Here is a 57,671-nt window from a genome sequence, read left to right as displayed (position 1 = left end):
CGGTCGGCACCGCCGCCGTCGGCACCCTCGCCGCCGGGGCGCAGACCACGGTCACCGCCAACATCGGGGTCCGCAACGCGGGCAGTTACCAGGTCACCGCGGTCGCCGACGACGCGAACGCGGTCATCGAGCAGAACGAGTCCAACAACAGCCGGACCGCCGCGCTGACCGTCTCCCCGGTGGCCAGCTCCGACCTGGTGGCCGGCGCGGTCACCTGGTCGCCCGGCACCCCCACCGCCGGCCAGTCGGTGGGCTTCTCGGTGTCCATCCGCAACCAGGGCAGCGTCGCCTCGGCCGGCGGGGCGCACGGCATCACCCTCACCCTGCTCAACGACACCGGGGGAGTGGTCCGCACCCTCACCGGCTCGTACAGCGGCACCCTCGCGGCCGGCGCGACCAGCCCGGCGGTGAGCCTGGGTAGCTGGACGGCGGCCAACGGCCGGTACACGGTGCGGGTGGCCCTCGCCGCCGACGCCAACGAGCTGCCGGTCAAGCGGGAGAACAACACGAGTGAGCGGGCGCTGTTCGTCGGGCGGGGCGCGAACCTGCCGTACGACATGTACGAGGCCGAGGACGGCCGGACCGGCGGCGGCGCTCAGCTGGTCGGGCCGAACCGGACCATCGGCGACCTGGCCGGCGAGGCGTCCGGCCGGCGGGCGGTCACCCTGAACAGCACCGGCGCCTACGTCGAGTGGACCACCCGGGCGGCCACCAACACCCTGGTCACCCGCTTCTCCATCCCGGACGCCCCGAACGGCGGCGGCATCGACGCGACGCTGAACGTCTACGTCAACGGGACGCTGCACAAGCCGATCAACCTGACCTCGAAGCACATCTGGCTCTACGGCGCCGAGGCCAGCCCGAGCGACTCGCCGAGCGCCGGCCCGCCCCGGCACCTCTACGACGAGGCGAACGTGATGCTCAACGGCACCATCCCGGCGGGCAGCACGATCCGGCTCCAGAAGGACCCGGCGAACACCACCACGTACGCCATCGACTTCGTCAACACCGAACTGGTGGCGCCCCGGGCCAACCCGGACCCGGCCCGGTACCGGGTGCCCACCGGGTTCAGCCACTCGGACGTGCAGAACGCCCTGGACGCGGTGCGGATGGACACCACCGGCACCCTGGTCGGCGTCTACCTGCCCGCCGGCACGTACACCACCGACCAGAAGCTCCAGGTGTACGGCAAGGCCGTCCAGGTGGTCGGCGCGGGGATGTGGTACACCCGCTTCCAGACCCCGACCAACCAGCAGAACACCGACGCGGGCTTCCGGGTCGAGTCGTCGGCCAGCGGCTCCACCTTCGCCCACCTGGCGTTCTTCGGCAACTACACGGTCCGGCAGGACGGGCCGGGCAAGGTGTGGGGTGAGCTGAAGGACGTCGACAACCTCACCCTGGACAACGTCTGGGTCGAGCACACCGTCTGCGCGTACTGGGGGGTGAGCGTCAGCGGCCTGAGCATCACCAACAGCCGGTTCCGCAACACCTTCGCCGATGCCGTGAACATGACAAACGGCAGCACGAACAACCGGGTCGCCAACTCGGAGGGCCGGTCCAACGGTGACGACGCGTTCGCGTTGTTCTCCGCCACCGACCAGGGGGCCGCCACCGGCAACCACGGCAACGTGTTCGAGAACCTGTCGGCGACGCTGACCTGGCGGGCCGCCGGGGTCGCCGTGTACGGCGGCTACGACAACGTGTTCCGCAACCTCTACATCGCGGACATGCTGACGTACTCCGGGATCACCATCAGCTCGCTGGACTTCGGCTACCCGTTCGTCGGGTTCGGGGCCAGCCCGCCGACCCGGTTCGAGAACATCTCGTTGATCCGGGCCGGCGGCCACTTCTGGGGGCAGCAGACCTTCCCGGCGATCTGGGTCTTCTCCGCCTCGAAGGAGTTCCGGGGCATCCGGGTGTCCGACGTCGACATCGTCGATCCGACGTACTCGGGGATCATGTTCCAGACCAAGTACCGCGCCCCGGGCCAGCCGGAGTTCCCGGTCACCGACACGGTCTTCACCAACGTGTCGATCTCCGGGGCCCGGAAGAGCGGTGACGCCTTCGACGCCAAGTCCGGGTTCGGCATCTGGGTCAACGAGATGCCCGAGCCGGGGCAGGGCCCGGCGGTCGGTTCGGCGACCTTCGTCAACCTGCGGCTGACCGACAACCACCAGGACATCCGGAACACCACCTCCACCTTCACCATCAACCGGAGCTGACCGCCGGCCCGACACCGCCCCCGCAGGCCACGGCCTTTGGGGGCGGTGTCCGTCCGAAGGCCGGCAAGCGGCGCGCTCCGGGCCGGGTCACGCCGGCCGGAGCCGGCCGTGGGCGACCAGCTCGACGGTGACGACCACGGCGACCGCCTCCACCGCCAGCAGGCCGATCAGGACGAAGAGTTGCGTGACACCGGCGGTGAGCGGGTCGGCGCCGCCGAGCAGCACACCGACGAACGCCCCCGGCAGCGTCACCAGCCCCACCGTGCGGGTCTGGTCCAGCGCCGGGACCAGCGCCTGCCCGGCGGCGGGGCGGCACACCAGCAGCACCGCGTCCCGAGGGAGCAGGCCCAGCGCGAGCCCGGCCTCCACCTCGCCCCGGCGGGTGGTGAGTTCGTCGAGGGCCCGGCGACCCGCCAGCGAGGTGGCGGTCATCGCCCCGCCGATCAGGATGCCGGCCACCGGGACGACCGCGATGCCGCGTGGCGGGAGCAGGCCGGTCGCCAGCAACGCCGCCACGACCGGCAGGCTCCCGGCCCCGATCGGCACGGCGGCCCACCATGTCCGTCCGCCGGTGATCCGCCGGCCGGAGGTCGCCGCCGCCACCGCCCACATGAGCAGGACGAATCCGGCCGTCGCCGCGGCCGACCCGACGATGACGACGATGAGCAGGGACACCGCCGCCAGTTGGAGCGTGGCGCGGACGGCGGCCACCACGATCTGCCGACCGTGGCCGAGCCGGCCGAGCGTCACCACCGCCGCCGCGACGGCGGTCAGCGCCACCAGGGCGACCGCCAGCCCCGGCCCGGTCACCAGCATCGTCGACGTCATGGCAACCGTTCCTACCCCGTGCCGGACCCCCGACGCGGATTCCCGCGTCGGCCAAGTTAGGTTACCCTCGCCTAACTGTGGCGGACGGCCGGGAGGACCAGTGGAACAACCAGGGGAGCGGACCGGTTCGGGCCGGCTGGGCACGCTCACGGCGCTCTACGTCACCCAGTACCTGGGCATCGGGTTCATCACCATCGGCCTGACCGCGATCCTCCGCGACGGCGGCACCTCGCTGGAGACCCTGGCGCTGTTGAACATCGTCGGTCTGATCTGGCCGGTCAAGTTCCTCTGGGCCCCGATCCTGGACCGGTACGGCTCCCGCCGCCACGGCCACTACCGGTCCTGGCTGCTCGTGCTCCAGGGCGGCCTGGTGCTGACCCTGCTGGCGCTGCTGCCGTTCACCCGTCCCGCCGAACGGCTCGGCGCGGTCGTCGCGATCTGCGCGGCGTACGTGCTGCTCTCCGCCACCCAGGACGTCGCAGCCGACGCGGTCGCCGTCCGGCTGCTCTCCACGCGCGCCCGGGGCACCGGCAACGGGATCCAGGTCGCCGCGAGCTACCTCGGCAACCTGCTCGGCGGCGGGGCCTGCGTCATCGTCTACGACCGCTTCGGCTGGGTTCCGGCGATCCTGCTGCTGGCCGTGCTGACCGCCGTCGGCCTGGTGGTGGTGTGGCGGTTCCGCGAGCCGCCCCGCACCGACCGGGTGGCCCGCACCGGCCAGGCGTACCGGGCGCTGCTGTCGACGTTCGGCCAGCCCGGTTGCCGGTGGTGGACCTTCGTCGTGGTGCCGCTGGTCTACGTGGGCGCCGGCGCGGCGTACGCGCTGGTCACGCCGGCGCTGGTCGACGCGGGCTGGACCCTGGAGCGGGTCGGTCTGGTCACCGGAGTGGTGATCAGCGTGCCGGCGATCCTGGCCGGTCTGCTGGCCGGAGCCGGGATCGGCCGGTTCGGCCGCAGCGGTGTGCTCGTCGTCGGCGGCGTGGCGCTCGCCGTCTCCACCGTCCTGCTGCTGCCGCTGCTCAACGGGCACGCTCCGCTCGTCGGCACGGTCGCTGCGCTGGGCTGCTTCATGGCCGCGTACACCATCCTCAACGTGGTGCTCTACACGGTGAACATGGACTACTCCCGGCCGGACACCGGTGGCACCGACTTCACCGTGCTGTCGTCGTTCGGGTTGATCTGCTCGTTCGTCGCCGCCTCGATCGGCCTGGCCGGCGCGGACCGCGTCGGCTACCCGGCGGTCGCGGTCGCCTCCGTGGTGCTGGTCGCCGCCGGGGTCGTCGCCGGGATGCGGCACCAGCGGCGGTTCCACGGCCGGATCCGGCCGGACACCGGTCCCGACGACGTCCCGGCCGTGGCGGTCCCGCAGAAGGGCCGGACCGTCGTGGCGTGAGCCCGTCCACCCCGTCGGTCGGCGCGTTCCGCCGCGACACGCCGGGCGGGGTGGGCGGCGACGCGTCAGCCCGGAAGGGCGGGGGTATAGGGGCCGCATGGACGATCGTGTGATGGTGTTCGCGCCGGCGCCGCTGTTGACCGTGACCATCGAACAGCAGGCCGACGCGGTCGAGCTGCACCTGCACCCCGGCGGGCAGGGAGTCTGGCAGGCGCGGATGATCGCCTCCCTGGGCGTCCCGGTCACCCTCTGCGTGGCGCTCGGCGGGGAGGTCGGCGACGCGTTGCACAAGCTGCTCACCGAGGAGGACGTGACGGTCCGGTCGGTGTTCCGGCAGTCCGGCAGCGGCTGGTACGTCCACGACCGGCGGGACGGCTCGCGGGCGGAGATCGCCGAGTTCGCCGGTGCGCCGATGGTCCGTCACGACATCGACGAGCTGTACACCGTCGCCCTCACCGAGGGGCTGCGCGCCCCGGTCAGCGTGCTCAGCGGGCCGGCCGACCCGTCGGTCGTCGACCCGGACATCTACCGGCGGCTCGCCGCCGACCTCAGCGCCAACGACGCGGTGGTGGTCGCCGACCTGTCCGGGGACTACCTGAAGGCCGTCGTCGAGGGCGGCGTGGCCCTGCTCAAGGTCAGCCACGAGGAGTTGCTGGACGACGGCCTGGCCGAGGACGACAGCGTGGAGTCGCTGCTGGCCGCCGGGCGTCGTCTCCAGGAGCAGGGGGCGACGTCGGTGCTGATCAGCCGGGCCGGTGAGCCCAGCCTGGGGCTGCTCGACGGCCACGGCGCGGTGGAGGTGCACGTCCCCCGGCTGGAACTGGCCGACCACCGGGGCGCCGGTGACTCGATGACCGCCGGCGTCGCGGCGGTGCTCGCCCGGGGCGGGGACCTCGAGGAGGCGGTGCGGACCGGCGCCGCCGCCGGGGCGCTCAACGTCACCCGGCACGGGCTCGGCACCGGCCGGGCCGAGGCGGTCCGCGAACTCGTCGGCCGGGTGCGTCTCGCGCCGCTGGACGACAGGTAGGGGAGGGCGGCGGTGGAGGATCGTCGGGTACGGGTCCTGGTGACCAACGACGACGGCATCCGTGCGCCGGGGCTGCGCCGGCTCGCCCGGGCGGCGTACGACCGGGGCCTGGACGTGGTGGTGGCGGCCCCGAGCGAGGAGGCGAGCGGGATGAGCGCCGCCCTGTCGGCGGTGACCGACGACGGGCGGGTGGTCCTCACCGGGGCCGGACTGGACGGCCTGGACGGCGTCCCGGCGTACGCTGTCGCCGCCTCGCCGGCCTACATCGCCGTGCTGGCCGGGCTGGGTGCGTTCGGTCCGCCGCCGGACGTGGTGCTCTCCGGCATCAACCGGGGCGCCAACGCCGGCCATGCGCTCCTGCACTCCGGCACGGTCGGCGCGGCGCTCACCGCCGCCAACCAGGGCGCCCGGGCCATGGCGGTCTCCCTCGACGTGCTCTCCCCGGCCGTGGCGAGCGCCGGCACCGGCGGCGCCGCGATCGCCGTGCTGGACACGGTCGACGACGAGGCCCGCAACTGGGCCACGGCGGCGGAGCTGGCCGGCTGGCTGTTGCCCTGGCTGGTCGGGGCCGATCCGGGTACGGTGCTCAACCTGAACGTGCCGGACGTCCCGGTGGCGGAGGTCGCCGGGCTGCGGCAGGCCACCCTCGCCCCGTTCGGGCAGGTCCAGATGACGATCGTCGAGAGTGGTCGGGACCACGTCCGGACGGCCGTCGAGGAGAACGGCGCCGAGCCGGTTCCCGGCTCCGACCTCGCCTGGCTGGCGGAGGGCTACGCCGCCGTGACGGCCGTCCGGCCGCCGGGGCACGCCTCCGACGTGACGGTGCCGACCGGCTGGCCCGCGCCGGGCGGTGCGGGCCAGCCGGGACCGATGCGCGGTCAGCGGGAGTAGTGCTCGACCACGAGTTGCTCGTCGCAGATCACCGGCACCTCGGCGCGGGCGGGCAGGCGGGTCAGCCGCGCGGTCAGCCCGGACAGGTCGACGTCGAGGTACGGCGCCGGCCGCTGCGGGGCGTGCGCGCCCGAGGCGGCGACGACGAACGGGGTCTTGGCGCGGCTGTTCTCCGCGACGGCGAACCGGTCGCCGGGGCGCAGCCGGGCCGACGGCCGGTCCACCCGGCGGCCGTTGACGGTGACGTGCCGATGGGTGACGGTCTGCCGGGCCTGGTAGATGGTGCGGGCGAAGCCGGCCCGCAGGACGAGCGCGTCGAGCCGGGTCTCCAGGTCGACCACCAGTTCCTCGCCGGTCTTGCCCGGCCGGCGCAGGGCGCGGTCGAACGCCCGGCGCAGTTGGCCCTCGGCGACGTCGTACTGCGCCTTGAGACGCTGCTTCTCCCGGAGCCGGACCTTGTAGTCGGAGTCCTTGGTCCGGGCCCGGCCGTGGTCGCCGGGCGGGAACGGACGACGCTCGAAGTACCGGACGCACTTGGGGGTCAGGGGAATGCCGAGACGCCGGGACCGTTTGATCTTGGGACGGGACTGGTTCATCGTCACCTCTCATGTAAGGTAAGGCTAACCTAACTTGGAGGCGACGTGGCGGGCAAGACGGTGGTGGCCGACCGGGCCGCCGAACGGCTGCGCACCCTGCTGGTCGGCACGGAGTCGCTGACCCTGCGGACCCCCGACCACCGCGCCGACCTGACCGGCCGGCACACCGTCGACCGGGACGGCCGGCTCCGCTTGGCGCTGCCCGCCGACAGCCGCATCGCCCGGCACCTCCTCGCCGCCGGCGAGGTCGCCGCACAGGTCGAGGTCACCGGCCTCGCCCCGGTCCCGATGCGCGACCGGGTCCGGTCCCGGGCGACGCTGGCCGGCTGGTTGACCGTGGCGGACCCGGGCGGCACCGACGTGGTCGCCCGCCTCGACCTGGTCACCGCCGAGCTGGTCGACGCCGACGGGGACGCTCCGGTCGACCCGGAGGACCTCGCCGCCGCCCGGCCCGATCCACTCGCCGCCGCCGAGGCGGACCTGCTGCGGCGGCTGGGCGACCAGCGTCAGCAGACCCTGTCGGCCCTGGCCCGGCTGGTTCCGGCGGCCCTGCGGCGGGAGGCCCGACGCATCCACCCGCTCCGGCTGGACCGGTGCGGGCTCGTCCTCCGGCTGGAGTCCGCGACCGGCCACCGCGACGTCCGGTTGCCGTTCAGCAGGTCGCTACGGGGCCCGGACCAGGTGCCCGCGGAGATCGCCCGGCTGCTGGACCGCTGCGGCTCCCGCTGACCGGCGGCCGTCGCGCCGGCCGCCGGTCACCCGGTGCTCAGGAACCGGTGGGGTGCAGGAGCACCTTGGTCCAGCCCGCCTCGCGCCGGTCGAACCGGTCGTACCCGTCGGCGGCCTCGTCCAACGGCAGTTCGTGGGAGACCAGGAAGGACGGGTTCGCCCGACCGTTGATGATCAGGTCGCGGAGCTGGCGGTTGTACCGCATGACCGGGCACTGGCCGGTGCCCATGTGCTGGCCCTTGCTGAAGAACGTGCCGTACTGCCAGCCGATGCGTCCCTCCCGGCCGCGCTTGTCGGGGCTGTGCGGGTCCTGCGGCACGTACACCCCGACCACGCCGATGCCCCCGGTGGAACGGACGCAGTTGACCAGGTTGTCCAGCACCAGTTCCGGGTGTTCCTCGCCGGAGGGGTCGTGGGCCTGGTAGCCGACGGCCTCGACCCCGCAGTCCGCGCCCGCGCCGTCGGTGGCGTCCATGATCTGGGCCACCGGGTCACCCTCGGCGAAGTTCACCGGGCGGGCGCCGATCTTCTCGGCCAGGGCGAGCCGGTCGGCTTCCTTGTCGACCACGAACACCCGGGCGGCTCCCCGGATCAGCGCGCTGTGGGCGGCCATCAACCCGATCGGACCGGCGCCGAAGACCGCCACCGTGTCGCCGGGACGCTGTCCGGCGAGTTCGGTGCCGTGCCAGCCGGTGGGGAAGATGTCCGACAGCATGGTGAAGTCGTTCTCGTGTTCCGTGCCGGGTGGCAGGTGCAGCAGGTTGACGTCGGCGTACGGCACCCGCAGGTAGTCGGCCTGACCCCCGTGGTACGGGCCCATGTTCGCGTAGCCGTAGGCCGCGCCGTCGATCCCCTCGATCGGGTTGGTGCGCAGGCAGAAGCTGGTCCAGCCGTGCAGGCAGTTGCGGCAGGTGCCGCAGGCGATGTTGAACGGCACGGAGACCCGGTCGCCGACCCGGACCCGGTCGACGGCGGGGCCGACCTCCTGCACCACGCCCATGTTCTCGTGCCCGAGGATCGTGCCCTCCGCCACCGACGTGCGGCCCTCGTACATGTGCAGGTCCGAACCGCAGATGTTGGTGGTGGTGATCCGGACGATCGCGTCGGTGGGCGCCTCGATCCTCGGGTCCGGCACCTCCTCGACGCGGACGGTGCGGGGACCCCGGTAGACCACGGCCTTCATCGACGTCATCTCCCTCCGACGGCTCGGGCCGGCCTTCCCGTCGTCGGGCGCGGCAAACGTCCCGCCGCTGGTCAGCCCCGGACCGGGAGAGGGCCGGTGGACTCGCGGACCACCAGTCGGCACGGTTGCCGGATCACTCCCGGGGCGAGCCGCCCGTCGAGGGCGGCGAACAGGTGTGTCACCGCCGTGGCCCCGAGTTGTTCGAGGTTGAGGTCGACGGTGGTCAGCGGGGGGTGGCAGTCGGCGGCGAACACCTCCCAGTTGTCGTAGCCGACGATCGCGACGTCGTCGGGGACGGACCGGCCGAGGGCGAGGACGGAGTGGGTGACCCCGGCGGCGATCTGGTCGCTGCCGCAGAAGATCGCGTCCACCTCGGGATGGGTGGTGAGCAGCGTCCGGGCGGCGTGCCGGCCCCAGCGCTGGGTCCACTCGCCGTACCACGGCCGGCCGCCGGCCAGCGGGAGCCCGTGCTCGGCCAGCACCGCGCACAGCCCGGTGAACCGGTCCCGGGCGGCCCGGTAGCTCTCCGGCCCGGTGATGTGCGCGATCCGGCGGCGGCGCAGCGCGACCAGGTGCTCGGCGGCGAGTCGTGCCCCACCCTCGTCGTCGGCGAGCACCGACAGGTCGCCGGGGTCGCTCGACTCGCCGTACACGTAGACCACCGGGACCGGGATGTCCCGGGTGAGGGACGGGCGGACGTCGTTGCTGTCCCCGAGGATGATGAACCCGTCGACCTGGCGGGCCAGCAGCGCGCGGATGTAGTGCCGACGCCGGATCGCGTCGCCCCGGGCGTCGCAGAGCAGCACCGACATCTGCTCGTTGCCGAGGGCGTTCTCCGCGCCGAGCAGGATCGGGATGGAGAACCGGCCGCCGAGTTCGTCGGTGAGCAGCCCGATGGTGCGGGTACGGCCCGAGATCAGACCACGGGCCAGCACGTTCGGCTGGAACGCCAGTTCGTCGGCGGCCTGGAGCACCCGTTGCCGGGTGGCCGGCGCGACCTCGGCGCGGGCGTTGAGCGCCTTGGAGGCGGTGGCGACCGACACGCCGGCGAGTCGGGCCACGTCGCTGAGGGTCACCGATCGGGATCGCTGTCTGCCCACCGAAATCCTTTCGACTGCGTTTCGACCAGCCTGGTCAGAGGAGAGTAGTGCCCGGACTCGGGGGAGCGCCAGCAGTCGATATTGAGATCCAGATAGGTCTATGTCTTGTCGAAAAGCTTTTCGTAGTCCATCGTAGCCTCAACACCCCCGGTGACCCCGGTCACTCACGAGCTGGCGGAGGGGCAATGACGAAGGCTTCGCCCGGTACCGATCCCACCGGTGGCCGTCCCGTGGTGCCGTCGCGCGGTGCGCTGCGGCCCCTCGGTCTCGGCGAGGTGCGGGTCGTGGACGGCTTCTGGGCCACCCGGCAGCGGGTCAACGGTGCCGCGACCCTCGACCACGGACGGTCCTGGATGGACAAGCTCGGCTGGACCGGCAACTTCACCGCCGCGCGGGCCGGTGCCGGCGAGGTCGACCGGCGGGGCCGGGAGTTCGCCGACTCGGAGGTCTACAAGCTCGTCGAGGCGATGTCCTGGGAGGTGGGGCGCACCGGCTCGACCGACCGGGACCGGGAGGTCGCCGAACTGACCGAGCTGATCGCCCTGGCCCAGGCCCCCGACGGCTACCTGGGCACCGCCTTCGGCGGTCCGGGCCAGCGGCCCCGCCACAGCGACCTCGCCTCCGGGCACGAGCTGTACTGCGCCGGCCACCTGCTCCAGGCCGCCGTCGCGCGGACCCGGACCGGAGGCGCGGGGCCGCTGCTCGACGTCGCCCGCCGCGCCGCCGAGCACGTCTGCGACACCTTCGGTCCGGACGGGACGTGGGGCATCTGCGGCCACCCGAACATCGAGCCGGCCCTGGTCGAGCTGGCCCGGCTCACCGGCGAGCAGCGCTACCTCGACCAGGCCGGGCTGTTCGTGCGGCGGCGCGGGCACCAGACCCTGCCCCAGCACCACTTCGGCTGGTCGTACTACAGCGACGACGTCCCGGTCCGGGACGCCACCGTGTTGCGCGGACACGCGGTCCGTGCCCTCTACCTGGCCTGCGGGGCGGTGGACGTGGCGGTCGAGACCGGTGACGGGGAGCTGCTCGCGGCGGTTGCCGCCCAGTTCGACCGGACGCTGGCCCGGCGTACCCACCTCACCGGCGGGATGGGGTCGCGGCACATGGACGAGGCGTTCGGCGAGGACTTCGTCCTCCCGCCCGACCGGTCCTACTCCGAGACCTGCGCCGGGGTCGCCGCGATCATGCTCGCCTGGCGGCTGTTGCTGGCCACCGGCGTCAGCCGGTACGCCGACGTCATCGAACGCATCCTCTACAACGTGGTCGCTACCGCGGTCAGCGACGACGGGCGGGCCTTCTTCTACGCCAACACCCTGCACCAGCGCGTCCGGACGGTGGACGTGCCGACCGACGAGCAGCAACTCGGCTTCGGTGGAGGCCCGCGTGCCCCCTGGTTCGAGGTCTCCTGCTGCCTGCCCAACGTCGCCCGGCTGCTCGCCAGCCTCTCGACGTACCTGGTCACCGCCGACGACGAGGGACTGCGGATCCACCAGTACGCCGACGCCGACGTCGACACCCGGCTGCCCGACGGCCGGCGGGTGGCCCTGCGGATGCGGACCGGCTACCCCGACGACGGCGTGGTGACCGTGCGGGTGACCGCGACCGACGGCGGCGGTTTCCCGCTCACCCTGCGGGTGCCGGAGTGGGCCACCGGGGCGGTGCTGGTCACCCCGACCGGCCGCCGACCGGCCCGGCCCGGCCCGGTCACGGTGCGGCACGCCTTCGCCGTCGGCGACGAGGTCCGGCTGGAACTGCCGCTGCGTCCCCGGTTCACCCATCCCGACCCCCGCGTCGACGCGGTGCGCGGCTGCGTCGCCGTCGAGCGGGGACCGGTGGTGTACTGCGCCGAGGCGCTCGCCGACGAGGATCTCGACACGCTGCGCGTCGATCCGGGCAGCCTCCCGGTCGACGTCGACGTCGACGGCGCGGTCCTGGTCCGGGCCCGGTTCACCGCCCTGGGGGAGCGGGCCTGGCCGTACGGGCCGACGCCCCGGCGTGCCCCCGCGGCGCCCCTGACCGGTCTGCGACTGCTGCCGTACCACCGGTGGGCCCGGCGTGGTCCGGCGACCATGCGGGTCTGGTTGCCGGTGACCTGAACCGGCCCGGCCGCCCCCGGGCGTGTTCGTCTACCCCGCTTCCGGCGGAAGGAGAGACCGATGGGACCACGAGGTCTTCGAGTTGTCGCCGTGCTCACGGCGGCGATCGTGGCGACGGCCGTGGCGGCCTGCGGCGGCGACGACCCACCGTCGGCCACCGGCCCGTCCGGGGTCGACGACGGCGCCACGTTGACGCTCTGGACCAGGGCGGCCACCGAGTCGGTCTCCCGGGCTTACGCCGAGGCGTACAACGCCACGCACCGGAACAAGGTCCGGGTGACCGCGTACCCCAACGAGGAGTACCCGGCGAAGCTGGCCTCGGCGGCCGGTGCCCGGGCGCTGCCCGACCTGTTCGCCGCCGACGTGGTGTTCGCCGCGCAGTACGCCGCGCAGGGGCTCTGGACCGACCTCACCGACCGGTTCGCCGGCCTCGACGTGCGGGACCGGGTGGCCCCGGCGCACGTGCGCGCCGGCACCTGGAAGGACCGCAACTACGCGGTCCCGCACACCATCGACATGTCGGTGATGCTCTACAACAAGGACCTCTACCGGCGGGCCGGACTCGATCCGGAGCGACCGCCGACCTCGCTGCGGGAGTTCGCCGACCACGCGCGGGCCATCGACCGGCTCGGTGGCGACGTGCACGGCACCTACTTCGGCGGCAACTGCGGCGGCTGTGTGGAGTTCACGTTCTGGCCGTCGGTCTGGGCGGCCGGCGGCGAGGTCCTGGACGCCGAGGGGCGTACGGCCCGGATCGACTCCCCGGAGATGGCCGACGTGTTCGCGCTCTACCGCTCCCTCTACGAGGAGGGCGTCGCCGCGCCGGCCTCCCGGGACGAGGCCGGACCGACCTGGCTCGGCGCGCTCCAGGCCGGCCGGGTCGGCATCGCCCCCGGTCCCTCGGTCTGGCTCGGCATGATCGAGTCGAAGGGCGTGTCGATGGGCGTCGCGCCGATCCCCGGCCTGACCGGCGGGGCGTCCACCTTCGTCGGCGGGGACGCGATCGGCATCGGCGCCACCAGCGAAAAGGCCGCCCAGGCCTGGGACTTCCTGGCCTGGACCATGTCGGACGAGGCGCAGGTCGAGGTGGTGGCGAAGAACAAGGGCGTACCCACCCGCACCGACCTGGCGGCGAACCGGTACTCCGCGACCGACCCGCGACTCACCCTGGTCAACGGCCTGGTGGCCAGAGGCCGGACGCCGTACGCGGAGAACTTCAACGCCTCGTTCAACGACCCGCAGAGCCCCTGGCTGCGCACCGTCCGCGGCGCGTTGTTCGGGGACGCCCCCCGCGCGCTCGCCGAGGGCAACACGGCCATCACCAGGTCACTCCAGCAGGGCTGACCCGCCACGCGGTCCCGGCCGTCGGCGTCGGCGTCGCGGGTCCGCCCTCCCCGGACCGGAGGAACAGATGCCCACCACGGTGCTGCCACCGTCGACCGGCGCCGACCGGCGTGCGGCCGCCACGGCCCGCCCCGGGGGCCGGTCGCGCCGTGGCTGGTCGCGCTCGCGGCGGCAGGCCCTGACCGGCCTCGCCTACGCCACGCCGACGGCACTCGTGGTCGGCATGTTCTTCCTCGTCCCGCTGGTCCTGGTCGGCTGGATGTCGCTGCACCGGTGGCCGCTGCTCGGCACGCCGACCCGCAACGCCCCGGACAACTACACCGCCGTCGCCGACGACGAGCTGGTCCGGTCGGCGGCCTGGTTCACCCTCCGGTACACGCTGATCATGACGGTGCTGCTCTTCGCGGTCGCGCTCGGGTTGGCGCTGCTGCTGCAACAGCGCCGACGTGGGGTGGGCTTCCTCCGTGCCGCGGTGGTCCTGCCGATGGCGGTCGGTTTCGCCAGCGCCTCCCTGCTCTTCCTGGGCCTGCTCAGCGACGAGATCGGCCCGGTCACCGACCTGCTGCGGTGGCTCGGGCTGGTCGAGGGGCACGTCTCCCTCACCAGCGGCAGCGCCGGCTCGGCGCTCGGCTCGACGGTGCTGCTGGTGCTGTGGCGGTTCGCGGGCTTCAACATGCTGATCCTGCTGACCGGGTTGCAGGCGATCCCGCTGGAGGTCTACGAGGCGGCCCGGCTCGACGGCGCGTCCCGCTGGCAGACGTTCCGGCGGATCACGTTGCCGCTGCTGCGGCCGTCCGTCGCGCTGGTGCTCACCCTGATGGTGACCGGCTCGCTGCTCGCCTTCGACCAGTTCTGGATCCTCACCCGGGGTGGGCCGGACAACAGCACCACCTCGCTGGTGATGGTGATCTACCGCGAGGCGTTCGTCCGCCTCGACCTCGGTTCGGCGGCCGGCATCTCGGTGGTGCTGCTCGCCGTGCTCCTCGTCGTCAACGTCGTCCAACTCGGCGCGCTGCGCCGACGTTCCCAATGAAGGGGCGCAGGGTCATGACCGGTTCTCCGACGGCCACCCGGTGGGGCTTCCCCGTCACCGGCGCGGCGCTGGCGATCCTGTTCCTGTTCCCGCTGCTGTGGAGCGGGTGGGCGTCGGTGCGTACCGGCACCGGGTTCGGTCTGGAGAACTACGACCGGTTGTTCACCTCCGAGAACGGCATCCGCCCGTACCACCTGGTCAACAGCGTGACGGTCAGCGCGTTGACGGTCGGCGGCACGCTGCTGGTCGCGACGCTGGGCGGCTACGCGTTCGGGCGTTTCCGGTTCCCCGGTCGGGACCTGCTCTTCCTGCTCACCCTGGCGATCCTGATGGTGCCGTACGCGACCATCCTGATCGCGCTCTACGTGCTGCTCGGCTGGATCGGCCTGGAGGACTCGCTGGTCGGGCTGAGCCTGGTGCTGATCATGTTCCAGCTGCCGTTCTCCGTCTTCATGATGCGCAACTCGTTCGAGGCGGTACCCCGGGAGCTGGAGGAGTCCGCCCAGGTCGACGGGGCGGGCAGTGTGGGCGTGCTGCTCCGGGTCCTGCTCCCGGCGGTCCGTCCGGGGCTGGTCACGGTCGCGCTGTTCGCGTTCCTCACCTCGTGGAGCGAGTTCTTCGCGCCGTTGATCCTGCTCAACTCCACCGACCGGTTCACCGCCACGCTGGCGGTGGTCAACATGCGTACGGCGAGCCACGGGTCGATCGACTACGCCGCGCTGGAGGCCGGCGTGGTCTTCATGGCCGTGCCGTGCCTGCTCCTCTTCGCGTTCCTCCAGCGCAGCTACGTCCGGGGGTTCGCCTCCGGTGCGGTGAAGGGCTGATCCCGGACCACCCGCGATGGGCCGCGGGACCTGGGCGGGTCCGGGACAAATAAATCGACAAACTTCGATCAAGGGGATCAGATGAGACAGTTCTGGAGACGGATCGTCGCGCCCGTGGCGGCCGGGCTGATGGCCGCCGGCCTCGGCCTCGTCGCCGTCGGGACGACCGGGGACGTCGCCCAGGCGGCGCCCGGGGACAACCTGGCCTGGACGGCGACGCCGAGCGCGTCGTACACCTCGCCGTGGGAGAGCGTCGCGGCGATCCGGGACGGCATCGACCCGGCCTCGTCCAACGACACGGCCAACCCGCGCTGGGGGACCTGGCCCAACCAGGGCCAGCAGTGGGCGCAGCTCACCTGGACCGCGAACCAGACGATCCGCGCGGTCGAGGTCTACTTCTTCGACGACAACGGCGGGGTGCGGCTGCCCGCCGCCTGGCGGGTGCAGTCCTGGAACGGCAGCTCCTACCAGGACGTGGCGGGCGCCTCCGGGTATCCGGTCGCGGCGAACCGCTACAACCTGGTGACCTTCACCGCGGTCAGCACCGCCCGGCTGCGGGTGGTGCTCGACAGCGGCGCGGGCTCGGTCGGGCTGCTGGAGGTCAAGGCGCACACCAACCCGCCCGGTGGCAACCCGCCCACCGGCTGGAACCCGCCGGGCAACCTGGTCACCCCGCTGAACGAGGTCTGGGCCCACCAGGAGGCGACCTATCCCAACCTGTACGGCTTCCGCAACTACGGCTGGGACCAGGTCTTCGCCAACCGGGGCAGCCTGAACTTCTGCGTCCGCTGGGACTCCCCGGCCAGCGTCTCCGCCGCGCTGCGCGACCAGATCCACGCCACCCTGGCCCGCCAGTACAAGAAGTGGATGGACGTGATGGTCGGCCACAACAACTGGCCGTACGCGAACGTGCCGATCAAGGTGGTCGGCTGGGCGGTGCGCGACCGGGCCCAGTTGCAGTGGTCGGACACCTCGGTCGACATCTACGTCGGTGACATCCGGGAGAACGCCCCGCAGTGCGCCGAGGGGTGCGGCCGGTTCTTCAACCAGAACGGCCAGTACCCGAACTGCCCCGGCGGCGCGGCCCGCCACTACGACCAGTCGCTCTGGCTGACCGCCGGCATGGGCGGCGGCGCGGGCGGTGACTGGGGCCAGCGGATGGGCAGCGAGTACTACGTCAACAACCTCAACGCCGAGAACATGACCATCCTGCTGCACGAGATCGGCCACACCTTCGGCCTCGACGACTTCTACGACTGGACCCCGAGCGGTGTGGGCGGGTTCCTGATGAAGGCCGGCTCCGCCGGCGCCATCACCGAGTTCGACGCGTGGATGTTCCGCGACTGGTGGCGGCACCTGAAGAGCCGCTACGGGCTCTGAACCACCGGCCCGCCGGGCACCCGCCCGGCGGGCCGGTCCCGTACCGCACCGCCCGGATTCCCGTACCGCACCCCCTCCCGGTTCCGCCCACCGCACCCCTCCCGAGAGAGGTGACGCGCATGTCCCGTCCCCCCGAGCCCCGACGCGCCGTCGCGTGGGCCGGCGCGGCCACCGCCGCCGTCACGGCCGTCGCGTTCGGCGCGGTCGCGCCCGCCGCGCCCGCCCACGCCGCCAACCCGATCGTCACCCACGTCTACACCGCCGACCCGGCCCCGCTGGTCGTCGGGAACACGATGTACGTCTACGCCGGCCGCGACGAGGCCCCGACCGGCACCAACAACTTCGTCATGCGCGAGTGGCGGGTGCTCTCCTCCACCGACGCCGCGACCTGGACCGACCACGGGGCGCGGGCCAACGTCGGCACGTTTCCCTGGGCCGGCGCGGACGCCTGGGCCAGCGAGGTCGAGCCCCGCAACGGCCGGTACTACTGGTACACCTCGGTCAACGGGCGCGGCCCCGGCTGGATGGACATCGGCGTGGCGGTCGGCGACAGCCCGCTCGGCCCGTTCACCGACGCCAAGGGCGGCCCGCTGGTCAGTGACAGCACCCCGAACTCCTCCGGCCTGAACATCGACCCGACCGTGTTCACCGACGACGACGGCCAGGCGTACCTCTACTGGGGCGGCTACTGGGGGGTCCGGGCCGCGAAGCTCACGTCGAACATGATCGAGCTGGACGGGCCGGTGGTCACCCCGCAGGGGCTGACGAACTTCTGGGAGGCCCCCTGGATGTTCAAGCGCAACGGGCTCTACTACCTGATGTACGCCGCCAACGACACGAACGGCTGCGTCACCGACTCGGCCTACGCCTGCCAGCGCTACGCCACCGCGACCAGCCCGCTCGGCCCGTGGACCCACCGGGGCGTGGTGCTCGACCGGGTCTCCTCGACCACCAACCACGCCGGGGTGGTCCAGTTCAACGGCCAGTGGTACATCGTCTACCACAACGCGAACGCCCCCGGCGGCGGCAACTTCCGCCGTTCGGTCGCGGTGGACCTGCTGCACTTCAACGCGGACGGCACCATGCGCAAGGTGGTGCAGACCACCACCGGCCCGCCGCCCAACCCCGGCGGCCCCGGTGGACCACCGGCCGGCACCAACCTGGCCCCCTCGGCGACCGCCACCACCTCGTACGTCTCCCCCTGGGAGAGCGTCGCCGCGCTCCACAACGGCGGCGTGCCGGCCAACTCGGCCGACCGCAGCAACCTGGCGTACGGCAACTGGCCGCAGCAGGGCACCCAGTGGGTCGAGTACACCTGGCCGTCGGCCCGCCAGGTCAACCGGATCGCCACCTACTGGTTCGACGACGACCAGGGCATCGACCTGCCCGCCTCCTGCCAGGTCCAGTACTGGAACGGCAGCGGCTACGTGCCGGTGCCCGGCCAGTCGTCCTGCCCGGTCGCCGGGAACACCTACAACGTCACCACCTTCGGCACCGTCAGCACCACCCGACTGCGGCTGGCCGTCACCTCCCGGTCCGGCTTCTCCACCGGCCTGCTGGAGTGGCTCGCCTACCAGCCCTGACCGTCCCCCTCCACCCCGTCCCTGGAGGTGTCCCCGTGTTCCGTACCCGCACCCGAGGTCGGGCGCCGACCGCATGGGCGCTGGCCGCCGTGCTCACCGTCGGCGCGCTGGCCGTCCCCACCGCCCCCGCCCGCGCGGCCCAGACCATCGGCTACCCCACCTTCTCCGGCCCGTCGGTGCCCGCGCCACCGGTCGGCTACAGCACCGGCAACATGATGAAGGCCATCTACGACGCCGAGGCCGGCGGCACCGACTTCTGGATGGACCGGCTGCTCGCCCGCCCCGGCAACGACCCGGCCGGCACCTGGCTGATGACCCGGGGTCGCGGGTTCTACATGAACACCCACAACCCGGCCGTGCTCGGCTTCGGCGGCAACGCCGCCTACTGGGACAACATCAGCAGCCAGAACGCCTACGCCGTGGCGGTGACCCCGGGCACCTTCACCGAACAGGTCGGCAGCCGGTGGCAGTCGCCGAGCCACTGGAAGGGCGTCTACACCAGCGGCGGGGTCCGGGTGGACCTGACGAAGTTCGTCACCCACCAGAACGTCGCGGTCACCAACCTGACCGTCACCAACACCGGCGGCACCGCCACCACGCTCCAGCTCCGGGCCACCTCGCCGTACGCGACAAGCGGCACCGGTAGCGAGCTGACCGGCAGCCGGCAGGTGAAGAACAACCTCACCACGATCCATCCCCGGCTGGCCGGGGACGGCTTCACGGTCAGCGGCGGCGGGCTCAACCGTTCGGTGACCCTCGACCCCGGGCAGAGCGTCACCACCAAGGTGGTGATGGGCTTCGTCACCACCGAGATCCCCGAGTCGCTGACCGAGTACCAGACGTACCGGAACCACACCCCGGCGACCGCCTTCGCCACCCACGTCCGCGACTACAACCGCTGGTGGGCGGAGAACGTCCCGTACGTCGACGTGCCCGACCCGGCGATCAAGAAGAACGTCTACTACCGCTGGTGGTTGATGCGCTACAACTACCTCGACGTGGACATCCCGGGGCAGGACTTCCAGTTCCCGGTCTCCATCGAGGGCGTCACCGGCTACAACAACGCCATCGCGCTGACCCAGCCGATGCACATCGACGACCTGAAGTACCTGCGCAACCCGGTCTACTCGTACGGGCCGTGGCTGTCGGTGGGGCAGACCTCCCGGGGCGGCCGGTTCATGGACAACCCCGGCGACCCGGAGAACTGGTCGAACTCGTACACCCAGTACATCGCCGAGGCGGCCTGGCGCAGCTACCAGATCCACGGTGGACAGCCGGCCATCGCCGGCCACCTGGCCCGCTACGCCGAGGGCGACGTCAAGGGGCAGCTCGCCACCTACGACACCAACGGCAACGGCGTCATCGAGTACGACTGGGGCGCGATGACCGGCAACGACGCCGACGCGGTGTCGTTCCACTGGCGCGACGGCAACCTCGACCGGGCCGAGACCGCGTACGTCTACAGCGGGGCGGTCGCCGCGCAGCAGGCGTACGCGCTGGTCGGGAACACCGCCAAGGCGGCCGAGATGCAGGCGCTCGCCGACCGGATCCGCTCCGGCGTGCTCACCACGCTGTGGAACCCGGCCCGGCAACTGCTGGAGCACAAGCACGTGGCGACCAACACCCACGTGCCCTGGAAGGAGATCAACAACTACTACCCGTACGCGGTGGGGCTGATGCCGAACACCGAGCAGTACCGGCAGGCGCTGCGGCTCTTCGACGACCCGGCCGAGTACCCGGTCTTCCCGTTCTTCACCGCCAACCAGCGGGACAAGGCCGCCGCCGCGGCGGCCGGCAAACCGGGCAGCAACAACTTCTCCACCATCAACTCCACCGTGCAGTTCCGGCTCTACTCCTCGGTGCTGCGCAACTACCCCAACCAGTGGATGACCGCCGAGCACTACCGGAAGCTGCTCTACTGGAACGCCTGGGCGCAGTACGTCGGCGGGAACACCCAGTGGCCGGACGCCAACGAGTTCTGGGCCGACTGGAACGCCACCACGAGGACCATCACCTACCGGTCCTGGATCCACCACAACATCCTCGGCAGCAGCAACTGGACGGTGATCGAGGACGTGGCCGGGCTGCGCCCGCGCACCGACGCGCGGGTGGAACTCGACCCCATCGACATCGGCTGGTCGCACCTCGCGGTGAACAACCTGCGGTACCGCAACATGGACCTGAGCATCGTCTGGGACGACCCGGCCGACGGCGTCTCCCGCTACCCGGGCGTGCCCCAGGGCTACTCGATCTACCTCGACGGGGTCCGGGCGGTGACCGTCGACCGGCTGACCCGGGTGGTCTACGACCCGGCCACCGGCACGGTCGAGCTGCCCGAGGGCGGCACCGCCACCCACCGCACGACGGTCCCCGGCCTGCGTGCGCCGCAGGCGGTCACCCACACCGCCGACCGGATGGTGGACATCTTCGCCAAGGCGGGTGCCGACCTGACCGCCACCCTGCCCAACCTGGCCCGGGGCGCGGCCAGCTCCGCGTCGTACACCGCGTCGGGCACGTCGACGGCGGCGGCGGTGGACGGCTTCCCGATCAACGAGCCGATCTGGGGCAGCCACGGATCACCGAACGCCACCGACTGGTACGAGGTGAACCTCGGGCAGAGCCGCACGGTGGACGACGTGTGGCTCTACTTCCGCAACGACCGGGCCACCAACCGGTACCGTCCGCCCAGCTCGTACACGGTGCAGTACCTCGACGGCGGCACCTGGGTCACCGCGCCGGGCCAGGTGCGGACCCCCGGCACGGTCCGGTCCAACTACAACCGGGTCCGCTTCACCCCGGTGACCACGTCGCGGCTGCGGGTGCAGTTCACCCACGCCGCCGGCTTCCGCACGGGGCTGACCGAGGTGCAGGTCTACCAGCGGGGCGGCGGTGGCGTCCCGGAACCGAACCTGGCCCGGACGGCGACCGCGTCGGCGTCGTACACCTCGCCCTGGGAGAGCGTGACCGCGATCAACGACGGCGTCGACCCGCCGTCGTCGAACGACACCGGCAACCCCCGGTGGGGAACGTGGCCCGAGGTGGGCCAGCAGTGGGCCGAACTGACGTGGGCGTCCGCGCAGACGGTCCGGTCGGCCCGGGTCTACTTCTTCGACGACGGTGGCGGCGTGCGGCTGCCGGCGTCCTGGAAGGTGCAGTACTGGACCGGCGCCGCCTGGGCCGACGTGACCGCTCCCGGCGGGCACCCGGTCGCGGCCGACCGGTACAACGACGTCGCGTTCACCCCGGTCACCACGACCCGGCTGCGTGTCCTGCTCGTCAGCGGGGCGGCCTCCGTCGGCCTGCTGGAGGCGCAGGTCTTCGGCTGACCGCTCGGAATACGCCGGGGAGGCCCTGCGGGGGTGGGGGCGACCCGGCCGGGGGAGGCCCGGAGCGGACCGCCGCTCCGGGCCGCCCCGCCGGCTACGACCCGACCGGGGCCAGCCCGACGACGACGGTGAGGGCGCCCACCGTGACGAGCGCGGCGACCAGCGCCATCAACGCCGGTGGCGGCATGCCCGGGGCCGGCGGCCCGGATCGGTGGGCCCGTCGCCGGTACCACCAGACGGCGGTGACCGCCAGGAGCAGCATCGACCCCGACCCGGCGACGATCTGGGGCGGGGACAGGTGTGCGCCGAGCCGCCCCAGGAGCACGGCGTCGACCAGGGCGACCGCGCAGGTGCGTCGCCAGGCCAGGGCGGTGCGTTCCCGCTGGAGCCCGTGGTCGGGACCGGTCACGTGGCGAGCACCAGGACGACGACACCGGCGCCCAGCACGCCGAGGAGAACGGCCATCAGGGCGAGTGACCGGGTGAAGGGCAGGTCCCGGCCGAGTCGCATGGCCCGTTGGACGCGCGTCCACCGCTGGTAGGCCGCCCAGGGCAGGACGGTGGCCGCGGCGGCGAGCAGCACCGCCACGGCGGTCCGGACGCCGGGCGCCGCGGCGGGAAGGACGTGGACCACCGCGACCGCTCCGGCGAGCAGCGCCAGCGCGGTGCGGACCCAGGCCAGGAAGGTGCGTTCGTTGGCGAGGGTGAACCGGTAGTCCGGTTCGCTGCCCTCCCGGTACCAGGCCGGTTCACGTCGCATGGCGGCCCGTCACCGGTCGGTCCCGTCGGCCGCGCAGCGGAAGCCGGCGTGGCCGGTGGTGCTGTCCGGCGTGTTCACCGTCCGGGCGGCGACCCGGTACCGGTTGCAGTACGAGTCGTGGCACAGGTACGAACCACCGCGCAGGACCCGACCCGGCCCGGTCGGCGGCCCCTGCGGGTCGCGTCGGGTCTCCGGCCGGTCGGGGCGGTGCCAGTCGACGCTGAACCGGTCCGCGCACCATTCCCAGACGTTGCCCGAGGTGTTGAACAGACCGAACGCGTTCGGCCGGAAGGCGTCCGTCGGCGCCGTGGCGAGGTGGCCGTCGGCCCCGGTGTTGACCGTGGGGAACTCGCCCTGCCAGATGTTGCAGCGGTGCGCGCCCCGGGGCGTGAGGTCGTCGCCCCACGGATACCGGGCCTGGTCCAGGCCGCCCCGGGCGGCCTTCTCCCACTCGGCCTCGGTGGGCAGGCGTTTCCCGGCCCAGTGCGCGTAGGCGGTCGCGTCGTTCCAGGACACGTGCACGACGGGATGGTTCTGCCGGTCGCCGACCCGGGAACCCGGCCCCTCCGGGCACCGCCAGGAGGCCCCGCGCACCGGCAGCCACCAGGGCGCCCCGGGGATGCGCCCGGGCATGACGGCGGGGTGGGCGGCGTCGGCGACGAGCAGGTGGAAGACGTACGACCAGCCGAACAGCTCCGCCTCGGTGACGTACCCGGTCGCCCGGACGAAGGCGGCGTACTGGGCGTTGCTGACCGCCTTCGGGTCGATGTGGAAGCCGCTGACGTACACCTCGCGGACCGGGCCCTCGCCGTCGCCGGCGAACGTGTCCGGATCCTCGCTGCCCATCCGGAACGAACCGCCCGGGACGTGCACCATGCCCCGGACGACCGCGCGCCGGTCGCGTGCCGGGCCCCGCTCCGCCGACCGGCCGCGCGACGCGGCGGGAGTCGTGCCCGTGCCACCGTCGGCGGGCGGGCGGCTCGGCCCGCAGCACGCGGAGACCTCCGGCGGCCCGGCCCGGTCGCCCGCCGACGATCCGCCGTCGAGGTGGGTGGGCCGCATGTCAGCCCTCGTCGCCGGACCGGGCGACGGCCGTCACGCCGAACGTGCCGGCCCGACGGGAGGCCGACGTGGCCGGGTCGGCGGACGCGGTCAGGCAGAGGACGTCGGGACGGAAGACCAGCCGCCCGGTGGCCACGGCGTGCGGCCCGGACGCGTAGAGCTGGCAGTCGATGACGAGCAGCGGTGCCCCGACCGTGGTGTCCAGTTCGGTCGCCAGGGTGGGCGTGGCCGCCTCGGCGGTGATCGTGTGGTCGCTGCGGGTCAACCGGATGTTCTCGGTCTCCTGGAGGAAGGTCGTGATCCCGTCGGTCAGCGCGTTGATCCGGATCTGCTGGCCGCCGACCGTCGCGGGTAGCCGGTGCTCCAGCCGGGCGGCGGCCTGCCCCTCGACCTCGTAGAGCCGGATCGCGCGGTAGACGGCCTCGCCGGGCGCCAGACCGAGCAGGGCGACGTCGTCGGGGTCGGCGCTCTCCCGCAGGATGTTGACCGCGCGCACCGCGAAGTTGGCGCCCGCCTCGGCGAGGAAGTCCGAGAGGGACAGGATCAGGTCGACCGGGTAGGCGAGCGATCCCGAGTGGACCGCCCGTGCCGGCGAGGTGATCAGGGTGCCCACCCGTCGCCGCCGGACGACCTCGCCGGCCGCCTCGAGCCGGCTCAGCGCGTCGCGCAACGTCGTCCGGGACGCGCCGACCAGCTCGCACAGCCGGTTCTCGGTGGGGAGTCGGGTCACGCCGGTGCGCTGGTACTCCGCGATCAACGCGCGGAGGGCCTGCTCCGCCTCGTCGACCCGACTCGGCCGGACCGTAGGGTCCGTGGCCGCCGACTGGATTCCCATGCCACCCCTCTCGTTGATTGGTCATACCTTATAGAGGGCTGCTGTGCTGGCGCAAGCCTGGCCTGCCGTTCGGTCGCACATCAAGGCTTGACAGGTCTGCTGGATGGTCATACCTTACCGACAACTTGATCGGACTTAACGAGCCGGAAACACGGTTTCCGCAGGTCCGGGCGACGCGGGAGGTCGGACGATGGGCGACGTACTGCTGGGTATCGACATCGGTACCTCCAGCGCGAAGGCCGTGCTGACCCGTCCCGACGGCGAGATCCTGGCGACCGCGGTCCGCGAGCACCGACCGACCATGCCCCGGCCCGGCTGGGTCGAACACGACCCGGAGCGGGACTGGTGGGGCGCGGTCACCGAGCTGTCCCGGCAACTTCTCGCGGACGCGCCGGGCCGGCTGGCCGCGGTCTGTGTCAGCGGGATCGGGCCCTGCGTGGTGGCCACCGACGACCGCTACCGCCCGTTGCGACCCGCCATCCTGTACGGCGTCGACACCCGGGCCACCGCCGAGGCCGCCGAGCTGACCGCGCTCCTCGGTGAGGACCGGGTCGTCGCGGTCGGTGGCGCACCGCTGACCAGCCAGGCGGCGGGCCCGAAGCTGTACTGGCTCCGCCGCCACGAACCGCACACCTGGGCCGCCACCCGGCGGTTCCTGATGGCCAGCTCGTTCGCGGTCGCCCGGCTGACCGGTGAGTACGTGCTCGACCACCACTCCGCGAGCCAGTGCCAACCCCTGTACGACCTGCGCGGCCAGCGCTGGCACGGCGAGTGGGCGGACCTGGTCGCGCCCGGCCTCGACCTGCCCCGGCTGGTGTGGCCCGGTGAGGTGGTGGGCCGGAGCACCGCCGCCGCGGCGGCCGAGACCGGTGTCCCGGCCGGCACGCCGGTCGTCGCGGGCACCGTCGACGCGTGGGCCGAGGCGCACAGCGTCGGGGTCCGCCGGCCGGGCGACACCATGCTGATGTACGGCACCACCATGTTCCTCCTCCAGGTCACCGACCGGATCGTGACGCACCGGGGGCTCTGGGCGACCCGGGGGATCACCCCCGGCAGCGCGTGCCTGGCCGGTGGCACGGCCGCGGCGGGCGCGGTGACCGACTGGCTGCGGCGGATCGTCGGGGAGGAGCGGTACGAGGTTCTCGTCGCGGAGGCGGCGGAGACCGCGCCCGGCGCCGACGGCCTGGTGATGCTGCCGTACCTCGCGGGGGAGCGCACCCCGCTGTTCGACCCCGACGCCCGGGGCGTCCTGCTCGGCCTGACGTTGCGGCACACCCGCGCGCACCTCTACCGGGCCGCGCTCGAGGCGACCGGTCACGCCGTCCGCCACCACCTGGAGACCTTCGCGGCGGCCGGTGCGCCGCCGGGCCGCCTGGTGGCGGTCGGCGGCGGCACCCGGGGCGGCCTGTGGGCGCAGGTGGTCTCCGACATCACCGGGCAGCCGCAGGAGGTGACCACCACCAGCATCGGCGCCTGCTACGGCGACGCCCTGCTCGCGGCGCAGGCGGTCGGCCTGGTCGACCCGGCCGACACCTGGGCCCGGACCGGCCACGTCGTCTCGCCCCGGTCCGCCGTCCGGCCGGTGTACGACGAGGCCCACGCGGTCTACCGGGCGGCCTACCCGGCCAACCGGGAGCTGATGCACCGGCTGGCCGAGGCCCAGCGCGCCGCCCCGGCAACCGCCTGAACCGCCCCCACCCACCCCCACGACAGGAGATCAGATGCCGGAAGTGTTGGCTTCCGACCGGCGAGCGGCAGCCGCCGGCGTCGGAGCGAAGGAACCGGGCGCGCTGCCCGGCGCACCACCCCGCCGTGGACCCCGACGGTGGCTGGCGGCCCTGCGGAACGCGGCGCTGGGCCTGACGGGCTTCCTCGGCGTGATCCTGCTCTGGCAGGTGATGGCCGTGACCGGTGTGGTCGGCGGCGACCTGCTGCCGACTCCCGGCCAGGTCTTCGAGGTGATCTGGACCGGCCTGGGCAACGGCCTCGCCGACGACATCCTGATCAGCAGCCGCCGGGTCGTCGTCTGGGTGTCGGTCGGCATCGCCGCCGGCGTACCGGTCGGCTTCCTGCTGGGCTGGTTCCCGATCGCCCGGGCGGCGCTCAACCCGCTGGTCAACTTCTTCCGGGCGCTGCCCCCGATCGCCCTGGTCCCCCTGGTGATCGTCTACTTCGGGATCGGCGAACTCGCCCGGGGCATCATCCTGATGTACGCCGCCTTCTTCGCGACCGTCGTGATCGTCTTCGAGGGCATCGCCGGGATCGAGGACAAGTACGTCCGGGCCGCCCAGACGCTCGGCGCGAACCGGGTCGAGGTGCTGGCCCGGGTCGTGCTGCCGTTCTCCGTCCCGCACATCCTCACCGCCGCCCGGGTGTCACTCGGCATCGGCTGGGCCTCGCTGGTCGCCGCCGAGCTGGTGGCCGCACAGGACGGGCTGGGAGCGGTCATCCAGAACGCGGGCAACTTCCTCGACATTCCGCGGGTGTACGCCGGGATCATCCTGATCGGTCTGTGCGCGTTGCTGATGGACGCCGCCCTCCGTCTGGCGTCCGCCCGCCTGGTGCGCTGGCAGGACAGGGGGAACCGGTGAACGGACAGGTCAGTGGCGGCGGTCTCTCCGTCGCCGGGATCAGCAAGCGGTTCGGGCGGGGCACGGCGGCGGTCACCGTCCTCGACGACGTGCGGTTCGACGTCGCCGAGGGGGAGTTCGTGGCGGTGGTCGGCCCGAGCGGCTCCGGGAAGACCACCCTGCTGAACACCGTGGCCGGCTTCGTCGACCCGGACACCGGCGCGATCCGGGTGAACGGCGCACCGGTCACCGGCCCGGGGCCGTCGCGCTGCGTGGTGTTCCAGGAGTACGCGATCTTCCCGTGGCTCACCGTCCGCCGCAACATCGAGTTCGGCATGCGGCTGCGTGCCCGCCGCCGGACGGCGGCGCAGCGGCGGGAGATCGGCGACCGGTACCTGGAGCTGATGGGGTTGACCGCCTTCGCGGACGCCCTGCCCAAGACGCTCTCCGGTGGGATGCGGCAACGGGTCGCGCTGGCCCGCGCCTACGCGGTGGACCCGGAGATCCTGCTCATGGACGAGCCGTTCGCCGCGCTCGACGCGCAGACCCGGGAGACGATGCAGGAGGCCCTCCTGGAGATCAACCAGAAGGAGCGCCGCACCGTCCTCTTCGTCACCCATCAGGTGGAGGAGGCGATCTTCCTCGCCGACCGGGTGGTGGTGATGTCCGCCCGCCCCGCCCGGGTGCGGGACATCGTCGACGTGCCCTGGCACGGCGACCGGACCCACGAGCTCAAGACCAGCCCCGACTTCATCGCGCTCCGCCGCCGCATCGAGACGATGCTGCGCGACGCGCACACCTCACCCCAGGGAGACGACCGATGAGACGCCGGATGGTGGCGGTGCTGGCCAGCCTCGCGCTGGTCCTGACGGGCACCGCGTGCGGATCGGACGACGACGGAGACGCCGGGTCCGCGCAGAAGATCAAGGTCGGCTACATCGCCGGCCCCGCCCCGGGCATGCACCTGCTGCTCGCCCAGGAACGCGGCTACTTCGCCGAGCAGGGGCTCGACGTCGAGGCGGTGCCCTTCCAGACCGGCATCTCGCTGTCCAACGCGCTCACCGGCGGCAGCGTCGACGTCGGCGTGATGGGCGCGGTGATCGCGAACTTCCCGGCCCGGGGCCAGGGCAAGGTGTTCCTGCTCAACAACCTCGAGGCGAACATCCAGCAGATCTGGGCGGCACCGGACTCCGGGATCACCTCGGTGGCGGACCTGCGCGGCAAGAAGGTGGCCACCACCACCGGCACCGCCGCCCACCTGCTCCTGCACGTGGCGCTGACCCGCAACGGCCTCTCCCTGGACGACGTCGAACTGGTCAACCTGGAGATGCCGGCCGTGGCCAACACGTTCGTCACCGGAGGCGTGCCCGCCGCAGCCCTCTGGGCCCCGTTCGACGGCCAGGTCCGGCAACGCCTTCCCGAGGCCCGGCAGATCGCCACCTCGGACCAGTTCCACCCGGACGCGGCGATCGCGGGCGGCTGGGTTGCCAACAACCGCTTCCACGCGGAGCACCGGGACGCCCTCGTCAAGATCACGAAGGCCTGGCTGAAGGCCAACGACGACATCGTCACCGACCAGGCCGGGGCGCTGAAGGCCGCCTGTCCCCGACTCTCCGACGTCATGACGGCGGAGGTCTGCACGCAGATCTACCAGCAGGCCAGGAGCTTCCCCAACGCCGAGTGGACCGGCTACTACACCGACGGCACCGCCGCCGACTGGATCGGTCGGATGGAGCGGGTCTTCGTGGACATCGGCGCGCTGCCGACCTACGTCGAGCCCGACACCTTCCTCGACACCTCGGTGTTCACCGACGCCACCAAGTGACCGACCACCCGACCCCGCCCAGGGAGCAAGCGTGACCACCGCAGGCAGCCGTCCGAACATCCTGCTGCTCATGGCCGACCAGCTCAGCGCGTTCGCCACCGGCCCGTACGGCAACGAGGACGTCCTCACCCCGAATCTCGACGCGCTCGCGGAACGGGGCACCGTCTTCGAGAACGCCTACTGCAACGCGCCGTTGTGCGTGCCGTCCCGAGCCGCGATGATGACCGGTCGGCTGCCCAGCGGGGTGCCCTCCAACGACAACGCCGAGGAGTTCCCCGCCTCGGTGCCGACGTTCGCGCACTCGCTGCGGCGGGCCGGGTACCGGACGATCCTCTCCGGCAAGATGCACTTCGTCGGCCCCGACCAGTTGCACGGCTTCGAGGAGCGGTTGACCACCGACATCTTCCCGCCCGACCTCACCTGGACCCGTCCCTGGGAGGAGCAGGGCGACCCGCCCCGGCTCTCCGGCGCGCAACAGAACGGTGGCCGGGAATACGTCGACATCCTGCGCTCCTCCGGCCCGCTGCCGTGGACCTACCAGATGCACTACGACGAGGAGGTGCGGTTCACCGCCCTGCGCCGGATCCGGGAGCTGGCGCTCGACACCGGCGAGCGGGCGGGCGAGCCCTGGCTGATGGTGGCCTCCTTCACCCAGCCGCACGACCCGTACGTGGCCCCGCCGGAGTACTGGAACCGCTACGAGGGTCGGCGGATCACGTTGCCCGAGCCGGTGCCGGACGGCGTCGAGCCGCACCCGCTGGACCGCTGGGTCAACGCGTTCCACGGCGTGGACCGGGCGGAGATCGACGACGAGGCGGTCCGCCTCGCCCGGCGGGGCTACTACGCGATGACGAGCTACATCGACGACGTGGTCGGCTCGTTCGTCGCGGAGCTGGAGCGGTTCGGCCTGCTCGACGACACCGTCGTGGTCTTCACCAGCGACCACGGCGACCAGCTCGGCGAGCACGGCATGTACTTCAAGCGCACCCTGCGGGAGTGGTCGGTGCGCGTCCCGCTGCTGTTCGCCGGGCCGCGGGTGGCGTCCGGCCGCCGGGTCGGCACGCCCACCAGTCTGGTCGACCTCCATCCCACCTTCGCCGACCTGGCCGGCGCCGCGCTGCCGGAGTGGGTGACCGGACGGTTCGCGGGCGACAGCCTGACCGGCCTGCTCGCCGGTGACGCGGGGACGGCGCATCCCCACCGCGACGTCGTCGTCGAGAACTCGGCCGAGGGCACCCTGCTCCCGGTGCGGGCGGTGGTCAGCGGCCGGCACAAGCTGGTCTACGCCCACGGGCTGCCGGACCAGCTCTACGACCTGGAGAAGGACCCACGGGAACTCGACAACCGGGCGGCCGACCCCGGGTACGCCGAGGTGCGGGGCCGGCTGCGGTCCTCGGTCCTCACCGACTGGGACCCGGTCGCCGCCGAGCGGGACGTCGTGACCAGCCAGCGCGTCCGCGCCTTCCTCGGCGAGGCGCTGGCGCACGGCGCGCACACCTCGTGGGCGTACGAACCGCCGGTCGACGCGGCACGCCAGTGGATCCGGGGCACCGACGACGACCCGTGGGATCCGCTCTGCGGGTTCTGACCGTGGTGCGGCGAGGAGAGGCCGGTGCCGGGTGCCGACACCCCGCACCGGTCTCTCCTCGGCCGGGTGGCGTGCCCGGTGGCGCCCCGGGCGGGGGCCTTGCCGTCACCGTGATTGCCCGCCACGACTAGGGTTCGGCGGGGCGACACATGGTGGAGGCAGAGTTGAGCCAGGAAGAAGACGGCCCGCGCGAGCCCGCGGCCGGCACCCCGACGCGCGGCACGGCTGCCCCGGCGGCGCCACCCGTACCGGCACTGCCACCCGGGCGGGGCCCCCGGGTGCGGGCCGCGATCCGCCGGGTGGCGGTCGTCGCGGCGCAACTGATCGTCATCGCCGCCGCGCTGGTCGGACTCGGTTACCTGCTCGGCCGGCTCTGGGTCGTCCTCTTCCCGGTGGTGCTCGGCCTGCTGCTCACCACGGTGCTCTGGCCGACCGTGCGGTTCCTGCGCGCGCACCGGTGGCCGCCCGCCCTGGCCGCGGCGACGGTCCTGCTGGCGTTCCTCGCCCTGCTGACGGCGCTCGGCATCCTCGTGGTGCCGCCGGTGGTGGGCCAGATCGGCGAGCTCACCGACCAGGCGACGGCCGGACTCGAACAGGTGCGCAAGTGGCTCACCGGCCCGCCGCTCAATCTCGGCGAGGACCAGATCGGTGAGACGATCGACAACGTCTTCAGCGCGCTTCAGTCGAACGCCCAGAACATCGCCGGATACGTGCTGACCTGGGCCACGTCCGTCGGGTCCGGCGTGGTCAACGCCGTGCTGGCCCTGGTCCTGTGCTTCTTCTTCCTCAAGGACGGTCCCCGCTGGGTGCCGTGGCTGGCGGCGCAGACCGGCCCGCGCGCGGCGGTGCACGTCGCGCAGTTGTCGGACCGGAGCTGGCGGACGCTGTCGGAGTTCATCCGGCAGCAGGCCCTGGTCGGCTTCATCGACGCCTTCTTCATCGGCATCGGCCTGTGGGCGTTCGGGGTGCCGCTGGTCCTGCCGCTGGCGGTGCTGACCTTCTTCGCCGCCTTCATCCCCATCATCGGGGCGTTCGTCGCCGGGGCGTTCGCCGTCCTGATCGCGCTGGTCGACCGGGGCCCGACCACCGCGTTGATCATCCTGGGCATCGTCGTGGCGGTGCAGCAGGTGGAGGGCAACGTCCTCCAGCCGCTGCTCCAGGGGCGTGGGCTGAGCCTGCACCCGGCGGTGGTCATCCTCGCCGTGGCGGCCGGCAGCAGTCTCGCCGGGATCACCGGCGCCTTCCTGGCCGTGCCGGTGGCGGCGATCGTGGCGGTCGCCTACCGGTACGCCCGCGACCACCTCGACAACCACCCCTCGGCCGCCGAGCCGCCGGGTGCGCCCGAGCCGCCGGCGGTGGGGCCGGCCGCGGCGCGCGAGGCGGACGACCGGGGGTAGGCGGACGTCCGGCCCGCACGCGGGACGCGGCGGGCCGGACGGGTACGGCCGTGACTAGCAGCGCGGCACGTTCGGGATGTACCCGTCGTGCCCGGTGTAGAGGTAGGCGTCGGAGACGTAGCGGTTGGTGCCGATCCGGTGCCAGATGCTGGAGGTGCCGTAGGGGCCGGTGACGGCGGTGCCGGTGGCCTGGCAGTAGACGCTCACCGCCGTGCCCCCGCTCAGCGAGCCGACGACGGCGTGACCGGTGCCGGGCCCGGAGCGCACGTTGAGCACGGCGGTGCCGCTGTGCACGGTGCCGGAGCCGATGCCGGTGACGCCGTTGACCAACTGCATGTAGTAGGTCCAGTTCCAGTGCGGGCCGGGGTCGGTGTGGGTGGCCCCGGGCACCTCCTTGTGCGCGATGATGTTGCTGCGGGTCTTGGGGATGCCGTACTTGTTCGCGAGGTTCCGGGTGAGCGTGGCGGACGCGCGGTACATGGCGTCGGTGAACCAGGCCGGATTGTCGACCCAGCCCTCGTGCTCGATGCCGATCGACTGGGTGTTGTAGGTCCAGTTGCCGGCGTGCCAGGCGATGTCCTTTTCCCGTACGGACTGGGTGACCGCGCCGTCGGAGGAGCGGAACGTGTAGTGCGCGCTGACCTTGGACGCCGGGTTCTGGAACCAGTTGATCGCGCTGCTGTACGAGCCCTGGGTCACGTGGATGACGACGTGCGTGACGGGCTGGCCGGTGGGCCGGGTGGCCACCGTGTAGTTGCTCGTGCTGGCCGGCACCCAGGCCGCCGGTCCGTAGTCGGTGCTCAGGATGGTGGTGTCCGTCGCGGCGTCCGGGGACGGCGCGGGCACCGCCGCGTGCGCGGACGGGGCGGCGCCGAGGACGGCGCCCTGGAGGACGACCAGGGCCAGGGACGCGCTCGCCCATCGCCGGAGTCGCATCGGGTCTCCCATCGACAAGGATCAATTAATCTCGATGGGCTGACGATAGGGCCAGGGAGCGAAGCTTGTCTACAAGCTGTTCGGCCGGAGTGAAGGATTCCCCCGTGGCCGGTTCAGCGTAGTCGGACCGGCCCGGCGTCGACAGGGACCCGGAACAGGGCGTACGGCCGCCGACGCCGGTCCTCGCCGCCCTGGTACCTCGCCTGTCGGTGCAACTGGTTCGCGGTGAGGTACAGGTGCCCGTCGGCGGCGACCGACAGGGTGTCCGGCCAGAGCAGGCGGGGGTCGTGCACCAGGGTCTCGAAGCCGCCGTCCGGCAGCCGACGCAGCACCGCGTTGTGCTCGTACGACGTGAGGTAGAACCGGCCCGCGTCGTCGGTCTCCAGACCGTCGGAGCCGCCGCCCTTGTCGCCCTCGTCCACCACCGTGGCGGCGACCTGCTCGTCGCTGCGGGACCGGTCGGCGAGGGCGTCGGTGGCGACGCTGTACCACCGGCGCGAGGCGAGCGGGCAGTAGTACAACCGGGAGCCGTCGGCGGAGATCGCGATGCCGTCGGAGCCCATCGCCACCGGCTTCGGCGCCCCGCCCGCCGGCCGCTCCAGGAACGGCCGCCCCTCCACCACCGGCCGGAACGTGGCCAGGGGTTCGGCGCGCGTGGAGGGATGGTCGTGCAGCCGCCGCCAGGACGTCCCGGAGGCCAGGTCGACCACGACGATCCCGTTCGGGCCGGAGTCGGCGGAGTCGGTGACGTAGGCGATCCCGGCCGCGCCGCGCCGCAGGTCGAAACGGACGTCGTTGAGGTACGTCGAGGGCAGCGCCACGTCGGCGGGGAAGGTGACCACCTGGCCGACGGTGTCGGTGTCCAGGTCGACGCGGACGAGTTTCGGGCCGCCGGGGCGGGTGGGCCGGAACATCGGGCTTCCGGTGTCGAGCACCCAGAGCCGGTCGGCCGGATCGACCACGACGCTCTGCACCGAGACGAACGCACCGCTGTCGTCGTAGCCCGCCGGGTCGTTCCACTCCTGGTCGGGGAAGGGCACCTCCCGCCCGTCCCGCAGTTCCACCACCGTGGCCGGCACCTCGTCGCCCCACCTGGGGAAGTTGACGAAGACCCGACCGCCGGCCGAGACGCTGACGCCGGTCGGCATCGGCCCGGTGAAGGTGTGGACGAGTTCGAGCCTGCCGACCGCTTCGTCGCCCGTCGGGCCGTTCATCCGCCACTCCTGCCTGTGCGGTACGGGGCGTCCCGTGCGTGCGGCGTTCTTCCCGCTGGTCCGGATGGCAAACGTCGTGGTGGCCGTGGTCCGGTCGCCCGGCGGTGGTCCGGATTTTGCCGGACCGGCAACGATGTTTGCGGTGTCGCGGGGCCTCGCGCATGGTTGCCGCAGCGGTGTGGTCCACGCCGGTCAACCATGGAGGGAGCGTTGCCCGTGGAATTCGACGGGGAGTACTGGGCGGAACACTACGGCGGCCGTGCCGTGCACGGCGTGCGGCAGCCCACCGTCCACCTGGTGACCGAGGCCGGGGACCTCGCGCCCGGCACGGCGCTGGACGCCGGTTGCGGAGAGGGTGCCGACGCCGTCTGGCTCGCCTCGCGCGGCTGGCGGGTGACGGCGGTGGACATCTCCGCCACCGCGCTCGAACGCGGGCGGGAACACGCCGAGCGCCTCGGCGCCGAGGTCGCGGACCGGATCGACTGGGTGCGGGCCGACCTGACCGCGTGGACCCCGCCGGGGGACGCCTTCGACCTGGTCTGCTCGCACTACGTGCACTCGACCGCACCGACCGGGACGCTGGTGCGCCGGCTGGCGGCGTCGGTCGCGCCGAACGGCACCCTGCTGGTCGTCGGCCACCACCCGTCGGACCCGCACCACCACGGTCAGCCCCCGAGGGCGGCGGAGGCGCAGGTCACCGCCGAGGACCTGGCCGCCGGCCTCGGCCCCGGCTGGGACGTCCTCGTCGCCGGCACCCGTACCCGGTCGGTCGGCGGCGGCCCGCACGGGCACGGAGGCGTCTCCCGCGACGCGGTGCTCCGGGCCCGCCGGCATCCCTGACCCGCACGTCCCGGCGTCGACCGGTCGTGCCGTCGCCGGCACCGGGACCCGTCCCGGTGACCGCGCTCACCTCCACCGCCCGGCGGCGTGAAGAACGCGTCAAGAAACGTCGGGTCGCCGTCATGGTCGCGTTATGGACCCTGTCCACGCGGCGCGTGGGGCGTTGTGATGGCTCGGCGCGACCGCACCGGCGGTCGCGGGTGTCGTCCCTGGTGAGGAGCCAGCCGTGTCCGACCTGGTGTTCGTGGTGGTGACGGTGGCGCTGTTCGCGGCGCTCGCCCTGGTGGTGAGAGGCGTGGAGCGGCGGTGAGCGCGGTCGACGCCGTCGGTCTGGTCCTGGCGATCGGCCTGGCCGTGTTCCTGGTGGTCGCCCTGCTGTTCCCGGAGCGTTTCTGATGACTCCGACGACAGCCGGCGTGTTGTTCGTCGGATCGCTGGTGGCGGCGCTGGTCACCGTGCACCGACCGTTCGGCGACCACCTGTACGCGGTGGTCTCCGGCCGCCGTTCGTCCCGCGTCGAGCGGGGTGTCTTCCGACTCGTCGGGGTGGACCCGGCGGTCGAGCAGACCTGGGGGGTGTACGCCCGCAGCGTGCTCGCCTTCTCCGCCGTCTCCGTGCTCTTCCTGTACGGGTTCCAGCGCCTCCAGCAGCACCTGTGGCTGTCGCTGGGGTTCGACCCGGTGGTCCCGCACGGCGCCTGGAACACGGCGGTGTCCTTCGTGACCAACACCAACTGGCAGTGGTACGCGGGCGAGTCGACCATGGGTCACCTGGTGCAGATGGCCGGGCTGGCGGTGCAGAACTTCGTCTCGGCGGCGGTCGGCATCGCGGTCGCGGTCGCGCTGGTCCGGGGCTTCGCCCGCAGCCGCAGCGGCGAGCTGGGCAACTTCTGGGTCGACCTGATCCGGATCACGTTGCGGATCCTGTTGCCGGTCTCGGTGCTCGCGGCGCTCGCCCTGATGGCCGGGGGAGTGGTGCAGAACCTCTCCGCCGGCACCGAGGTCACCACCCTGACCGGCGGCGGGCAGACCGTTCCCGGTGGTCCGGTGGCCGGCCAGGAGGCGATCAAACAGCTCGGCACCAACGGCGGGGGCTTCTACAACGTCAACAGCGCCCACCCGTTCGAGAACCCGACCACCTGGACGAACTGGCTCCAGGTCTTCCTGGTCCTGCTGATCCCGTTCAGCCTGCCCCGGGTCTTCGGCCGGATGGTCGGCCAGCTCCGGCAGGGGCACGCGATCGCCGCCGTGATGGCGATCCTGGCGCTGGTCAGCGTCGCCCTCACCAACGTCTTCGAGTTGACCGGCGACGGCACCGTCCCGCAGGCGGTCGGCGCGGCGCTGGAGGGCAAGGAGGTCCGGTTCGGGGTGTCCGACTCGGCCACCTACGCCGCCGCGACCACGCTCACCTCGACCGGCGCGGTGAACTCGTTCCACGACTCGTACACCGCGCTCGGGGGGATGATGCCGCTGGTCAACATGATGCTCGGCGAGGTCGCCCCGGGCGGTGTCGGCGCCGGCCTGTACGGCATGCTCGTCCTGGCGGTGACCACCGTGTTCGTGGCCGGTCTGATGGTCGGCCGCACCCCGGAGTACGTGGGCAAACGGATCGGCTCCCGGGAGATCACCTACGCCTCGCTGTACTTCCTGGTCACCCCCGCGCTGGTGCTGGTCGGCACGGCGGCGGCCCTCGCCAGCGGCAACCACACGACCGCGCTCAACACCGGCCCGCACGGCTTCACCGAGGTCCTCTACGCGTTCACCTCGGCCAGCAACAACAACGGGTCGGCGTTCGCCGGCCTCACGGTCGGCACGCCCTGGTGGAACACCGCGCTGGGCCTGTGCATGCTGCTCGGCCGGTTCCTGCCGATCGTCCTCGTGCTGGCCCTGGCCGGCTCGCTGGCCCGCCAGCAGCCCACGCCGGCCTCGGCGGGCACCCTGCCCACCGACCGGCCCCTCTTCGTCGGGATGGTCGTCGGCGTCACGGTGATCCTGGTGGCGCTGACCTTCCTGCCCGCCCTCGCGCTCGGCCCGCTCGCCGAGGGGCTGTGAGCACCATGGGAGAGAGAACCATGACCACTGTGACGCGGGCCCCGCACGACGCGTCCGACGCGACCACCACCGACCACCCGGCGACCCGGGGCGACCGGGCCGGGGGCGGTCTGCTCGACCCCCGGCAACTGCTCCGGTCGCTGCCCGACGCGCTGCGCAAACTCGACCCGCGCACGCTGTGGCGCAACCCGGTGATGCTGATCGTCGAGATCGGCGCGGTGTTCACCACCGTCCTCACGGTGGCCGACCCGTCGGTGTTCGCCGTCGCGATCACCGGCTGGCTGTGGCTGACCGTGCTCTTCGCCACCCTCGCCGAGGCGGTCGCCGAGGGCCGGGGCCTGGCCCAGGCCGCCACGCTGCGCCGGGCCCGGCGGGACACCGTCGCCATCCGTCTGGTCGGCTGGACGCCGGGGGCGGCGGACCGGTACGACGAGGAGACCGTCCCCGCCTCCGAGCTGCGTCGGGGTGACGTCGTGCTGGTGGCGGCCGGCGGCGTCGTCCCCGGCGACGGCGACGTGGTCGAGGGGATCGCCAGCGTCGACGAGTCCGCCATCACCGGCGAGTCCGCTCCGGTGATCCGGGAGTCCGGCGGGGACCGCAGCGCGGTCACCGGCGGCACCCGGGTGCTCTCCGACCGGATCGTCGTCCGGATCACCCAGGAGCCCGGACGGAGCTTCGTCGACCGGATGATCTCCCTGGTCGAGGGCGCCGACCGGCAGAAGACCCCGAACGAGATCGCGCTGAACGTCCTGCTCGCCGCGCTCACCGTCGTCTTCCTGCTGGCCGTGGTCACCCTCCAGCCGATGGCGGTCTTCGCCAAGGGCTACCAGGGGGCGGCCCCGGACAGCCCGGCGATCACCGACGCCGGGATCAGCGGGATCGTGCTGGTCGCCCTGCTGGTCTGCCTGATCCCGACCACCATCGGCGCGCTGCTGTCGGCGATCGGCATCGCCGGCATGGACCGTCTCGTGCAGCGCAACGTGCTCGCCATGAGCGGCCGGGCGGTCGAGGCGGCCGGCGACGTGAACACCCTGCTGCTGGACAAGACCGGCACCATCACCCTCGGCAACCGGCAGGCCGTCGGATTCCGGCCGGTGGAGGGGGTGGACGCGGGGAGCGTCGCCGACGCCGCACGACTGTCCAGCCTCGCCGACGAGACCCCGGAGGGCCGCTCGGTCGTCGCGCTCGCCCGGAACGGGTTCGGGCTCGGGGCGGGCGGACCCGACCTGCTCCCCGACGTCACCTTCGTGCCGTTCACCGCGCAGACCCGGATGAGCGGCGTCGACCTGGACGCGGCGGGCGACGGCGGGACGCGCCGGATCCGCAAGGGCGCCGCCGCGGCCGTGCTGGCCTGGGTACGCGAGCACGGTGGTCACCCCACCGACCAGGTCTCGCGGATCGTCGACGAGATCAGCGCGATCGGCGGCACGCCGCTGGTGGTGGCCGAGCACCTCGCCGGGCGACCGGCCCGGGCGCTCGGCGTCGTCCACCTCAAGGACGTGGTCAAGGCCGGGATGCGGGAACGGTTCGACGAGATGCGCCGGATGGGCATCCGCACCGTGATGGTCACCGGGGACAATCCCCGGACCGCGAAGGCCATCGCCGACGAGGCCGGCGTGGACGACGTCCTCGCCGAGGCCACGCCGGAGGAGAAGCTCGCCCTGATCCGGCGGGAGCAGGCCGGCGGTCGGCTGGTCGCGATGACCGGCGACGGCACCAACGACGCGCCGGCCCTGGCGCAGGCCGACGTCGGGGTGGCGATGAACACCGGCACCTCGGCGGCGAAGGAGGCCGGCAACATGGTCGACCTCGACTCCGACCCGACCAAGTTGATCGAGATCGTGGAGATCGGCAAGCAGTTGCTGATCACCCGGGGCGCGTTGACCACCTTCTCCATCGCCAACGACGTGGCGAAGTACTTCGCGATCATCCCGGCCATGTTCGCCGGCATCTACCCGAGCCTGGACGCGCTCAACGTCATGCGGCTGTCCAGTCCGTCCTCGGCGATCCTGTCCGCGGTGGTCTTCAACGCGGTGGTGATCGTCGCGCTGATCCCGCTCGCCCTGCGCGGCGTCCGCCACCGCCCGGCCGGCGCGTCGGAGCTGCTGCGCCGCAACCTGCTGACCTACGGCCTCGGCGGCATCGTGGTGCCGTTCGTCGGCATCAAGCTCATCGACCTGCTCGTCCAGTTCGTCCCGGGGATCTCGTGATGCGTCTGCCCACCTGGCTCGCCCAACACCTCGCCGCCCTGCGCGCGCTGCTCGTGTTCACCGTGCTGCTCGGCCTGGCGTACCCGCTCGCCCTGGTCGCCGTCGGTCGGCTCCCCGGCCTCGCCGACCGGGCGGACGGGTCGCTGGTCGAGGCCGACGGCCGGAGGGTCGGCAGCGCCCTGATCGGCCAGTCCTTCACCGACGCCGACGGCAACCCCGTCCCGCGTTACTTCCAGTCCCGCCCCTCGGCGGCCGGCGCCGGCTACGACCCCACCGCCACGGCCGCCAGCAACCTCGGTCCGGAGAGCGTCGTCGACACCCTCGCCACCGACCCGGCGTCTGCGACGTTGAGCCTGCTCAGTCAGGTCTGCGCGCGTAGCAGGGCGGTCGGGGAGTTCAACGGCGTCGACGGGCGTCGCCCCTACTGCACCGACGACGGGGTCGGCGCGGTGCTGGCCGTCTTCCGCCGCGACGGGCTGACCGGCCCGGTCACCCGGGTCGTCAGCGTCAACCAGGCCGCCCCGGCGACCCCCTTTCTCGCCAGCTACCAGGGTGTGCCGGTGGAGCCGGCCCGCCCGGGCGAGGACCACGTCGCCGCCGGTGGGCTGGTCACCCCGATCCGGGGCGACGCGCCGGAGCGGCCCGCCGTCCCCGCCGACGCGGTCACCGCCAGCGGCAGCGGCCTCGACCCGCACATCAGTCCCGCGTACGCGGACCTCCAGGTGGCACGGGTGGCCAGGGAACGGGGCGTGGACCCGGCCCGGATCCGTGACCTGGTCGCCACGTACACGGCCGGCCGGGGTCTCGGGTTCCTCGGTTCCCCCCGGGTCGACGTGCTGGCCCTCAACCTCGCCCTCGACGAGCGGTTCCCCACCCGCTGACCGGCCGCGTGGGGCGGGCGGTGCGCCCCGGCCCGCCCCACGCCCGGCGGCACGCGCCGGCCCACCGGTGCCGGTGCGGCCGGTGCCGGTGGGCAGCGGGCCCGCGACCAGGAAGGATGGTGCCGTGTCACGGGGAGAACTGCGCATCTACCTGGGGGCCGCCCCCGGCGTGGGGAAGACCTACGCCATGCTGGAGGAGGCGCGGCGTCGGGCCGAGCGGGGCACCGACGTGGTGGTCGGCCTGGTCGAGACGCACGACCGGCCGCACACCACCGCCATGCTCGACGGCCTGGAGGTCGTCCCCCGTCGCCGGATCACCCACCGGGACGTCGGGTTCACCGAGATGGACCTCGACGCGGTGCTCGCCCGCCGGCCGGAGCTGGCCGTGGTGGACGAGCTGGCCCACACCAACGTGCCCGGCTCCCGCCACGCCAAGCGGTGGCAGGACGTCCAGGAACTGCTCGACGCGGGTATCTCGGTGCTGTCGACGGTGAACATCCAGCACCTCGACTCGCTCAACGACGTGGTCGCCCAGATCACCGGCACCACCCAGCGGGAGACCGTGCCCGACGAGGTCGTCCGCGCGGCCGAGCAGGTCGAACTGGTCGACATGACGCCGCAGGCGCTACGCCGCCGGATGGCACACGGCAACGTCTACCGCCCCGACCGGATCGACGCCGCGCTGGGCAACTACTTCCGGGTCGGCAACCTCACCGCGCTGCGTGAACTGGCGCTGCTCTGGCTCGCCGACAAGGTCGACGAGCAACTCGACGCGTACCGGGCCCAACAGGGCATCCAGGCGACCTGGGAGGCCCGGGAACGGGTGGTGGTCGCGCTCACCGGCGGCCCGGAGGGGGAGACGCTGATCCGGCGGGCCGCCCGGATCGCCGCCCGCAGCAAGGGCGCCGACCTGCTCGCCGTGCACGTCGCCCGCAGCGACGGCCTGGTCGGAGCCGACCCGGCCCGGCTCGCCCGGCAGCGGATCCTGGTGGAGAGCCTCGGGGGCACCTACCACCAGGTGCTCGGCGGCGACGTGCCCGCCGCGCTGCTCGACTTCGCCCGGGGCGTCAACGCCACCCAACTCGTCCTCGGGGCCAGCCGCCGGGCCCGCCTCGCCCACCTGCTCTCCCCGGGTGTCGGGGTCACCACGACCGCCCGGTCCGGGCCGATCGACGTGCACCTGGTCACCCACCCGGAGGCGGGGCGCGGCCGGCGGGCCGGCGCGGTGCCGGCGGCGCTGTCCCGGCGGCGTCGGCTGGTCGGCTTCGCGGTGGCCGTGCTCGGCCTGCCCGCGCTGACCGTGCTGCTCGACGCGCTGCCCGACCTCACCCTCACCAACGACATCCTGATCTTCCTGGCCGCCGTGGTCGGGGTCGCCCTGATCGGTGGCCTCTGGCCGGCCCTGCTCGCCGCGCTCGGCGGCTCCCTGCTGCTCAACTGGTTCTTCACGCCGCCGTTCCGGACGCTGACCATCGCCGAGGGCGACAACCTGCTCGCCCTCGGCGTGTTCGTCGGGGTCGCCGTCGCGGTCAGCGGGGTGGTCGACCTGGCCGCCCGCCGGACCCGGGAGGCGGCCCGGGCGTCCGCCGACGCGCAGACCCTGGCCACCGTGGCGCAGGGAGTGCTGCGCGGGGAACGGCCGCTGCCGGCGCTGCTGGACCGGCTGCGCGAGACCTTCGGCCTGCGCGCGGTCGGCGTGCTCGAACTGACCGCCGAGGCGGAGGGCCGCCCCGACCGGGCCCGCGAGGCGAGCGCCTGGCGGATCGTCGCCGGTGTCGGTGACGCGCCCCCGACCAGCCCGAGCGCGGGGGAGACCACCGTTCCGGTCGACGAACGGCTCACCGTGGTCCTCGCCGGGCGGCGCCTGGACGCCGCCGACCGGCGGGTGGTGGAGGCGTTCGCCGCGCAGGCCGCCGTCGCGCTGCGGCAGGAACGGCTCGCCGAGGAGGCCGCCACCGCCCGTCCGCTGGCCGAGGCCGACCGGATGCGTACCGCGCTGCTCGCCGCCGTCAGCCACGACCTGCGTACCCCGCTGGCCTCGGCCAAGGCCGCCGTGTCCAGCCTCCGCAGCCCGGACGTCGAGTTCGACGCCGAGGACCGGGCGGAACTGCTCGCCACGGCCGACGAGTCCCTCGACCGGCTGGGCCGGCTCGTCGCCAACCTGCTCGACATGAGCCGCCTCCAGGCCGGAGCGCTCGGTGTCGCCGCCACCGCGGTCGGCCTGGAGGACGTCGTGCCCCGGGCGCTGGACGAACTCGGGCCGGTCGCCGGGAACGTCACCACCGACATCCCCGCCGACCTGCCCGCCGCCACCGCCGATCCCGGACTGCTGGAGCGGGTGCTGGTCAACGTCGTCGCCAACGCGCTGCGGCACAGCCCACCCGGACGACCGCCCCGGATCACCGCCAGCGCGCACGCCGGTCAGGTCGAGCTACGGGTGGTCGACACCGGTCCCGGGATCCCCGAGGACCAGTGGGAGCACGTCTTCCTGCCGTTCCAGCGTCTCGGTGACCGGGACAACACCACCGGCGTGGGTCTCGGTCTCGCGCTCTCCCGGGGCCTGACCGAGGCGATGGGCGGCAGCATCACCCCGGAGACCACCCCCGGCGGCGGCCTCACCATGGTGCTGCGGCTGCCCGCCGCGCCACCCCGACCGGAAGGGCCACCGGAGTGACCCGCATCCTCGTCGTCGACGACGAACCGCAGATCCTCCGCGCCCTGCGGATCAACCTACGGGCCCGGGGTTACGACGTCGCCGTGGCCGACACCGGCGCCACGGCGCTGAAGCTCGCCGCCAGCCAGCCGCCCGACCTGGTGGTGCTCGACCTGGGACTGCCCGACCTCGACGGGGTGGACGTCATCCGGGGCCTGCGGGGGTGGACCAGCGTCCCGATCATCGTCCTCTCGGGTCGGGCCGGCAGCCAGGACAAGGTCTCCGCCCTGGACGCGGGCGCCGACGACTACGTCACCAAGCCCTTCGGGATCGACGAACTCCTCGCCCGGATCCGCGCCGTCACCCGCCGCCTGCACGGCGCCGCCGACAACGCGGTCGTCACCGTGCGGATCGGCCGGCACACCGTGAACCTCGCCGACCGTACCGTCACCCGGGACGACGGCACCGACGTCCGGCTGACCCCCACCCAGTGGGGCGTCCTGGAACAGCTGCTGCGTCACCCCGGCAAGCTGGTCAGCCAGCGGCAGCTCCTGCACGACGTGTGGGGGCCGGAGTACCAGAACGAGACCAACTACCTGCGCCAGTACCTGGCCCAACTGCGTCGCAAGCTGGAGGACGACCCGGCCCGCCCCCGCCACCTCGTCACCGAACCCGGCATGGGCTACCGGTTCCGTCCGGACCCGCAGGGGTGACCGGGTTCCCCGGCCGGGCCGGGGCGCCCGGGACGGGTCAGCGGACGACGGTGACCTCGACCGGCCCCACGCGCAGCGTGCCGTCGGTCAGCGGGGTGCAGCGGACGCCGCCCCGGCGGCGCAACGCCTTCCAGGCCCCCGGGCCGATGGTGGCGTCCATCCACGCGCAGGGGTGGGCGGCGCGGTTGACCCGCAGGCTGACCGGTCCCTGGCCCGAGTCGAGGACCAGCACGGACCCGACCAGCTCGTCCACGGCGAGGCCGGCGGTCAGGATGTTGCGCCGGGCCTGCGTCAGGTCGGCCCCGGGTGGCAGGGACTCCCGTGCGATCAGGGTGACGCTCGCGTCGCGGTGGGCGGGCCGGCCGAAGTAGCGGTCGCCGACGATGCCGAGCCCGGCCCGGAGCCGGACCTCCTCGACGATCTCGTCGGGGGCGGCCGGTGCCGGGCCGTCGGCCGGCCGGCCCACGTAACGGTGCACGGGCGAGGCCAGCAACTGGACGATCTCGGGCACGGCGGCGATTCTACGGAGCGGGTCACCAGATCCGCCGGCCGTGCTCGTCCGGCACCCCGGACTTCCGGAAGAAGTAGCTGTTGACCTGGTCCCGCCACTCCGCCGCGCAACGCCGCTGCTCGTCGAGGCGTTCACTCACCCGGGCGTACACCGCCGGGTCGACCAGCCCGGCCAACCGCCGCCACTGCCCGCGCATCGCCTCCACCTGCTCCACCCCGGCGAAGTGGGTGTCGTAGATGTGCTGGATGACGGTGCGACCGCTGCGCAGTACGTGTCCGTACGGCACGTGGTGGAAGAAGAGCAGCAGCTCGTCCGGGCAGCCGTGGAGGTCCTCGTACCGCTCCGACCAGGGCCGTGGATACTGGCCGGTGAAGCCGGTGCCGGTGGCGCGGGTCCGGTCCACGCCGACGCCGTCCCGGTCGGCGAAGTGGTACGTGCCCCACGGGGTGTACTCGTACCCGTCGACGTCCGGGCCGTAGTGGTGCCCGGGGCGGACCATGAAGCCCACGCCCAGCGGGGCGGTGTACCGCTCGTAGGTCCACCAGGAACCGTCCAGCACGGCGTGCAGGGTCCGCCGCACCAACCCCGGGTCACCGGTCGTGGTCGGCGGGAAGGTGAGCCTGATCCACTCGTCCAGGACGGCGACCGGGTCGAGGCCGGGATCCCAGGCGAGCCGGCCGAAGGCGTACAGGTTGGCCTGGGCCAGCGGGTGTCCGGTCCAGAACGGGTCGTCGCCGACGTTGGAGACCCCCACCAGCCCACCGCCCGCCGTCGCGCTCCGGCCCCCGCCCGCGCCGGCCCGACCGTCGCGGGTGGACGCTGCCCCGGCGGCCACGTCGGCCACGGTCGGGCCCTGCGGACCCCACGGCGCGAAGCCCAGGATCTCGCTCCACCACGGACCGAGGTAGCAGACGTGCCGCTGCTGCCCGGTGTACTCCTGGGTCACCTGCACCTCCACCGCGAGCCGGGTGGCCGGCATGGCGGCGAGCACCGGGGAGACCGGCTCCCGGACCTGGAAGTCGATCGGGCCGTGCTTGACCTGGAGGATGACGTTCTCCCGGAACCGTCCGTCGAGCGGGGCGAAGTGGTCGAAGGCGGCCCGGGCCCGGTCGGTGGACCGGTCCCGCCAGTCCTGGCGGTGGTCGTAGACGAACGCCCGCCAGTGCACCACGCCGCCGAACGGGGCCAGCGTCGCGGCCAGCAGGTTCGCCCCGTCGGCGTGGTCACGTCCGTAGGTGAACGGGCCGGGCTGCCCCTCCGAGTCGGCCTTCACCACGTAGCCGCCGAAGTCCGGGATACGGTCGTACACCCGCCGGGTGGCGGCGGCCCACCAGGCGCGGACCGCCGCGTCCAGTGGGTCGGCGTTGGGCAGGCCGCCGAGGACGACCGGAGCGGCGAAGGTGACCGACAGGTGCACCCGCACGCCGTACGGGCGCAGCACGTCGGCGATGGCGGCCACGTCCCCGAGCCGATCGGTGAGCAACCGTGCCCCGCTGGCGTGCACGTTGACGTTGTTCACCGCGACCGCGTTGACCCCGCAGGCCGCCAGCAGCCGTCCGTACTCCCGTACCCGGGTCAGGTCGCCGCGGGCCGCGCCGTCCCGCCAGAAGATCGAACCGCCCGCGTACCCGCGCTCCACCTGCCCGCTCACCGGGTGCACGTCGACGTTGTCCCAGTGGTCGAGCATGCGCCGCGCCAGCGCCGGACGGTGACACTCGACCGGGCGGGCGTCGAACGCGGCCCGGCCGAGGCGGACCAGGTGGAACAGCCCGTACAGCAGGCCGGCCGGCGCGTCGGCGAGCAGCAGCGTGCGGTCACCCGAGCCGGCCAGCAGGAAACCCTCGTCGCCGAGAGGGCTGTCGGCCCGGCCGGTCAACCGGCGTGCCCAGGCCGGCAGGGCGACGGCGTCCCGCAGCGCCAACAGCAGGTCGGCGTCCCCGTCCGGTCCGGCCACCGGCGGTGCGGGCGTCGGGTCGGGAAGCGGCGGCGCGGTGGTCGGGGCGGGGACCGGAACGGCCGCTGGAGCGCGTCGGACCGTGCCGCCGTACCGCGCGCAGACCCGCGCGATCTCGCCGACCACGGTGTCGACCAGCAACCCCGTGCCGTGCACCGTCGTGTGCCGGCGACCGAGCGGCCCGAACGCCTCCGTCGGCAGCCAGGCGGGGTGGACCGTCGGCGCGACGTCGCTCACCGTTCCTCCTTCAGCACCACGACGCCGTACGCCGGCAGCCGCACCGCCCCGCCGTCGGAGATCCGGTCGCCGGTCAGCAGGTCCACGCCAGCGGTGCGGGCGGTCACCTGGACCGGCCGGGCGGCGTGGTTGAGCAGGAACCGCAGCCGGGTGCCGTCCGGCGTGACCCGGACCGTCGACTCCAGGTCCGGCACGTCCGCGTACGGGCCGACCAGGTGGTGGCGCTCCAGCACCCGTCGCAGCACCCAGGACACGCCGGTGGGGTCCAGCCCGGCCGCGACGTACCAGCCCTCACCCGCACCGTACGCGTTGCGGGTGACGGCCGGGGTGCCGGCGTAGAAGTCGGCCCGGTAGGTGCCCACGACCTCGGCCCCCTGCGGCACCACCAGTTCGAAGATCAGTTGGGAGGCGACCTCCACCTGGTCGGGTCCGGTGCCGAGGCGGACCGGGTTGACCACGTCCGCCTCGCGGGCGTCCCACTCGTCGACCCGGACCCCCGTCAGTGGCCCGAGCGGGCCGGGCACGTCGGCCAGGAACGCCTGGTCGTGCTCGTCGACCCGGCCGGACAGGAACGTGGTGACCACCGACCCGCCCCGGGCGGCCACCCCGGCCAGCCGATCGGCCAGGTCACCCCTGACCATGTGCAGCACCGGCGCGACGACCACGTCGTAGCGGGACAGGTCGGCGCTCACCGCCACCACGTCGACGTCGACACCGGCGTCCCACAGCGCCCGGTGGTACGCCAGCACGACCTGCGGGTAACGGACCAGCCGGGACGGGCCGTCGGAGATCTCCAGCGCCCACCAGCTGTCCCAGTCGAACAGCAGCGCCACCCGGGCCGGGGTCCGTGCGCCCAGCGTCGCCCCGCCCAGCCGGTCCAGCTCCGCGCCCAGGTCGGCGACCTCCCGGAACACCCGGGTGTCGGACCGCCCGGCGTGGCCGATCACCGCGCCGTGGTACTTCTCGCACGCCCCCCGCGACGCCCGCAACTGGAAGAACAGCACGGCGTCCGCGCCGTGCGCCACCGCCTGCCAGCTCCACAGCCGCAGCACCCCGGGACGCTTGAGCGGGTTGACGTCCCGGCAGGCGGTGACGCTGGGCGTCTGCTCCATCAGCCAGAACGGCTGCCCGTCCTTCAGGCCGCGCATCAGGTCGTGGGTGAACGCCGTCCGCGCGGCCGAGGTGTCATCCGGCGGGTAGTTGTCCCAGGAGACGAAGTCCAGGTGCGGGGCCCACCGGTGGTAGTCGATCGGCCGGTACATGCCCATCAGGTTGGTGGTGACCGGCAGGTCCGGGCTGGACTCGCGGATGGCGGCCTTCTCGTCGCGGAAGTTGGTCAGCATCGCGTCGGACATGAACCGCAGGTAGTCCAGCGTGATGCCCTGGAACGCGGTGTGGTCCGGGCCGCGCCAGTGCTCGGTCAGCGCCGACGGCGGCTCGATCTCCGCCCAGTCGGTGAAGGTGTGCGACCAGAAGGTGGTGTACCAGGCGGCGTTGAGCGTGTCGAGGGAGCCGTACCGGTCGCGCAGCCAACCCCGGAAGGCGGCGGCGCACAGGTCGCAGTAGCAGGCCCCGCCGTACTCGTTGCCGACGTGCCAGGCCACCACCGCCGGGTTGCCGGCGTAGCGCCGGGCCACCCGGCGGGCCAGTTCGGCGGAGAGCCGACGGAACACCGGAGAGCTGGGGCAGGAGTTGTGCCGCTGCCCGTACCGGTGCCGGCGGCCCTCGAAGTCGGTACGGCACACCTCCGGGTGGGCGCGGGCCAGCCACGCCGGGTGCGCGCCGGTGCCGGTGGCCAGGCAGATCATCCGTCCCTCCGTGGCGGCCCGGTCGACGACCCGGTCCAGCAGCGAGAAGTCGTAGACGTCCGGCGCGGGCTGGGTCAGCGCCCAGTCGAAGACGCCGAGCGTGACGGTGTCGATCCGGGCCAGGTCGAAGAGCTGGTAGTCCTGCTTCCACACGTCCTGCGGCCACTGCTCCGGGTTGTAGTCCCCTCCGAAGGGCACCTTCGCGGTGCGGGGCAGGGTCATGCCGTGAACTCCTTCCCGATCGTGTCGATCATCGGGCCGCTGGTCCAGCCGAGCGCGCCGACGAACACCGCGCCCAGCAGCGCGAGCACCGCCTCCGAGGCGACCGCGGTGACCCCGGCCGCCAGGGCAAGCACGCAGACGTGGCCGAACGTGACACCCGGGGTCCGGACGAGGAAGTACACCGCGAGGCGGGCGACGTCCCGGGTCCGGAACGTGAACACCGAGGTGATCACCAGCGCGTTGGTCCCGACCAGGACCGCCGCCCCGGCGACGGCGACCAGCGACACCGCCCACCAGCCGGGGAGGCCGACGGCCCAGCGGTGGGCGAGGTCGACCGCGACGACGGTCAGCCACAGCAGCAGCGGGAGCCAGACCCGCAGCACCGGGCCGAGGTTGACCCGCCAGCCCCGCCAGAACAGGGCGGCGGGCCGCAGGTCGGTCAGGTCCGGGCGCTGGTGTCGCAGCGCGTACAGGGCGGCGGCGACGGCCGGGCCGAGCGGGATCGCGCAGACCGCCGCCAGCGGCAGGTTGCTGACGTCCCGGGCGAGCAGCACCAGCCCGACCAGCCCCGGCAGGGTGGTGAGCACCAGCAGCGCCTCGACCACCAGCAGGGTGTGGACCAGCGCCGCGACCCGGGAGAGGGGACCGTCGCCGAACTGCCGCCAGGTGGGCGCGGTGTCGCTCACGGCTGCTCCGCCCGGTCGGTCCGGTCGCCGCCCGGGTGCGGGCCGGCGTCGCCCCCGGCGCGGCCGGGCAGTCCGAACAGGCGGCCCTCGTCCCACCACGGTGGGGTCTCGTCGCGGACCGGAGACACCTCGACCAGGGTCACCTCGTGCCGGGCGAGGGTGAGGTCCACCGCGACCCGGCCGTCGACGACCGGGAGGCTCCGGTGGGTACGGGCCGGCTCGGCGGCCTCCCGCAGCACGTCGAGCTGACGGGGACGCGGCGACCGGGGCCGGCCCAGCTCGCACCAGGCCCGCCAGGCGTTGCCGCTCTCCTCGCTGACCGACGAGCGCAGCACGAACGCCGACGTCGCCCCGGGCACGTCGAGCGGTACCGACAGCGCCAGGGCGTGCCGGTCGACCGGTTCCCGTCCGGTGACGTCCACCGGCGCCCAGGCCAGCACCGTCACCCGTCCGGTGTCGTCCCGGGTGACCAGGTGGTCGGTGCCCCGGGCCAGGATCTGGTCGCCGAGCCGCGCCATGAACGCGTACAGGTGGTAGGTCGGTTTCCTGACCTGCCGGTGGGTGAGCAGCCCGAAGCCGCCGTGGAACGGCGCGGTCGGCACCCCCTCCTCCTCGAACATGTCACTGAACGTCCAGTAGGAGAACGAGTCGACCAGGTCGCCGCCGGCGGCCACCACCGGTGCCAGGTACGCGGCGTGGAAGGCGGTGTCGTGGATCGGGTTGTCCGGCCGGTAGGAGGAGTTGAACTCGGTGATGTGCACCGGCAGGTCGGCCAGCGGGGTGTGTGCCAGGTGCCGCCGGGGCGCGGCGAACTGGTCGAGCAGGCTGGCCGCCGGGGCGAGGGTCTGGTGGGTGCCGAACGGCACGTGCTGCGCCGGGCCGGAAGTGTAGGCGTGCCGGCTGACGAAGTCGACCGGCACCGCGCGGGCGGTGACGAACTCGGCGAACGGCAGCAGCCACTCGTCCGCGCCGGGGGAGATGGCCGGTCCGCCGACCTGGAGGTCGGCGTCCACCTCCTTGACCGCGTGCGCGGTCACCTCGTACAGCCGGTGGTAGGCCTCCCGGTCGGCGCCGGCCCAGAACGCGGTCAGGTTGGGCTCGTTCCACACCTCGATCGGCCAGCGGCGCACCTCCTCGACGCCGTACCGGTCGACCAGGTGCGCGACGGTGGTCCGGACCAGGTCGGCCCACTCGGTCCAGGACGCCGGTGGGGTGACGTTGCCGCGCCACCAGAACACCGTCTGGTCGCCGGAGGCCAGCCCGGACGGCATGAACCCCAGCTCCACGAAGGGCCGGATCCCCAGCTCCAGGTACGCGTCGACGACCTGGTCGACGTACGTGAAGGCGTACCGGACGCGGGGTGCGCCCTGGTACGCGTACCGGCGGTGCACGCCGACGCCGTCGCTGAGCAGGCCGTGCCCCCGGATGTGCCGGAAGCCGATCTCCCGCTGCACCAGGGCGAGTGACTCCTGGTGGTCGCGTCGCAGGGCCAGGTCGAACCGGCCGGTGCCCACGCAGGCCCGCCACGCGTCGCCGAGCCGGCCGGTGGGCTGGTCGGGGATCCGGATCCGCATCGTCGTCCTCTCCTGCGCACCGGGCCCGCTGTCCCGGACCCGACCGGGAATCAGCCGTTGTCCTTCTGGAAGCGGTCGTGGGCCTTGTTGACCAGGTCGATGTACTGATCGGCGTTCTTCGCCCGCAGTTCGGAGACGTACGCGTCCCACTCGGTGAGGGGACGCTGCCCGAGGATGAACTTGAGCGTGTTCTGGGTGACGTGGTCCTTCAGCGGGGTCTCCCAGAGCGACGCCTGTTCCCGCTCCTCGTCGGTGAACGGGTACGGCGGCGCGACCGCCTTCGGCTGCCGGGCGTCCATCACCTTCTGGAACTCCTGCTCCTCGGGCGAGAAGAACGACCGCATCAGGTCGGTGCTACCGCCGTAGGCGGCGAACACGCCGTTGTAGAAACCGAAGTCCTTCTGGAGGTGCTTGGTGGCCTTCGGGTTGAGTCCGACGACGTTGACGTCCGGCGTGAGCGTCGGCTTGCCGGCGGCGTCCTTCGTGTACGTCGTCCCCTCGACGCCCCACCGGGCGAACTCCTGGCCGGCGTCGGAGTACCAGAGCCAGTCGATGAACTGCATCATCGCCACGAAGTGCTCGCTCTCCCGGGCCTTCTTGGAGATCATGATGCCGCTCTCCAGGCGGGTCTCCGGGTTGATCTCCCCGGCCGGACCGAGCGGCAACGGGATCTTCACCAGCCGGGCGTTCGGCTGGGTCTTCGCCAGGTCCGGCCGGTTGTCGTTGACCAGGGTCTGCGCGTTCGCGCCGATGACGAACGACTTGCCGTTGGCGAGTTTCTGCCGGGCGGCCTCGTCGCTCTGGGTGAAGCTCTCCGGGTCCAGCAACCCCTCGGCGACCAGCTTGTGCAGGTACTCGATCATCTGCTTGTACTGCTCGCTGCCGCCGGTGTAGGCGAACCGCTTCGCGGCCGGGTCCCAGGTGGCGTGCTGGTAGTTCCAGCCGGCCTGGGTGCCGTAGGAACTGCCGAGGATGTTCAGCAGGGCGCCGCCCGGGGTCGGTTTGCTCCACCGGTCGGAGAACGGGTACGTGTCCGGGTAGCGCGTCTTCATCGCCTTGAGCACGCCGTACAGATCGTCCCAGGTCTTCGGCACGGCCAGGCCGAGCTGGTCGAGGATGTCGACCCGCACCGCCAGCGAGTAGTCCTGGATGGGCTTCTCGCGCAGACCGGGCAGCAGGTAGAACTTGCCGTCCGACTGCCGTAGCGAGTCGATCTCCGGTTGCAGGTTCCAGGTGGCGACCCGGTCCTTGAAGTGGGGCATCAGGTCCAGGTAGTCGCTGACCGGGAGGATCGCGCCGGAGGAGACGAAGGCGTTCTCCTGCGGGTGGTACGTCTTCGGAATGATCATCGGGGCGTCCCCCGCGCCGATCAGCAGGCTGCGCTTCTGCTCGTAGTCGCTCAGCGGCACGGCCACCGGTTCGAGCGTGACGTTGGTCCGCTTGACCAGCTCCGACCAGAACAGCCACTCCTTCTTGAGCGGGTAGTTCGGGTGGTTGTTGTAGAGGACGGAGAAGGAGACCGGCGCGGTGGCCTTGAACTGGTCGCCGACGCCGTACTCGGCCATCGCGCCGGCCCGGTTCCCGGTGAGGTCCTTCGCCTCGGGCGAGTCCTCGGAGCAGGCGGCGAGGCTGAGCGTGAGCAGACCGGCCGCGACCACCGCCGCGCGGCGCCACGTTCTGTGGACCATGGCTCGTCCTTTCGGTTCGGGTAGTGGTGGGGTGGGTGGAGCCGGTCAGCCCTTGACCGCGCCGAGCATGACCCCGGACACGAAGTACCGCTGGACGAAGGGATAGACCAGCAGGATCGGCAGCGTGGTGAGCACGATGGTGACGGACTGGAGGGTGGCGGCGGCCTGGACCGCGTCGGCGTCGGCGACCCCGCCGGCCGACCCCGCGCCGGTGGCCCCGGCGATCAGGTTGCGCAGGTAGACCGTGACCGGGAACAACTCCTGCCGGTCCAGGTAGAGGAACGCGGTGAACCACGAGTTCCAGAAGGACACCGCGTAGAACAGCACCATGGTGGCGATGATCGCCTTCGACAGCGGCAGCACGATCCGCAGCAGGATGCCGTACGTGTCCAGTCCGTCGACGGCGGCGGCCTCCTCCAACTCGGTCGGCAGGCTCTCGAAGAACGCCTTCATCACCAGCAGGTTGAACACGTTGATCGCGTTGGGTACGACCACCGCCCAGATGGTGTTCTTCATGCCCAGGCTGGTGATCAGCACGTAGTGGGGGATCAGCCCGCCGGAGAAGAACATGGTGAACACCGCGACGCCGACCAGCGCGCCCCGGCCCCGGAGGTCCCGCTTCGACAACACGTACGCGTAGCAGGTGGTCAGCACGATCGCGATGGCGGTGGCGACGACCGTGTAGACCACGGTATTGCGGTAGTTCGTCCAGAACAGCGGATCGGACGTCACCAGCTTGTACGAGGTCAGGTCGAACCCGCGCGGGACGAGGTTCACCTTCCCCGCGATGATGTACGCCTCGTCGCTGAGCGACCGGGCGACGATGGTGACGAACGGGTACAGCGTCACGATCACGACGACGGTCAGGACGATCGCGTTGACCGCCTGGAACACCCGGTACCCCCGGGTCGGCCGGGGTCCCCGCGGCCGGCGGGCCCGCTGCCGGTCCGTCCCGGTGTCCACGGTCACCACAGGCTCGTCCCCACCGTGCGCCGGGAGATGGTGTTCGCGGTGAGCACCAGGATCAGCCCGATCAGGGCCTCGAACAGCCCGATCGCCGCGGCGTAGCTGAAGTTGCTGGACTCGAAGCCCATCCGGTACAGGTACGTGGAGATGACGTCGGCGGTCGGGTAGGTCAACGGGTTGTAGAGCAGCAGGATCTTCTCGAACCCGACCGCCATGAACGTGCCGATGTTGAGGATCAGCAGGGTCACCATCGTCGGCCGGATGCCCGGCAGGGTGACGTGCCAGGTCTGCCGCCAGCGGTTCGCGCCGTCGATCCGGGCCGCCTCGTAGAGGTCGTCGTCGATCGTGGTCAGCGCGGCGAGGTAGAGGATCGTGCCCCAGCCGACGGTCTGCCAGACCTCCGAGGAGACGTAGACGGTGCGGAACCACTCCGGCCGTTGCAGGAAGGGCACCTCCTCGCCGCCGAACGCGCCGACGATCTGGTTCACCGTGCCGTCCACCGAGAGCAACTGCATCACCATCGCCGCCACGATCACGACGGAGAGGAAGTGCGGCAGGTAGGACACCGACTGGACGAACCGCTTGAGCCGCCGGGCCCGGACCTCGTTGAGCAGCAGCGCCAGCACGATCGGCAGCGGAAAGCAGAACAGCAGGGTCAACGTGCCCAGGACCAGGGTGTTGGTGAACACCTCCCAGAACGTGGGGTCGGCGAGGAACATCCGGACGTACCGCAGGCCGACCCACCGTTCGCCGAAGATGCTGCCCCCGGGTTCGAAGCGCCGGAAGGCGATCACGTTCCCGGCCATCGGCAGATACCGGAAGACCAGGAAGAACAGCAGCGGCAGGACGGCCAGGGAGTAGAGCTGCCAGTCCCGCCGCAGCGTCCGCCGCCAGCCGTACCGGGGCCGGCGACGGCCGGCGGCACCGCCGGACGGCAGGGCGCGGCCCCGGTCCGGTGGTGGGCGCAGCACGCCGGGAGCGCGCATCGTGGACCCCCTAGCCGTGATGGGTAGGGACGGGTTCGACCCGGGCGGTCGACAGCAGCCGCCGGTGGTGGCCGACCTCGCGCTCGGGGCCCACCAGGCGCAGCGGCAGGGCGGCGACCACCTCGGCGCTGGACCGGGAGAGTCGCAGCTCCACGTCGCCGGGCTCGACGACGCGCCGACCGTGCACGCCGGTGAAGGACGTGACGTCGGCGGGCACCTCGAAGGCGACCCGCGCCGCCGCGCCCGCCGCCAGCGGCACCCGGACGTAACCGACCAGGCGGACCACCGGTCGGGTGGTCTGCGCGACCGGGTCGTGCAGGTAGAGCTGGACGACCTCGGTGCCGGGACGGGTACCGGTGTTCCGGACGGTGACCTCGACGCGGACCTCGCCGTCGACCGCCCAGTCGACCGGCCGGCCGCTCCCGGGCGTCGGCGTGCCGCCGTCGGTCTCCGGCCCACCGTCGATTCCCGGTCCACCGTCGGTCTCCGGTCGGCCCCCGTCGGTCTCCGCAGCGTCGGCGACCGGCGGGTCGGTGGGGTTCCGGACGGTCGGGTCGCGCCAGTCGAAGCTGGTGTAGCCGAGGCCGTGGCCGAACGGGAAGGCCGGCGTGGGGTCGACCGACGACACCTCGGAGCGGCGGCCCAGGACGGGGGAGAGGTAGGTGCCCGGCAGTCCGCCCGCGTCCCGGGGCACACCGACCGGCAGCCGCCCGGACGGGTTCACCGCGCCGGTGAGCACCTCGGCCACCGCCTGCGCGCCCCGCTGCCCGGGGAAGAAGGCCTGCACGACGGCGGCGGCCCGGTCGAATTCGGAACCGAGCGCGTACGGCCGCCCGCTGAGCAGCACCAGGACCACCGGGGTGCCGGTGGCGAGCACGGCGCGGACCAGTTCGCTCTGCACGCCGGGCAGCCGCAGGTCGACCGCGTCGCAGCCCTCGCCGGAGGTGCCCCGGCCGAACATGCCGGCGCGGTCCCCGACGGCCAGCACGCACACGTCGGCGTCGGCCGCCGCGGCGACCGCCGCCGGGATGCCCGAGGTGTCCTCGCCGGTGACCGCGCAGCCGGGCACGTGACCGAGCTGCGGGTGCAGCTCGGCGAGGGCGTCACGCAGCGAGGGGATGTCCACGCCCGTGTCGTGCCCGGGATGCCGCACCCCCACGTGCAGGGGGAAGGAGTAGCAGCCCAGCAGGGCCATCGGGTCGTCGGCGACCGGGCCGACGAGCGCGACGCGTCGCCCGGGGGCCAGCGGCAGCAGCCCGCCGTCGTTGCGCAGCAGGACGACCGACTCGCGGGCCAGACGCAGCGCGACGTCCCGGTCGTCCTCGTCGTCGAACACGAGGCCGTCGAGACCGTCGGGGTACGGCTGCCACTCCTCGTCGAGCAGGCCGAGTTCGATCTTCTGCACGAGCACCCGGCGCAGCGCGCGGTCGACGAGCGCCTCCTCGACCGCACCGGAGCGGACCGCCGCCACCAGCGGGGCGCCGAAGGCGTCCACGGTGGGCAGTTCGACATCGATGCCGGCGCGCAGCGCGAGCCGGGCGGCATCCGCCGGTCCGGCGGCCACGCCGTGCAGGGTCTCCAGGAAACGGACGGCGAAGTAGTCCGCCACGACCGTGCCGCTGAACCCCCACTCGTCGCGGAGTACCCGGGTCAACAGGTGTTCGTCGGCGGCGACGGGCACCCCGTCGATCTCGGCGTAGGAGTGCATCACCGAGCGGGCGCCGCCCAGCCGCAGCGCCATCTCGAACGGCGGCAGGATGACGTCGGCGAGTTCCCGTCGGCCCATCGACACCGGGGCCAGGTTGCGTCCGCCCCGGGACGCCGAGTAGCCGGCGAAGTGCTTGCAGGTGGCGACCACCCCGGCGGACTCCAGACCCCGGACGTACGCCGCGCCGGCCGTCCCGACCAGGTACGGGTCCTCGCCGATCGTCTCCTCGGTGCGGCCCCACCGGTAGTCACGGGTCACGTCCAGCACCGGGGCGAGGCCCTGGTGGACCCCGGCGGCGCGCATGGACCGGCCGATCCGGTGCGCCATCTCCTCGACCAGCTCGGGGTCGAAGGACGCGCCCCAGCTCAGCGGCGCGGGGTAGACGGTCGCACGCCAGGCGGCGAAGCCGGTGAGGCACTCCTCGTGCACCTGGGCCGGGATCCCGAACCGGCTGGTCGCCACGATCCGTGCCTGGGCCGTGGCCAGTGAGCGTGCCCCCTGGACCGGGTCGACCGGCGCGGTGCCGAAGGGCCGGGTGAGTTGACCGAGCCCGTGGCGGATGACGGCGTCCCACGACAACCCGCTGTCGACCATGTCGGCCTGGTGCGGGGCGACCCCCTCCCCGGAGGCGTCCGCGCCCACCCAGACGCCGACGAGCTGGGCGATCTTCTCCTCCAGGGTCATCAACGGGATGAGCGCGTCGGCCCGTTCGGCGGGGGACCGGGTCCGGTCCCGCCACCGGTCGGTGGCGGGGGAGGCCGGGCTGTCGTCGACGGGCAACAGGCTCTCCATGCCACACCCTTCCGGTCGGTGCCGGCGAACCGCCCCGGTGGGGTCGACCGTCACACGTGGTCGCCGGCCTGGGTTCCCGAAAAGTTTCGGAGAACGTTCCGGCGCTCGTGTCGGGCAACTTATGGGGATCGATCGGACCTGTCAAGGCATGGAACAGCCTGCTGGTAGGCGATGTACGGCGTCCGGCTGCCCTGACCGATCGCTCGACAGGCTGCTCAGCCGATAGATGGAGGTCTCCGCACGGCGGGCAATCGTTGGTAGGGTGGGCCGAAATTTTCGGGTGTCGATCGGTGGCCTGTCGACCGGTTTCCCCGCCCGTCCACCCCTCGACCCCCGGGAGGGCGTCGTGCCCCTGTTCGACCTTCCCCTCGACGAGTTGCGCCGGTACGCGCCGGTGGTGGCCGAGCCGGACGACTTCGACGCGTTCTGGCGCACCACGCTGCGGGCGGCGTCGGCCGTCCCGGTGCTCGTCGACGTCCGGGCCGAACCGACCGACCTGCGTCTGGTCGACACCTGGGACGTCACCTTCGCCGGGTTCGGCGGCGACCCGGTCCGGGCCTGGTACACCCGCCCGGCCGGCGTCGACCGTCCGCTGCCCGCCGTGGTGGAGTACCTCGGCTACGGCCGTGGCCGGGGCCTGCCGCACGAACGGCTGACCTGGCCGGTGGCCGGCTACGCCCACCTGCTGATGGACTCCCGGGGCCAGGCCGGCCGCTACGGTGCCGGCGACACCCCCGATCCCCGCGCCGGGGCGCCCGGCGGCCCGTGGCCGGTGACCTGGGGGATCCTGACGCCCGGGGACTACTACTACCGGCGGCTGATCACCGACGCGGTCCGCGCGGTCCAGGCCGTCCGGGCGCTGCCCGGGGTCGATCCCGACCGGGTCGTGGTCGCCGGGAACAGCCAGGGCGGCGGGCTCGCCCTCGCGGTGGCCGGGCTCGTCGACGACCTGGCCGCCGTGCTCACCACGGCGCCCTTCCTCTGCCACGTCCAGCGGGCCATCGAGTTGACCGACGCCTCGCCGTACGGTGAGATCGTCGGCTATCTGGCCGCGAACCGGGGGGTCGAGGAGGCGGTCCGGCGGACCCTGTCCTACGTCGACGGGGTGGCCTTCGCCCGCCGTGCGGTCGCGCCCGCGCAGTTCGGGATCGGCCTGCGGGACACCGTCTGCCCGCCGAGCACCGGCTTCGCCGCCTACAACCAGTACGGCGCCGGCAACGGCCGGTCGACCCCGCCGGTGCGCGAGATCCACGTCTACCCCTTCAACCAGCACGAGGGGGGCGAGGCCGTGCAGCAGCGTCACCAGCTCCGCTGGCTCGCCGCGCAGGTCGACACCGTCGGCTAGGGCGGCCGCCCCGGCCCCGCCGGACCGTCGGCGGCGAACGTCGGCTGGCGGAGGCGCGGCGCGGGGCGGGCGGCACCGGCGTACCGAAACTTTCGGAAACGA

General features: G+C 72.8%; 45 protein-coding genes (1 of these 45 only partly in view). 26 read left to right on the top strand and 19 right to left on the bottom strand.

The annotated features are described in order from the left end of the window. A protein-coding gene (locus QSK20_RS23685) for a galactose-binding domain-containing protein (protein ID WP_285790807.1) crosses the window boundary here: on the top strand, positions 1 to 2,222 show its 3' portion. 2,062 nt of this gene lie to the left of the window's left edge; only the last 2,222 of its 4,284 coding nucleotides appear in the window; its start codon lies off the left edge, out of view; the stop codon is at positions 2,220 to 2,222. 87 nt (positions 2,223 to 2,309) lie between these two features. Here QSK20_RS23685 and QSK20_RS23680 read toward each other — a convergent pair whose 3' ends face one another. Then, on the bottom strand, positions 2,310 to 3,050 hold the full coding sequence (locus QSK20_RS23680) for an ABC transporter permease (protein WP_285790806.1): 741 nt from the start codon (positions 3,048 to 3,050) through the stop codon (positions 2,310 to 2,312). A 100-nt stretch (positions 3,051 to 3,150) separates the two neighbouring features. Here QSK20_RS23680 and QSK20_RS23675 point away from each other — a divergent pair, with 100 nt between their 5' ends. From QSK20_RS23675 to surE, 3 genes are all read left to right on the top strand, one after another. Then, a complete protein-coding gene (locus tag QSK20_RS23675; protein ID WP_285790805.1) occupies positions 3,151 to 4,443 on the top strand; it encodes an MFS transporter in 1,293 nt (430 codons plus the stop codon). A 97-nt stretch (positions 4,444 to 4,540) separates the two neighbouring features. After that, entirely contained in the window at positions 4,541 to 5,470 is a 930-nt protein-coding gene (locus tag QSK20_RS23670) for a 1-phosphofructokinase family hexose kinase (protein WP_285790804.1), read from the top strand. Positions 5,471 to 5,482: 12 nt separating this feature from the next. Continuing rightward, complete coding sequence (gene surE, locus QSK20_RS23665; RefSeq protein WP_285790803.1) at positions 5,483 to 6,361, top strand: 5'/3'-nucleotidase SurE; 879 nt, start codon at positions 5,483 to 5,485, stop codon at positions 6,359 to 6,361. Here the strand turns inward: surE and rpsD are convergent. After that, the gene (gene rpsD / locus QSK20_RS23660; RefSeq protein ID WP_088985931.1) at positions 6,349 to 6,957 is read right to left on the bottom strand and encodes a 30S ribosomal protein S4; all 609 of its coding nucleotides are present in this window, start codon (positions 6,955 to 6,957) and stop codon (positions 6,349 to 6,351) included. The genes surE and rpsD overlap by 13 nt on opposite strands. Before the next feature lie 45 nt (positions 6,958 to 7,002). Between rpsD and QSK20_RS23655 the strand changes: the two genes are divergently transcribed. Beyond that, positions 7,003 to 7,686, top strand: a complete 684-nt coding sequence (locus QSK20_RS23655) for a DUF2470 domain-containing protein (RefSeq protein ID WP_285790802.1) — start codon at positions 7,003 to 7,005, stop codon at positions 7,684 to 7,686. Between the two features lie 37 nt (positions 7,687 to 7,723). Here the strand turns inward: QSK20_RS23655 and QSK20_RS23650 are convergent, their stop codons facing one another. Both QSK20_RS23650 and QSK20_RS23645 read right to left on the bottom strand, forming a co-directional pair. Continuing rightward, on the bottom strand, positions 7,724 to 8,869 hold the full coding sequence (locus QSK20_RS23650) for a glutathione-independent formaldehyde dehydrogenase (protein WP_285790801.1): 1,146 nt from the start codon (positions 8,867 to 8,869) through the stop codon (positions 7,724 to 7,726). A gap of 71 nt (positions 8,870 to 8,940) precedes the next feature. Next, positions 8,941 to 9,945, bottom strand: a complete 1,005-nt coding sequence (locus tag QSK20_RS23645; RefSeq protein ID WP_377661241.1) for a LacI family DNA-binding transcriptional regulator — start codon at positions 9,943 to 9,945, stop codon at positions 8,941 to 8,943. Positions 9,946 to 10,154: 209 nt separating this feature from the next. On the opposite strand from QSK20_RS23645, the gene QSK20_RS23640 reads away from it, so the two are divergent. From QSK20_RS23640 to QSK20_RS23610, 7 genes are all read left to right on the top strand, one after another. Further along, a complete protein-coding gene (locus QSK20_RS23640; protein WP_285790800.1) occupies positions 10,155 to 12,068 on the top strand; it encodes a glycoside hydrolase family 127 protein in 1,914 nt (637 codons plus the stop codon). 60 nt (positions 12,069 to 12,128) lie between these two features. Beyond that, positions 12,129 to 13,412 carry an ABC transporter substrate-binding protein gene (locus tag QSK20_RS23635; RefSeq protein ID WP_285790799.1) on the top strand — a complete coding sequence of 428 codons (1,284 nt, stop codon included), beginning with the start codon at positions 12,129 to 12,131 and terminating at the stop codon, positions 13,410 to 13,412. Positions 13,413 to 13,479: 67 nt separating this feature from the next. Next, complete coding sequence (locus QSK20_RS23630; protein ID WP_285790798.1) at positions 13,480 to 14,445, top strand: carbohydrate ABC transporter permease; 966 nt, start codon at positions 13,480 to 13,482, stop codon at positions 14,443 to 14,445. Positions 14,446 to 14,459: 14 nt separating this feature from the next. Beyond that, the gene (locus QSK20_RS23625) at positions 14,460 to 15,269 is read left to right on the top strand and encodes a carbohydrate ABC transporter permease (RefSeq protein ID WP_285790797.1); all 810 of its coding nucleotides are present in this window, start codon (positions 14,460 to 14,462) and stop codon (positions 15,267 to 15,269) included. 81 nt (positions 15,270 to 15,350) lie between these two features. Further along, the gene (locus QSK20_RS23620) at positions 15,351 to 16,649 is read left to right on the top strand and encodes a cellulose-binding protein (protein WP_285790796.1); all 1,299 of its coding nucleotides are present in this window, start codon (positions 15,351 to 15,353) and stop codon (positions 16,647 to 16,649) included. Positions 16,650 to 16,768: 119 nt separating this feature from the next. Continuing rightward, positions 16,769 to 18,232: a glycoside hydrolase family 43 protein gene (locus QSK20_RS23615; RefSeq protein ID WP_285790795.1), complete on the top strand. Its 1,464-nt coding sequence runs from the start codon at positions 16,769 to 16,771 to the stop codon at positions 18,230 to 18,232. 35 nt (positions 18,233 to 18,267) lie between these two features. Then, the gene (locus QSK20_RS23610) at positions 18,268 to 21,558 is read left to right on the top strand and encodes a discoidin domain-containing protein (protein WP_285790794.1); all 3,291 of its coding nucleotides are present in this window, start codon (positions 18,268 to 18,270) and stop codon (positions 21,556 to 21,558) included. 94 nt (positions 21,559 to 21,652) lie between these two features. Here the strand turns inward: QSK20_RS23610 and QSK20_RS23605 are convergent, their stop codons facing one another. From QSK20_RS23605 to QSK20_RS23590, 4 genes are read right to left on the bottom strand one after another with little or no spacing between them, the layout of a single operon-like run. Continuing rightward, on the bottom strand, positions 21,653 to 21,967 hold the full coding sequence (locus QSK20_RS23605) for a DUF202 domain-containing protein (protein ID WP_285790793.1): 315 nt from the start codon (positions 21,965 to 21,967) through the stop codon (positions 21,653 to 21,655). After that, positions 21,964 to 22,317, bottom strand: coding sequence for a YidH family protein (locus QSK20_RS23600; protein WP_285790792.1), 354 nt, complete (start codon positions 22,315 to 22,317; stop codon positions 21,964 to 21,966). Before QSK20_RS23600 ends, QSK20_RS23605 begins: the two co-directional genes overlap by 4 nt. Before the next feature lie 9 nt (positions 22,318 to 22,326). Continuing rightward, positions 22,327 to 23,379: a formylglycine-generating enzyme family protein gene (locus QSK20_RS23595; protein ID WP_285790791.1), complete on the bottom strand. Its 1,053-nt coding sequence runs from the start codon at positions 23,377 to 23,379 to the stop codon at positions 22,327 to 22,329. A 1-nt stretch (position 23,380) separates the two neighbouring features. Further along, entirely contained in the window at positions 23,381 to 24,214 is an 834-nt protein-coding gene (locus QSK20_RS23590) for a GntR family transcriptional regulator (RefSeq protein ID WP_285790790.1), read from the bottom strand. Positions 24,215 to 24,404: 190 nt separating this feature from the next. Between QSK20_RS23590 and QSK20_RS23585 the strand changes: the two genes are divergently transcribed. From QSK20_RS23585 to QSK20_RS23560, 6 genes are all read left to right on the top strand, one after another. Then, on the top strand, positions 24,405 to 25,901 hold the full coding sequence (locus QSK20_RS23585; RefSeq protein ID WP_285790789.1) for an FGGY-family carbohydrate kinase: 1,497 nt from the start codon (positions 24,405 to 24,407) through the stop codon (positions 25,899 to 25,901). A gap of 34 nt (positions 25,902 to 25,935) precedes the next feature. Further along, positions 25,936 to 26,805: an ABC transporter permease gene (locus QSK20_RS23580; protein WP_285790788.1), complete on the top strand. Its 870-nt coding sequence runs from the start codon at positions 25,936 to 25,938 to the stop codon at positions 26,803 to 26,805. After that, complete coding sequence (locus tag QSK20_RS23575; protein WP_285790787.1) at positions 26,802 to 27,608, top strand: ABC transporter ATP-binding protein; 807 nt, start codon at positions 26,802 to 26,804, stop codon at positions 27,606 to 27,608. The genes QSK20_RS23580 and QSK20_RS23575 overlap by 4 nt, the downstream gene beginning before the upstream one ends. Beyond that, positions 27,605 to 28,609, top strand: coding sequence for an ABC transporter substrate-binding protein (locus tag QSK20_RS23570; protein WP_285790786.1), 1,005 nt, complete (start codon positions 27,605 to 27,607; stop codon positions 28,607 to 28,609). The genes QSK20_RS23575 and QSK20_RS23570 overlap by 4 nt, the downstream gene beginning before the upstream one ends. Positions 28,610 to 28,640: 31 nt before the next feature. After that, the gene (gene betC / locus QSK20_RS23565) at positions 28,641 to 30,197 is read left to right on the top strand and encodes a choline-sulfatase (RefSeq protein WP_285790785.1); all 1,557 of its coding nucleotides are present in this window, start codon (positions 28,641 to 28,643) and stop codon (positions 30,195 to 30,197) included. Positions 30,198 to 30,361: 164 nt separating this feature from the next. Then, on the top strand, positions 30,362 to 31,594 hold the full coding sequence (locus QSK20_RS23560) for an AI-2E family transporter (RefSeq protein WP_285790784.1): 1,233 nt from the start codon (positions 30,362 to 30,364) through the stop codon (positions 31,592 to 31,594). 54 nt (positions 31,595 to 31,648) lie between these two features. On the opposite strand, the gene QSK20_RS23555 is transcribed toward QSK20_RS23560, so the two are convergent. Then, entirely contained in the window at positions 31,649 to 32,530 is an 882-nt protein-coding gene (locus QSK20_RS23555; protein ID WP_285790783.1) for an N-acetylmuramoyl-L-alanine amidase, read from the bottom strand. Between the two features lie 113 nt (positions 32,531 to 32,643). Then, positions 32,644 to 33,744 (bottom strand): L-dopachrome tautomerase-related protein, encoded by a 1,101-nt coding sequence (locus QSK20_RS23550; RefSeq protein ID WP_285790782.1) that lies wholly within the window; start codon positions 33,742 to 33,744, stop codon positions 32,644 to 32,646. 216 nt (positions 33,745 to 33,960) lie between these two features. Between QSK20_RS23550 and QSK20_RS23545 the strand changes: the two genes are divergently transcribed. The 7 genes from QSK20_RS23545 (at position 33,961) to QSK20_RS23515 (ending at position 43,092) form a co-directional block, all read left to right on the top strand. Beyond that, positions 33,961 to 34,584: a class I SAM-dependent methyltransferase gene (locus QSK20_RS23545; protein WP_285790781.1), complete on the top strand. Its 624-nt coding sequence runs from the start codon at positions 33,961 to 33,963 to the stop codon at positions 34,582 to 34,584. Positions 34,585 to 34,890: 306 nt separating this feature from the next. After that, positions 34,891 to 34,980 (top strand): K(+)-transporting ATPase subunit F, encoded by a 90-nt coding sequence (kdpF, locus tag QSK20_RS23540; protein WP_088984567.1) that lies wholly within the window; start codon positions 34,891 to 34,893, stop codon positions 34,978 to 34,980. Next, on the top strand, positions 34,980 to 36,635 hold the full coding sequence (gene kdpA / locus QSK20_RS23535) for a potassium-transporting ATPase subunit KdpA (protein ID WP_285790780.1): 1,656 nt from the start codon (positions 34,980 to 34,982) through the stop codon (positions 36,633 to 36,635). The genes kdpF and kdpA overlap by 1 nt, the downstream gene beginning before the upstream one ends. A 20-nt stretch (positions 36,636 to 36,655) precedes the next feature. After that, entirely contained in the window at positions 36,656 to 38,845 is a 2,190-nt protein-coding gene (gene kdpB, locus QSK20_RS23530; protein ID WP_285790779.1) for a potassium-transporting ATPase subunit KdpB, read from the top strand. Next, positions 38,845 to 39,726, top strand: a complete 882-nt coding sequence (locus QSK20_RS23525; RefSeq protein ID WP_285790778.1) for a potassium-transporting ATPase subunit C — start codon at positions 38,845 to 38,847, stop codon at positions 39,724 to 39,726. The genes kdpB and QSK20_RS23525 overlap by 1 nt, the downstream gene beginning before the upstream one ends. 124 nt (positions 39,727 to 39,850) lie before the next feature. After that, entirely contained in the window at positions 39,851 to 42,400 is a 2,550-nt protein-coding gene (locus QSK20_RS23520) for a DUF4118 domain-containing protein (RefSeq protein ID WP_285790777.1), read from the top strand. Next, positions 42,397 to 43,092 (top strand): response regulator, encoded by a 696-nt coding sequence (locus QSK20_RS23515; RefSeq protein ID WP_285790776.1) that lies wholly within the window; start codon positions 42,397 to 42,399, stop codon positions 43,090 to 43,092. The genes QSK20_RS23520 and QSK20_RS23515 overlap by 4 nt, the downstream gene beginning before the upstream one ends. A gap of 37 nt (positions 43,093 to 43,129) precedes the next feature. Here QSK20_RS23515 and QSK20_RS23510 read toward each other — a convergent pair whose 3' ends face one another. From QSK20_RS23510 to QSK20_RS23470, 9 genes are read right to left on the bottom strand one after another with little or no spacing between them, the layout of a single operon-like run. Further along, positions 43,130 to 43,603 (bottom strand): molybdenum cofactor biosysynthesis protein, encoded by a 474-nt coding sequence (locus QSK20_RS23510; protein ID WP_285790775.1) that lies wholly within the window; start codon positions 43,601 to 43,603, stop codon positions 43,130 to 43,132. Between the two features lie 22 nt (positions 43,604 to 43,625). Then, entirely contained in the window at positions 43,626 to 45,794 is a 2,169-nt protein-coding gene (locus QSK20_RS23505) for an alpha-glucuronidase (RefSeq protein ID WP_285790774.1), read from the bottom strand. Then, complete coding sequence (locus QSK20_RS23500; protein WP_285790773.1) at positions 45,791 to 47,824, bottom strand: beta-galactosidase; 2,034 nt, start codon at positions 47,822 to 47,824, stop codon at positions 45,791 to 45,793. Before QSK20_RS23500 ends, QSK20_RS23505 begins: the two co-directional genes overlap by 4 nt. Further along, on the bottom strand, positions 47,821 to 48,510 hold the full coding sequence (locus QSK20_RS23495; protein WP_285790772.1) for a DUF624 domain-containing protein: 690 nt from the start codon (positions 48,508 to 48,510) through the stop codon (positions 47,821 to 47,823). The genes QSK20_RS23500 and QSK20_RS23495 overlap by 4 nt, the downstream gene beginning before the upstream one ends. Continuing rightward, positions 48,507 to 50,084, bottom strand: a complete 1,578-nt coding sequence (locus QSK20_RS23490) for a GH39 family glycosyl hydrolase (RefSeq protein ID WP_285790771.1) — start codon at positions 50,082 to 50,084, stop codon at positions 48,507 to 48,509. The genes QSK20_RS23495 and QSK20_RS23490 overlap by 4 nt, the downstream gene beginning before the upstream one ends. Positions 50,085 to 50,134: 50 nt before the next feature. Next, positions 50,135 to 51,772, bottom strand: a complete 1,638-nt coding sequence (locus QSK20_RS23485) for an ABC transporter substrate-binding protein (RefSeq protein WP_285790770.1) — start codon at positions 51,770 to 51,772, stop codon at positions 50,135 to 50,137. Positions 51,773 to 51,817: 45 nt separating this feature from the next. Next, a complete protein-coding gene (locus QSK20_RS23480; protein ID WP_285790769.1) occupies positions 51,818 to 52,741 on the bottom strand; it encodes a carbohydrate ABC transporter permease in 924 nt (307 codons plus the stop codon). Continuing rightward, entirely contained in the window at positions 52,738 to 53,724 is a 987-nt protein-coding gene (locus tag QSK20_RS23475; protein ID WP_285790768.1) for an ABC transporter permease, read from the bottom strand. Before QSK20_RS23475 ends, QSK20_RS23480 begins: the two co-directional genes overlap by 4 nt. Positions 53,725 to 53,734: 10 nt before the next feature. Continuing rightward, positions 53,735 to 56,224, bottom strand: a complete 2,490-nt coding sequence (locus tag QSK20_RS23470) for a glycoside hydrolase family 3 protein (RefSeq protein WP_285790767.1) — start codon at positions 56,222 to 56,224, stop codon at positions 53,735 to 53,737. A gap of 346 nt (positions 56,225 to 56,570) precedes the next feature. Here QSK20_RS23470 and QSK20_RS23465 point away from each other — a divergent pair, with 346 nt between their 5' ends. Further along, positions 56,571 to 57,569, top strand: coding sequence for an acetylxylan esterase (locus tag QSK20_RS23465; protein WP_285790766.1), 999 nt, complete (start codon positions 56,571 to 56,573; stop codon positions 57,567 to 57,569). Positions 57,570 to 57,671: the final 102 nt, after the last annotated feature.

Origin of the sequence: Micromonospora sp. NBRC 101691 (assembly GCF_030269285.1) — a bacterium.
Taxonomy (GTDB): domain Bacteria; phylum Actinomycetota; class Actinomycetes; order Mycobacteriales; family Micromonosporaceae; genus Micromonospora; species Micromonospora echinospora.
The sequence above is the reverse complement of the archived record's forward strand: the minus strand, read 5'-3'. Positions and strand labels throughout refer to the sequence as shown.

Excerpts from the sequence above, each read along its gene's own strand:
- QSK20_RS23680 (WP_285790806.1), bottom strand. The coding sequence starts at position 3,050 with ATGACGTCGACGATGCTGGTGACCGGGCCGGGGCTGGCGGTCGCCCTG.
- QSK20_RS23670 (WP_285790804.1), top strand. The coding sequence starts at position 4,541 with ATGGACGATCGTGTGATGGTGTTCGCGCCGGCGCCGCTGTTGACCGTG.
- rpsD (WP_088985931.1), bottom strand. The coding sequence starts at position 6,957 with ATGAACCAGTCCCGTCCCAAGATCAAACGGTCCCGGCGTCTCGGCATT.
- QSK20_RS23650 (WP_285790801.1), bottom strand. The coding sequence starts at position 8,869 with ATGAAGGCCGTGGTCTACCGGGGTCCCCGCACCGTCCGCGTCGAGGAG.
- QSK20_RS23640 (WP_285790800.1), top strand. The coding sequence starts at position 10,155 with ATGACGAAGGCTTCGCCCGGTACCGATCCCACCGGTGGCCGTCCCGTG.
- QSK20_RS23635 (WP_285790799.1), top strand. The coding sequence starts at position 12,129 with ATGGGACCACGAGGTCTTCGAGTTGTCGCCGTGCTCACGGCGGCGATC.
- QSK20_RS23630 (WP_285790798.1), top strand. The coding sequence starts at position 13,480 with ATGCCCACCACGGTGCTGCCACCGTCGACCGGCGCCGACCGGCGTGCG.
- QSK20_RS23625 (WP_285790797.1), top strand. The coding sequence starts at position 14,460 with ATGACCGGTTCTCCGACGGCCACCCGGTGGGGCTTCCCCGTCACCGGC.
- QSK20_RS23620 (WP_285790796.1), top strand. The coding sequence starts at position 15,351 with ATGAGACAGTTCTGGAGACGGATCGTCGCGCCCGTGGCGGCCGGGCTG.
- QSK20_RS23615 (WP_285790795.1), top strand. The coding sequence starts at position 16,769 with ATGTCCCGTCCCCCCGAGCCCCGACGCGCCGTCGCGTGGGCCGGCGCG.
- QSK20_RS23600 (WP_285790792.1), bottom strand. The coding sequence starts at position 22,317 with ATGCGACGTGAACCGGCCTGGTACCGGGAGGGCAGCGAACCGGACTAC.
- QSK20_RS23595 (WP_285790791.1), bottom strand. The coding sequence starts at position 23,379 with ATGCGGCCCACCCACCTCGACGGCGGATCGTCGGCGGGCGACCGGGCC.
- QSK20_RS23590 (WP_285790790.1), bottom strand. The coding sequence starts at position 24,214 with ATGGGAATCCAGTCGGCGGCCACGGACCCTACGGTCCGGCCGAGTCGG.
- QSK20_RS23585 (WP_285790789.1), top strand. The coding sequence starts at position 24,405 with ATGGGCGACGTACTGCTGGGTATCGACATCGGTACCTCCAGCGCGAAG.
- QSK20_RS23580 (WP_285790788.1), top strand. The coding sequence starts at position 25,936 with ATGCCGGAAGTGTTGGCTTCCGACCGGCGAGCGGCAGCCGCCGGCGTC.
- QSK20_RS23570 (WP_285790786.1), top strand. The coding sequence starts at position 27,605 with ATGAGACGCCGGATGGTGGCGGTGCTGGCCAGCCTCGCGCTGGTCCTG.
- QSK20_RS23555 (WP_285790783.1), bottom strand. The coding sequence starts at position 32,530 with ATGCGACTCCGGCGATGGGCGAGCGCGTCCCTGGCCCTGGTCGTCCTC.
- QSK20_RS23550 (WP_285790782.1), bottom strand. The coding sequence starts at position 33,744 with ATGAACGGCCCGACGGGCGACGAAGCGGTCGGCAGGCTCGAACTCGTC.
- kdpA (WP_285790780.1), top strand. The coding sequence starts at position 34,980 with ATGACTCCGACGACAGCCGGCGTGTTGTTCGTCGGATCGCTGGTGGCG.
- kdpB (WP_285790779.1), top strand. The coding sequence starts at position 36,656 with ATGACCACTGTGACGCGGGCCCCGCACGACGCGTCCGACGCGACCACC.
- QSK20_RS23525 (WP_285790778.1), top strand. The coding sequence starts at position 38,845 with ATGCGTCTGCCCACCTGGCTCGCCCAACACCTCGCCGCCCTGCGCGCG.
- QSK20_RS23500 (WP_285790773.1), bottom strand. The coding sequence starts at position 47,824 with ATGACCCTGCCCCGCACCGCGAAGGTGCCCTTCGGAGGGGACTACAAC.
- QSK20_RS23490 (WP_285790771.1), bottom strand. The coding sequence starts at position 50,084 with ATGCGGATCCGGATCCCCGACCAGCCCACCGGCCGGCTCGGCGACGCG.
- QSK20_RS23485 (WP_285790770.1), bottom strand. The coding sequence starts at position 51,772 with ATGGTCCACAGAACGTGGCGCCGCGCGGCGGTGGTCGCGGCCGGTCTG.
- QSK20_RS23475 (WP_285790768.1), bottom strand. The coding sequence starts at position 53,724 with ATGCGCGCTCCCGGCGTGCTGCGCCCACCACCGGACCGGGGCCGCGCC.
- QSK20_RS23470 (WP_285790767.1), bottom strand. The coding sequence starts at position 56,224 with ATGGAGAGCCTGTTGCCCGTCGACGACAGCCCGGCCTCCCCCGCCACC.